Genomic DNA, 57,671 nt, shown 5'->3' with positions numbered 1-57,671 from the left:
GCTGGCCGGCGCGATCGGCCGCGCCGTTGCGCAGCGACTGGATGTAGACGAGATTTTTCTTCGGCATGGAGGCGTCGTGGAAAAAACGGACGACGGCGCCGCGGCCCGCCCGCGCCGGCCCGAAGGCCGGCCGGCGCGCCGCGGCGCGCGGCGTCACCAGTTGTATTTCGCGGTGGCGAGCACCGTGCGGTCGGTCCCGAAAATGCAGACGCTCGTCGACTGGCAACCGCTGATGTAGTGGCGGTTGAACAGGTTCGTCCCGTTCACGGCGAAGCGCCAGTTGCGCGTGTCGTAGTGCACGCCCGCGTCGAACAGCGTGTAGCTCGCGACCGTCAGCGAGTTGTCGGCCGCACCGGCCGACGCGCTCTGGTAACGCACGCCGCCGCCCAGGCCGAAGCCCGTGAGCGGCCCCGTGTGCCACGTCCAGTCGGCCCACAGCGACGCCATCTGGCGCGGTCGCGGAATGTCGACCGGCCAGTTGTTCAGCGATGCGTCGTTCGCCTTCACGTTCTTCACGTCCTGGTAGACGTAGGACGCGATCAGCGACAGGTTGCGCGTGAGCTTGCCGGTCGCGTTCAGCTCGATCCCGCGCGAGCGCACTTCGCCCGTCTGGACCGACGTCGTGCCGGACGGATCGAGATTGAGCGGCGTCGACGTGAGCACGTTGGTCTGGTTGATCTGGTAGATCGCCGCGCTCAGCATCAGGTTCTTGCCGGGCGGCTGCCAGCGCAGGCCGGCCTCGATCTGCTTGCCGCGGGTCGGCTGCGGCAGGCCGCCGCCGTACAGGTTCACGCCGATCAGCGGGTTGAACGACGTCGCGTAGCTGACGTACGGCGACAGCCCGTAGTCGCCCTGGTAGGTGAGGCCCACGCGGCCGGTGAACGCACTGATGTCGGCCTTCGACTGCGTGCCGCCCTCGCGGTCGTCCATCCGCTGGTTGACCCAGTCCTCGCGGCCGCCGAGCGTCAGCGTCCAGCGGTTCCACTTGACCTGGTCCTGCACGTACAGCCCGAACGTGTTCATCGTCGTGTACGTGTTGGTGCGGTACGTGGTATTCGGCGGCGAGAACACGGACAGCGTGACGGGCGTGTAGACCGGGTTGTAGATGTTCAGCGTCGGCGCGGCGGCCAGCCATTCGCTGTCGGTCGCGGTCTGCCGGTTGTACTGGAAGCCGAGCAGCAGCGTGTGCTCCAGCGGCCCCGTGCCGAAGCGGCCCTGCAGGTTGTTGTCGATGTCGAAGCGGCTGTAGTTCGTCTGGAACACGCCGGCCCAGCGGTTGATGTCGGTCAGGCTGCCGTCCGCGAAGCCCGCGCCGAACACCGAGCCGTTGTCGAGCGACAGGTGCATCCAGCGCACGTTCTGGCGGAACGTCCACATCGAATTCAGATTCCGCTCGAACTGGTAGCCGAGCGACCACTGCTTCTTGCGGTAGTAGTTGAAATCCGGGTCGCCGCCGTAGACGTCCTTGCTGAGCTGCCCGTTCGGGTTCGGCAACACCGTGCCTTGCGCCGGCAGGAAGTTCGACGAGATGTCGCCCCAGTCCTGCAGGTAGGTGGCGGACAGCGTCAGCGACGTATCCGCGTCCGGGCGCCAGCGGAACGACGGCGCGAGCGCGACGCGCTGGTCGTTGTTCGGGCCGGTCAGCGCGTTGCCGTCGCGCGCGACGCCGACGAACCGGTACGCATACTTGCCGTCCGCATCGAGCTTGTCGCCGACGTCGATCATGAACTGCTTGCGCGCATAGTTGCCGAACTGCACGCCGGCTTCGCGCACGCGCTCGCCGTCGGCCGTCTTGGTCTGCACGTCGATGATCGCGCCCGGGTCGCCGGCGCCGTACAGCACCGACGTCGGCCCGCGCAGCACGGTGATGCTGTCGATCATGTACGGATCGACGCGCCAGCTCGACAGGTTCAGCGTGTTCGGCACCTGCAGGCCGTTCACGTACGCGGTCGGCGTGAAGCCGCGCAGCGCCGCGTACCAGTCGGAACGGTTGTCCGAGCCGTACGACGAGAAACCCGGCACGTAGCGCAGCGCCGCGTTCACGTCGGTCGCGCCGGTCATCTCGATCTGCTGCGCGGTGACGATGTTGATCGTCTGCGGGATTTCGTTGATCGACGTATCGGTCTTGGTGCCGGTCCGGCTGCGCTTCGCGACGAGCCCGACCGTGCCGTCGCCTTGCGAGCCCGCGTTGACGTTGATCGCCGGCAGCGTGCCGGACGTCGAGCCATTCTGCGCGCCGGTCGACGTGCTTGCCGCCGCACTGGCCGCCGCACCGTTCTGCGCACCGCCGGCCGACACCGCGGCACCTGCGTTCACGGCCGGCGCCGTCTGGGCGTATGCATGCCCTGCCGCCATCCCGAACGCCACGCTCGCCGCGGCTGCGATCGCACGCACACGCGTGCCTGTTGCCCACTCCATCTTTCTCTGCTCCACTTTCTTGATGCGGTCTCCGACCGCGCCTTTGTCAAAGAGCGAAAGCCATGCGGCCCGCGCTCGCCCCGTTTTGGTGTCGTTGTTCATGCAGCGCCCGGACCGCCCCGTCGTCATGGCCGGGCGCGATCCCTTCCTCGAGCGACGCGCAGATCTCGTCCGCGCGGCGCGCGAGGACCGACAGCAGCGTGTCGGACAGGCCGTGGCTGTCTTCGCAGCAGCCTTGCAGGTAGATGCGCGGCGCGAAGTGCTCGGGCGTCGCGAGCAGGTAGTCGCGCGTGACGTCGCCGCGCGTGAGCGCATCGCCAAGGTGCGGCGCGAGTCCTTCGAGCAGCGCCGAATGCGTGTCGCGCCGGTAGCCGGTCGCCAGCACCAGCGCGTCGAAGCGTTCGACGTGCGTCGCGCCGCTCATCCGGTCGCGCAGCGTCAGCTCGATGCGGCCGTCGGCGGTGCGCACCGCGGCCTCGATCGCGCTGTTCGCGCGCAGCGCGTGACGCGGCGTGCCGTCGATGCGCTGCAGGTACAGCATTTCGTAGATCTGCTCGATCAGCGGCCGGTCGACCACCGCGTAGTTGGTGTCGCGATAGCGCTCGAGCAGCGCGCGGCGCGCATCGTGCGGCTGCGCGTAGACGACGTCGGTGAACGCCGGGCTGAAGATCTCGTTGACGAACGGGCTGTCGTCGGCCGGTTTCAGTGCGCCCGCGCGCATCACGAGGCTCGCGTCGACGTGCGGGAAGCGGCGCGCGAGGTCGATGAACACCTCGGCCGCGCTCTGCCCCGCGCCGATCACCGCGACGCGGCGGCGCTCGCCGTCCGGCGACGCGACCAGCCGGTCGATGTCGGTCAGGTAGGACGACGAATGGATCACGCGGTCGCGGCCGAGCGCGGCGAACGCGTCCGGCACCGCCGGCGTGCCGCCGACGCCGACCGACAGCGCACGCGTCACGCGCTGGCGTTCGTGGCCGGCCGAATCGCGCGACAGCACGCGCAGCGCATCGACGCGCGCGCCGTCGCCGCGCACGGGCTCGATCGCCGTGACGGTTTCGCTGTAGTGGACGTGTTCGTCGAACGCGCCGGCGACCCAGCTCAGGTAGTCGTGGAATTCGACGCGGGTCGGATAGAAGTTCTTCAGGTTGACGAATTCGTTCAGCCGGCCGCGTTCGAACAGATAGTTGATGAACGTGTAGCGGCTCTTCGGATCGCGCATCGTGACGAGATCCTTCAGAAACGAGATCTGCATCCGGCAGTCGTCGAGCAGCATGCCGCGGTGCCAGCCGAATTCCGGCTGGCGTTCGACGAAGCAATGCGCGAACGGACGCGTGCCGTGGCGTTCCGCGAGGCGCACGGCCAGCGCCAGGTTCGACGGCCCGAAGCCGACGCCGATCAGGTCGAATACGGTTTCTCTCTGCATGTCTCTCAGCTCCCTTGTCGGTGAAACCGGCCCGTCAGACGTGACGGCCGGAGAAGAAGGTCTCGCGCAGCGTGCGCATCCACAGCGGCTGTCCGTCGGCGAGCGCCAGGCGGCGCTGCCGCGCGAAGCCATGCCGCGCGAGGGTATCGACGACCCGCGCGCGGCCGGCCGGGACCGCGCAGCCGACCGCTTCGGTGCGCGGGTCGTCGAGAGCGCGGTGGTTGTAGGCGACGAGGCGCAGCGCGCCGTCGTCGCCGAGTTGCGCACGCAGCAACTGCGCGCCGATGCCGTCGCCCTGTGCGACGCGGATCTCCGTGCCGTCGCGCACCGCGAACAGGCCGCCCGCGAACGCGAGGCGGTACGTATCGAGCAGCGTGAATCCGTCCGGGCGCACTTCAGCCAGCATCGCGCACCTCCAGTCGCGTGTGCGCCGCTTCGTCGAGATGCGTGCCGAGCGCCGCGAGCGTCGGCGACGTGAACACGTCGGCGACCGTCAGCGCGTGCCCGGCGCGGCTCGCCGCATCGACGAAACGCACGACGTCGAACGACGTCGCGCCGGCCTCGAACAGATCGGCATCGGGCGCGGGCGCGGCCGTCGCGAACGTGTCCGACCACAGCGCGGCGAGCTCGGCAGCCGTGTTCGGCGCGCGCGATGACGCCGCCGCATGGGTCGCGTTGCCGACCGGTGCGACCGCTGCCGGCGCGGCGAACAGCGCATCGGGCACGCCGAGTGGCGCTTGCGCCGCACCGGCGAAACGCGCGACTTCGTCGTGGTAAAGATCGACGAGCGCGTCGACGAAGCGGCCGTCGAGCAGTTCGTCCGCATAGGAGAACGCGGCGCTCACGCGGCCGTCCGGATGCTCGACGACGTCCAGCTCCAGCGTGAACACGACGCGATGACGCACGTCGTCGAAGCCGGCGAGCGACAGGCCGGCCCAGTCGCGTGCGGCCGCGCCGGTCGGGCGCAGGTAGTTGAACATCACCTGGAACAGCGGATTGGCCCGCGCGGCACGCGGCGCGCGCAGCGCCGCGACGACGTCGGCGAACGGCACGTCCGCATGCGCATAGGCGGCAAGCGCCGTATCGCGCACCTGGGCGAGCACCTCGAAACGGCTAGCCGCCGCGTCGATCCGCGTGCGCACGACCACGGCATTGATGAAGAGACCGAGCGCATCGCGCGCGGCATCGCCCGTCAGCTCGCGCGTCGATGCCAGCACGCCGACCGGCTGGTCGGCCGCGCCGGTCACGCGGAACAGCGCTGTATTCAGCGCCGCATGCAGCAGCATCGGCAACGTCGCGTGCGACGCCGACGCGGCATCGCGCGCGGCACGGATCAGCGACGCGTCGAACTCGAACGCGATGCGCGCCGCACGCCATTGCGGCACGGCCGGCGCGTCGGCGCGCTGCGGAAGCATGGGCGGCGGCAGGTCGGCCAGCGCGTCGCGCCAGTACGCGACACGGGCCGGCTGGCACGACGCGGGCAGCACGAGCGGCGTGTTTTCTGGCGTCGTTGTCGTCGTCGAAGAGGCCCGGGCCGCTTCGCCGCGCACGAGCGCGACATAGCGCGCGCGCACCGCGTCGAGCCACAGCTCGATCGATTCGCCGTCCGACACGATGTGATGGATCGTCACCGACAGCACGTGATCGTCCGCGCCGAGCCGCAGCACGCGGGCGCGCCACAGCGGCGCGTCGGCCGCGAGATCGAACGGCGCGAGCGCATCGGCGCCGGTCAGCGCCGCCGCGCGCGCGAGCGCGTCGGGCTGCGCGGACAAGTCGACGACCGGCAGCGCGACGCTCGCCGCGGCGTCGATCCGCTGGCCCGGCAGCATGCCGTCGCGCGCGACGAGCCGCGTGCGCAGCGCCGGGTGCGCGGCCGCGACCGTTGAAAACGCCGCGCGCAGCGCATCGACGTCGAGCGGGCCGCGCACGCGCAGCGCGACCGGAATGTTGTATGCGGCGCTGTCCGGCTGCGCGCGCCACAGGAACCACAGGCCGAGTTGCGCGGGCGACAGCGGCCACACGCCGTGCGCATCGGGCTTCGCCATCGCGACGCCCGGCACGGCGGCGCCGGCGTGCGCGGCGCGCGGCGCGTCGGTCACCTGGTGCGCGTATTGCGCGAGCACCGGCGCTTCGAACAGCGCGCGCACCGGCACGTCGCGGCCGAGCCGCTCGGCGACGCGGGTCGCGACGCGCACCGCCGCCAGCGAATGGCCGCCGAGTTCGAAGAAGTGATCGCCGCGGCCGACGCGCTCGGCGTTCAGCACGTCGCGCCAGATCGCCGCGAGCACGGTTTCATCGCCGTCGTGCGGCGCCTCGTAGGCACGTTCGACGCGCACCGGCGCCGGCAGCCGCGCCCGATCGACCTTGCTGTTCGCGTTGCGCGGCAACGCGTCGAGCACGATCAGCTGCGCGGGCACCATGTAGTCGGGCAGCGTGCGGCGCAGATGCGCGTCGAGCGTCGCGGCCTCCACCGGTTGCGCGGCCGCCTGCGCGTCGGCGGTCAGTTCGACGTACGCGACGAGCTGCGCCTGCGCGCCCTGCCCGTGCACGACCGCGCACGCTTCGCGCACCGCATCGTGCGCGGCCAGCTGCGCCTCGATCTCGCCGAGTTCGATGCGCAGCCCGCGCAGCTTCACCTGGTGATCGACGCGGCCGATGAAGTCGAATACGCCGTCCGCGCGCCGCCGCACGAGGTCGCCCGTGCGATACAAGCGTGCGCCCGGCGAGCCGTACGGGTCGGGCACGAAGCGCTCGGCCGTCAGCGCGGGACGGTCGAGATAGCCGCGCGCGACGCCGATCCCCTCGCCGCCGAGGTACAGCTCGCCGATCACGCCGACCGGCAGCGGATGCAGCCGCGCGTCGAGCACGTGCGCGGTGCGCGCGCCGACCAGCGTGCCGATCGGCAGGTACGCGGCGTCGCCGAGCGTCGCGAGATCGTCGCCGGGACGGAACATCCACAGCGTCGGCGTGATCACGGTCTCGGTCGGCCCGTAGCCATTGACCACGCGCACGTTCGGCATCGCGCGGCGCAACATCGCGAAGGCTTCGCGCGACGTCGCCTCGCCGCCGACGGTCAGCGAGCGAAGCGTCGGCGGCGCGCCGTGCGCGAGCGCCCATTCGGCGAGTTGCGCGGCGCAGCCGGGCGGCACGTAGGTCATCGTCACGCCGTCGCGAATCATCATCGCGCAGGTCTGCGCGGGCGGCCACAGCACGTCGGCCGTCACCGACACGGCGGCACCCGACAGGTACTGCGAAAACCAGCCTTCGTGCGCGCCGTCGAAGTTGACCGACTGGAACAGCAGGAACACGTCGTGCTCGCCCGCGCCGTAGCGCTCGGCGATCGCCGCGCAATGCCGCGCGAACGCCGCGTGATCGACGATCACGCCCTTCGGCTTGCCGGTCGAGCCGGACGTGTAGATCGCGTACGCCGCATGGCCGGGCAGCACGTCCGGCAGCGCGACGTCCGCGGCTTCGTCGAGCGCGTCGACTTCGTCCGCGCGCCAGACGCGCAGCGCCGGCAGTTCGGGCAGCGAGGCGGCGCTCGCGGCGTCGGTCAGCACGTGCGCGATGCCCGCGTCGCCGACGATCTGCGCGAGCCGTTCGCGCGGATGCGCCGGATCGAGCGGCACGAACGCGGCGCCCGACTTCAGTACCGCCATCAGCGCGACCAGCAGGTCGACCGAACGCTGCAGCGCGACGCCGACGCGCATTTCCGGCCGCACCCCGGCGGCGACGAGGTTGCGCGCGATGCGGGCCGCGCGCGCGTCGACCTCGCCGCGCGTCAGTGCGCGATCGATGTCGGCGACACCGCGTGCGTCGGGCCGTGCGTGCGCGTGTGCGGCGATGCGTGCGTGCACCGGCACGAACGGTTCGGCATCGGCCGCGCCTGCCGGCGCATTCCACGCGAAGAGTTGCGCTTGCTCGTCGGCCGGCAGCCAGTCGAGATCGCCGATCGGCATGTCGGGGCGCGCGAGCGCATCGCCGAGCAGCGTGACGAAGCGCGCGGCCAGCCGCGCGATCGCGTCGCCGTCGAACAGGTCGAGCGCGTAGATGAATGCGGCGTCGAACGTGCCGTCGGGCGTCGCCTCGACGGCAAGCGTCAGGTCGAATTTCGCGGAAGGCGTGCCGGACGGCAGCAAGGATGCCGACGCCGCGCCCAGCGCCGGCGGCGCGCGGCGCTCGCCGTACGCGGCCATCACCTGGAACAGCGGATGGTGGCTGGCGCTGCGCGGCACGCCGAGCGCGTCGACGACCTGCTCGAACGGCACGTCCTGGTGCATCTGCGCATCGACGAGCGCGCGCTGCGTGCGTGCGACCAGCGACGCGAAATCGCCGTGCGCGGGCACGTCGACATCGATCGCGAGCGTGTTGACGAAAAAGCCGATCAGGCCGGCCGTTTCCGCGCGCTCGCGGTTCGCGGCCGGCACGCCGACGCAGATCCGCGCATCGCCGGTCGCGCGCGCGAGCAGCGCGTCGAGCGCCGCGAGCAGCGCCGCGAACGGCGTCGCGCCCGACGCGGCCGCGAACGCGCGCAGCCGCGCGCCGGTGTGTGCGTCGAGGGAAAACACGTGACGCGCACCGCGTGCGCTGCGGCGCGCGGGCCGTGCGGCCGCGCCGGGCAGCGTCAGCACGCCGCGTTGCGGGTCGAGGCGCTCGCGCCAGAACGCCAGCTGGCGATCGCGCTCGCCGGCATCGAGCCAGCGGCGTTGCCACAGCGCATAGTCCGCATACTGGATCGGCAGCGGCGCGAGCGGCACCGGCGCGCCCGACGCATACGCGCGATAGAACGCCGCGAGTTCGAACAGCATCACGTTCGACGACCAGCCGTCCGACACGATGTGGTGAACGGTCAGCGCGAGCCAGTGATGCGTCGCGTCGAGACGGATCAGGTGTGCGCGCATGAGCGGCGCCGCGCCGAGATCGAACGCGGCGGCTTCGTCGGCCGTCGCGATGCTTTCGGCGCGTGCCATGCGCTGCGCGTCGGGCAGCGCTTCGAGACCGGTCTCGCGCCACGGGCAGCGCAGCGGCGGATGGATCGTCTGCGCGACGCCGTCCTCCGCTTCGTCGAAGGTGGTGCGCAGCGCTTCATGGCGCGCGATCAGCGCATCGCACGCGAGCCGCAGCGCGTGCGCGTCGAGCGGACCCGTCAGCGCGAGCCGCTCGGTGATGTGATACGCGTCCGGCGCGTCGATCAGCCGCGCGTGCAGCCACAGCCGCGTCTGCGCGAACGATGCCGGCACACGGTCGCCGCGCGGCGTACGCGGCGGGATCGGCAGCATGCGAAAGTCGATGCCGGCCGCGCCGAGCTTGTCGATAAACACCGCGCGCTGCGCGTCGGGCAATTGCGCGAAACGCGTCGCGAGTGCGAGCCAGTCGGGTTGCATCCTCGTCATCCGTCGTCCTTATTGGGTTTCCAGTTCGCCGAGCAGCGCGTCGATCGCGCTCGCCGCGTCGGTCGCACCGCGTGCCGCGCAGGCCGCATCGATCGCGTCCGCGCAGCGTGCGAGCGTGCGGGTGTCGAACAGCGTGCGCAGCGGCAGCGCGAGGCCCCAGTGCAGGTTCGCCTGCGCATGGGCTTGCGTCGCGAGCAGCGAGTGGCCGCCGAGCAGGAAGAAATCGTCGTCGCGGCCGATCGCGTCGACGTGCAGCACGCGTTGCCAGATCGCCGCGAGCGCGCGCTCCGTGTCGGTCGCGAGTTCGCTGGCCGCGGCCGCCTCGCGCACCGGTGCGGGCAACGCATGGCGGTCGCACTTGCCGTTCGGCGTGACCGGCAGCGCGTCGAGTTCGATCAGCTGCGACGGCACCATGTAGGCCGGCAGCTGCGCGCGCAGCGAATCGAGCATGGCCGCACGGTCGAGCGGCCCCGCGTCGCCGCGTGCGACATAGCCGATCAGCTGATCGTCGCGCACGATCACGACCGCGTCGTGCACGCCCGGCGCCGTGCGCAGCAGCGCCTCGATTTCACCCGGCTCGATCCGCTGGCCGCGCAGCTTCACCTGCGTGTCGACGCGGCCGAGGTAGTCGAGCGCGCCGTCGGCGCGACGCCGTGCGAGGTCGCCGGTGCGATACATGCGCGCGCCCGGCACGAACGGATCGGGCACGAAACGCTCGGCGGTCAGCCCCGGGCGGCCGAGATAGCCGCGCGCGAGCCCCGCGCCGGCCAGATACAGTTCGCCGGTCGCGCCGGCCGGCACCGGCTGCCAGGCCGCGTCGAGCACGTGCAGCTGCAGGTTCGCGATCGGATGGCCGATCGGCACCGCGAATGCGTTGGCGTCGTCGGGGCCGCAGGTCCAGTGCGACACGTCGATCGCGGCTTCCGTCGGCCCGTACAGGTTCACGAGCGTCGCGTCCGGCACGAGCCGCGCGACCTTCGCGACGAGTTCCGGCGCGAGCGCCTCGCCGCTCGCGACGATCAGGCGCACGCTGTCGCATTGCGCGGCGGCCTGGAAATCGTCGAGATACGCGACGAATGCGGCCAGCATCGACGGCACGAAGTGCAGCACCGTCACGCCGTGCGCATGGATCGCGGCCGCGAGGCGGGCCGGATCGCGGTGGTCGCCGGGCGCGGCGATCGCAAGCTTCGCGCCGGTCGCGAGCGGCCACACGAATTCCCACACCGACACGTCGAAACCGAACGGCGTCTTGTGCAGCACGACGTCGTCGCGCGTGAGTCGGTACGCGTGCTGCATCCACGCGATCCGGTTCGCGAGCGCGCCGTGCGAGTTGCCGGCGCCCTTCGGCTTGCCGGTCGAGCCGGACGTGTAGATCAGGTATGCGAGCTGGGCGGCGTCGATGTCGGTCGCGATCTCGGCGGCATCGCCCGCTTCGCCGTACTCGCCGCCATCGTTCGCTTCATCGGCGAGCAGATCGGCGACCGTCAGCAACTGCGTCGTCGCGTCGTCGCCGAGCGCAGCCTCGACTCGCGCGCTCAGATGGGCTTGCGTGATCGCGACCGCGGGCCGCGCGTCGCGCAGCAGGTACGCGATGCGCTCGGCCGGATAGTCGGGGTCGACCGGCAGGTACGCGGCGCCGGCCTTCAGCACGCCGACGAGCGCCGTCACCATGTCGAACGAACGCTCGACGCACAGCGCGACCGGCGTGTCGGGCTGCACGCCGCGCCGGCGCAAGGCGGCGGCGACGCGCGTCGTGTTCCGGTCGAGTTCGCGATAGGTCGCGCGTTGCACGTGGCCCTGGGCATCCGCGTATTCGAGTGCGATCGCATCGGGCGTGGCGCGTGCGGCGTCCGCGAATTGAAGATGCAGCGGTTGCCGTTGCGCGTCCGGCCAGCTCCGTGCGGTGTCCTGCGCGCGGGCCAGCGCGTCGCGCGTCGCGTCGTCGGCGATCGACAGCGTGCCGAGCAGCGCGTCGGGCGTGCGGGCCAGCGCATCGAGCGCGCACGCGAACGCGCGGTGCCAGGTCTCGACCTGGTGCGCATCGACGCGCGCGGTGTCGTAGCCGTAGTCGATCGTCAGCTCGGCGCCGCTTTCGATCACGAGCGTCAGCGCGAAATCGGTCGACTCGATGCTGCGCACGCCGCTCAGCGCGAGCGCACGCGGATCGGCATCGCGCGCCGTGTCGTCGACCGGGTAGTTCTCGAACACGACCAGCGTGTCGAACAGTGCGCCGCCGGCGCCGCGCGCCCAGCGCTGGATGTCGGCGAGCGGCGTATGCGCATGCTCGGCGGCCGCCGCGTTCTCGCGCTGCAATCCTTGCAGCCAGTCGGCCGCGCGTTGTTGCGGCGCGGGCGCCGTGATCACCGGCAGCGTGTTGATGAAAAGGCCGAGCACCGTATCGACGTCCGCGAGCGCTTCGGGACGGCCCGCGACGGTCGCGCCGAACGCGACGGCCGGCTGATGCGTCATGCGCTGCAGCGCGAGCGCCCACGCGCCCTGCACCAGCGTGTTCACGGTCAGCTTCAGCGCGCGCGCCGTGTGCGCGATACGCGTCGTCGCGGCCGCGTCGATCGTCGCGCGCCACGTGACCATCTCGGCGTCCGCGCGGTCGGCCACACGCTCGGCGATCAGCGTCGGCGCGTCGAGGCGCGCGAGCCGCCCGGTCCAGAAACGCTCATCGGCGTTGCGGTCGCGCGTGCCGAGCCACGCGATGAAGTCGCGATAGCGCAGCGCCGGGCGGCTCGCGAACGGCGACACCGCATCGGGGTCGCGATAGTCGCGCAGCACGTCCGCGAGCAGGCGCGCGGTGCTCCAGCCGTCGAGCAGCACGTGGTGGCGCGTCCACACGACGCGCCACGCGTCGTCCGTTACGCGGATCAGCGTGAGCCGCATCAGCGGCGGCTCGCGCCAGTCGAAGCCGCGTGCGCGATCGGCCGCGAGCCACGCGTCGAAGTCGGCGTCGAGCGTGTCGCCGCGCGCACGCCAGTCGAGTTGCTCGACCGGCATCCGCGCATGGCGATGCACGCATTGCAGCGGTGCGGCCTCGTCGGGCATCACGCTGGTGCGCAGGATGTCGTGACGTGCGACCGATGCGGCGAACGCGGCCGCGAGCCGGTCGGCATCGAGCGCCGTCGCGGTCGCGACGAGCTGGTTCACGTAGCTCGCATGACCGGGCGCGAACAGCGCATGGAACAGGATCCCCTGCTGCATCGGCGACAGCGGATACACGTCGTCGATCGTGCGCCAGTCGAGCGGCGCGCGCTCGATCGCGGCCTGCGTGAGGCCGGCAGCCTGCGCGAGCGGGAAGTCGCCCGGCGTCGCTCCGCCGCCGCGATGCGCGACACGCGATGCGCATGCGTCGGCGAGTTCGCGCAGTGCGGCCGCAAAGCGTTCCGCGAGCGCATCGATCGTCGCGCGCTCGAACTGCGGCGCGCCGTATACCCAGTGAACCTTCAGCGTGCGTGCGCCGTCGCGGTCGGTATCGAGGTACGCATGGATCGCGAGCGTGTTGCCGAGCGGCCCTTGCGGGTCGCGCTCGATGCCGGTGCCGCCGAAGCGCGGCACGAGCGTCGCGTCGCGCGGTGCGTCGAACTGGCCGAGATAGTTGAACGTGACGCGCGGACGCGGCACGGCGGCCAGCGCCGCACGCGTCGCCGCGTCGCCGTAATGCGCGAGCACGCCGAAGCCGAGCCCCTTGTGCGGCACCGCGCGTAGCGTGTCCTTGACCGCGCACAGCGTGTCGCGCGCGGTGGCTTCGACCGGCAGCGTGACCGGATAGTGGCTCGTCAGCCAGCCGATCGTGCGGCTCGCGTCCGCATCGTCGAACAGCGCCTCGCGGCCATGCCCTTCGAGTTCGACGCGGCACGACGCGGCGCCGTCGGCACCGGCCAGCGCCAGCGCGAGCGCCGCGCCCAGCAGTTCGATCGTCTGCGTGCGATACGCGGCGTGCGCGTCGGTCAGCGCGGCGCGGGTCAATGCCGCGTCGATGGTCTGCACGACGACCGCCGCGTCGGCGTTCGTCGCCGGTGCGTCGGGATGATCGGGCACGAGGTCGTCGCCCTGTGCCATGCCGGCCCAGTAAGCCGCTTCAGCGGCGAACGGCGATGCCGGCTCCGTCGCGGCACGCGCGAGGCGCGCGGCCCACGCATCCGCGCGCAGGCCCGGCTGCGAGAGGCGAACGGGCGTGCGCTCGCATGCGGCGCGATACGCGGCGTCGAGGTCGTCGAGCAGGATGCGCCACGACACGCCGTCGACGATCGCGTGGTGAATCGCCAGATACAGCCGCGCCGCGCCGTCCGGCAGACGCGCCGCGCATGCGCACGCGAGCGGCCCGCGGCCGAGGTCGAGGCGACGCTGCAACGCGTCGAAGCGCGCCAGTGCGTCGGCTTCGTCGCGCGCGGCGACTTCGACGAACGGCAGCGCGTCGTAGGGTTTCGGCGCATCGCTCGCGCGCCACTTGCCGTCCGCGCCACGCGCGAAGCGCTGGCGGAATGCGTCGTGATGGGTGAGCAACGCGTCGAATGCACGCGCGAATGCGTCGGCGTCGAACGGACCGCGCACGTCGAACGCGACGGACTGGTTCCAGTGGCCCGGATGCGGCACGTCGAGCGCGAAGAAGCGCTGCTGTGCAGGCGTCAGGACCGCTGCGGAAGCGGTTGCGGACCGAGCCGGCGCGGTCGATGTCGTTGCGGCGGCAACGTCCTCGATCTTCGCGATGCGCGCGAGTTCGGCGACCGTCGGGCCGTCGAACAGCTGCTTCGGCGTGAAGCGCACGCCGCGCTTGCGGGCGCGTGCGATCACCTGCAGCACGAGGATCGAATCGCCGCCGAGCTCGAAGAAATTGTCGTCGCGGCCGACGTGCGGCGCCTTCAGCACCGCTTGCCAGACTTCGGCGAGCGCCGTTTCGACCGGCCCCTGCGGCGCATCGCCGGCGGCCACCGCCACCGGCGATGTGGCCAGTTCGCGCAGCGCCGCGCGATCGAGCTTGCCGTTCGCGGTCACCGGCAGGCGTGCGAGCACGACGAACTGCGCGGGCACCATGTAGTCGGGCAACGCCGCGCCGAGCGCCGCGCGCACGGCCGCTTCGTCGAATGCCGCGCCGTCGCGCATCACGACGAACGTGGCGAGCCGCAGGCGGGCGTCGTGCTCACCTCGCCCGGCTCGACGCGATAGCCGCGAATCTTCACCTGGTCGTCGATGCGGCCGAGGAACGCGAGACGGCCGTCCGCGCGCAGGCGTACGCGATCGCCGGTTCGATACAGGCGCGCACCGGCCGCGAACGGATCGGGCACGAAGCGCTCGGCGGTCTGCGCGGGCCGGTTCAGGTAGCCGCGCGCCACGCCCGGCCCGCCCAGATACAGTTCGCCCGCCGCGCCGGCCGGCACGCACGCGCCGAACGCGTCGAGCACGAGCGCGCGCGCATTCGGCAGCGGGCCGCCGAGCGGCACGCCGCTCGCGGGATCGCGCGCATCGGCGGCGATCGACGCGGTGTCGCACGCGATCGCGCCGACGGTCGCCTCGGTCGGCCCGTAATGGTTGATCACGCGGCAGGCCGGCGCGAGCGCGGCGATTCGCGCGACGAGCGCCCACGTCAGCGTTTCGCCGCCGGTCACGAGCGCATGGCGCGGCAGCACGTCGGCCGGCACGCGCGCGTCGAGCAGCGCCTGCAGGTGGCTCGGCACGATCTTCAGCACGCCGACGTCGCGGCGGCGCATCTCGTCGGCGAACAGGTCCGGATCGAACGCGCACGCGGCCGGCAGCAGGTGCAGCGTGCGGCCCGCGCACAGCGCGCCGAACAACGTCGTGTGGCCGAGGTCGGCGGCGACGGTCGACACCATCGCGAACGACGCGTCCGGTGCGAACGCGAGTTCGTCGAGCATCCCCTGCACGTAGTCGGCCAGTGCGCCGTGCGACACGACGACGCCCTTCGGCGTGCCGGTCGAACCCGACGTATAGATCAGGTACGCGCCCTGTTCCGGATGCGGCGCGACGCGGATGCCGGCCGCATGCGCGAGCGTCGCGTCCTGCGCGAGCGTGTCGACGTCGAGCGGCTGTGCGGCGCTGCCGGCCGGCCACGCGGCCCCGTCCGGCTGCTGCGCGACGAGCGCCCAGCGCGCGCCGCAATCGGCGGCCGCGGCCACGAGGCGCGCGGCCGGCTGGGCCGGGTCGAGCAGCACGGCCAGCGCGCCGGCCTTCAGTGCGCCGAGCAGGCCGACGACGAAGCGGGCCGAGCGCTCGATGCAGACGATGGCCGGTGCTTCGGCCGTCGCGCCGCGCAGTTTCAGCGCATGTGCGATACGGTTCGATGCATCGTCGAGTTCGGCGAACGTCAGCGACGCCGACGCATCGGCGAGTGCGACGCGATGCGGATACGCGGCGGCCTGCCGCGCGAAAGCGGCGACGATGTCGGCGTGTTCGATCCGCAACGCACGGCCGTCGCGCGGCTGGCGCGATGCCGGCGACGCATCGCACGGCAGCGCGGTCGTCGCGCGGTGCGGTTCATGTGCGGCGGAGGCGACGAGCGCCGCATAGCTGTCGAGCCATGCGCGCGCGGTGTCGGCAGCGATGCAGTCGGTCGCATAGGCGGCGACCAGTTCGATCCCGTGCGCGTCGTCGGTGAAATCAAGCGCGAAGTCGAAGCGCGCGGCGAGATCGGGCCCCGGCGTCGCAACGGCGGTCGCGCCCGGCAGCACGCTGTCGTGCCGCGCATCGAACTGCTGCGCGAATTTCACGCGCAGCCATTCGTCGCCGCGCCGGACGGGCGGTTTCACCGCATCGACGACGCGCTCGAACGGCACGTCCTGGTGCGCGACCGCGTCGAGTGCCGCCGTGCGCGCCGCGTCGACCAGCGCGCGGAACGGCAGCGTCGGCGCCACCCGCACGCGCAGCGCGACCGTGTTCAGGAACAGGCCGAGCAGCGCGCGGGTTTCCGGCCGCTGCCGATGCGCGACCGGCACCGCGACGACCACGTCGGTCTCGCCGGTCAGGCGCGACAGCCATGCGTCGAGCGCGGCCAGCAGTACCGTGAAGACCGTGGCCTGCGCGTCGCGCGCGAGACGCCGGACGTCCGCCGCAACCGTGTCGGGCAGGCGAACCGACACGCGTGCGCCCTGCAGCGTGCGCGTCGCACCCGGCTTCCGATCGACCGGCAGCGCGAGCGGGCCCGGCACGTCGCGCAAGGCGTCGCGCCAGTAATCGAGCTGACGCTCGCCTTCGCCGCCGGCGAGCATGTCGCGCTGCCAGTCCGCATAGTCGGCGTACTGGATCGGCAGTGGCGGCAACGCCGGTTCGCGCCCTTCCGCATACGCACGGTACGCGGCCGACAATTCGTCGAATGCGCAGCGCGAGCTCCAGCCGTCGGTGATCGCGTGGTGCGCGGTCAGCAGCAGCCGGTGGCGATCGTCGGCGAGCACGACGAGCGTCGCGCGCAGCAGCGGCCCGTTCGACAGATCGAACGGTGCGCCCGCGTCGCGCTCGGCGATACGCGCGGCTTGCGCGTCGCGAGCGGCCGGCGGCTGGTCGCGCAAGTCGAGCGTCGCGATCGTAACCGGCAGACGGGCATGGATGCGCTGCATCACGATGCCGTCGTCGTTGTCGACGAGCGTCGTGCGCCACGCGTCGTGCCGCCCGATCACGTGATCGAGCGCACGCTGCAGCGCAGCGCGATCGAGCGCGCCGTCGATCGTCCAGTGCGCGGCGATGTGATACGCGGCGCTCGCGTCACGCGTTTGCGCGAGCACCCAGAAGCGTTGCTGTGCGAGCGATGCGGCACGATCGACATGCGGGGCACCCGATGCGGCGGCTTCGGCCGGTGCACGGCGTGCGGCAATCGCGGCCAGCGGCGCGCCCGTTTCGCGCTCCGCGCGATCGACGCGCGCGGCCAGCTCGGCCAGTGCCGGATCGGCGAACAGCGTGTCGAGCCGCAGGTTCACGCGCAACGCGGCGCGGATCGCGGCCTGCAGTTGCATCGCGGCGAGCGAATCGGCGCCCAGCGCGAAGAAGCGGTCGTCGCGCGACGGCGTCGCGTCGAGGCCGAGCAGCGTCTGCCAGAAGCCGGCGATCTGCGCTTCGGTCGGCGTGCACGGCGCGGCGCCGGCGGGAGCTTCGGCGTCGCGCGCGGCGGCGCTGCGCTCGCGCAGCGCGGCACGGTCGAGCTTGCCGTTCAGCGTGTACGGCAGCGCAGCGCAGCGCACGAAGCGGTGCGGCTGCCACGCGGCAGGCAATTGCGCGCCCACGTGCGCCTTCAGCTCCGCATCGTCGGCGGCCGCGCGCAGCGCGACGCACGCGATCAGCCGCGTCGGCCCGTTGCCGGTTTCGGCGATCACGGCCGCGTCGGCCACTGCCGGATGCGTGCGCAGGCACGCGGCGATTTCCGCGGGCTCCACACGCACGCCGCGCACCTGGACCTGATCGTCGAGGCGGCCGAGATAATCGAACGCACCGTCGGCGCGCAGGCGTGCAAGATCGCCGGTGCGATAGACGCGGGCACCGGGCTCGCCGTGCGCATCGGGAATGAAGCGTTCGGCCGTCAGCGCCGGGCGGCCGTGATAGCCGCGCGCGAGACACACGCCGCCGAGCAGCAGCTCGCCGCCCTCGCCCGCTTCATTCGGCTCGCCGGCCGCGTCGCCGTCGATGCGCGCGACACGCGGGCCGATCGCGCGACCGATCGGCAGCGACGCATACGCATCGTCCGCTGCCAGCGCGGGCATTTCACCCGGCTCGACCGGCCACAGCATCGGCGAGATCACGGCCTCGGTCGGCCCGTAGCCGTTGATCAGGCGTACCGACGGGAACGTGCGGCGCACGAATTCGAATGCCTGTTGCGGCAGCGCTTCGCCGCCGAACGCGAGCACGCGCAAGGCCGGCGGCACGCCGTCGCGCGCGGCGACGGCGGCGAATTCGCGCAGGTAGGCCGGCGGAAATGCGGCAACGCTGACCGCTTCGCGCACCATCAGCGCATGCGCGGCGTCCGGCGCGAACGGTTGCGGCGGCGCGATCGTCACGCTCGCGCCAACCGCGAGCGGCGCGAGCCAGCACTCGTGCGCGGCATCGAAATTGACCGACGCGAAATGCAGCAGGCGGTCGCCGCCCGCGATCGGCAGCGCGGCCGCGAGCGCATCGCAATGCGCGGCGAGCGGCCCGTGCTCGACGATCACCGCCTTCGGCGTGCCGGTCGAGCCCGACGTATAGATCATGTAGGCGGCCGAGCGCGGATGTACCGGCGCGTCTTCGTCGTCGACGCAGGCAGCGGCCTCCGCGGAGCTTGCGTCGAACGCGTGATCGAACGACGCGCCGAGCGCCGCGCGGCCGGCCGCATCGACGACGCCGTGCCGCAGTTGCGCATCGCGGACGATCCAGTCGAGGCGCGCGGCCGGATGACGCGGATCGAGCGGCACGAATACGCCGCCCGCCTTCAGCACGGCGAGCAGCGCGACGAACAGCTCGCACGAGCGCTCGACACAGACGCCCACCCGCACTTCCGCGCCGACACCGGCCGCGCGCAGTTGGCGGGCAAGGTGCGACGCACGCGCGTCGAGCGCGCCGCGCGACAGGCGCAGGTCGTTCTGGAAAGGCGCGGCGAGCGCGGGCGCGTCGGGCGCGCTGCGCGCCAGTTCGCGGATTCGGTGATGCAACGCAGTCGGGAAACTCGTCATGTGCGTGAAGTCCTTCGGTCCGGCCGCTTCGGCCAAGTCTCGGGGCCGCATGGGGCGGCTTCACTGGTGTGACGAACGGCGCGGCCGATTTTTTACCGTTTTGCGCGCAAAGCCGGCACGGATGCATTTTTTGAAGGCAGGGCTAAATATTTGCGCGGCCCGTTCGTCTATCAGGGAGGAAAGTCGCAACCGGGCCCGCCCCGCGCGCCGCTTTCGCATCAGTCTTGCCGTTTCCGCAGGGTTTGCCTGCCCTTCATTTATCGACGTTGCCGATGACCGCTGCCCACGAGCCTTCTTCCCCGCCGTCCCTCGACGCCTCCCCCGGCCGCCCTGCGGCCCGCCTGATCCTCGCGTTGCTGCGCGAAAGCCGCGCGTCGCTCGCGCTGGCGCTCGTCGCCTGCGTGCTCAACGGCGTCGCGAGCGTGCTGCTCGTCGCGACGCTGAACCGCGCGCTCGCGACGCCCGGCGCGGCCGACGCGGCGCTCGCGTGGCGCTTCGCGCTGTGCGCGGTGATTGCGCTCGTCACGCGGATCGTGTCGGGCACGCTGTTCGCCCGGCTGTCGCAGGACACGATGGCGCGGCTGCGCATGCATCTCGCGCGGCGCGTCGGCGCGGCCGAGCTGCGCGACATCGAGCGGATCGGCGCGGCGCCCGTGCAGTCGGTGCTGACCGACGACGCGACCAACGTGTCGATGCTGTTCTTCGCGCTGCCGAACCTGGTGATGCACGGCTCGATCGTGTTCGGCTGCCTCGGCTATCTCGCGTGGCTGTCGTGGCCCGTGTGCGTGCTCGCGCTGACCGCGATCGTCGCCGGCTCGCTCGGCTATCACACCGGCGATCGCCGCGCGATCGCGTCGCTGGAGGCGGCCGGCCACGCGCAGGACCGCCTGTTCGGCTATCTCGGCTCGCTGTTCTCCGGCGCGAAGGAACTGAAGCTGCACGACGCGCGCGCGCGCCAGTTCGTCGACGGCCAGCTCGGCGCCGCGATCGGCGAGGTGCGCGACCACCGCCGCCGCGCGTTCAGCGCGTATGCGATCGGCGTCGGCTGGATCATCTTCCTGTTCTACGTGTTCCTCGGCGCGGCCGCGTTCTGGCCGCAGCTGGGCGTGCATGCCGATGCGGGCACGGCGGCCGGCTACGTCGTCGTGTTCCTGTTCATGCTGGTGCCGCTCGACGGTCTGCTGAACAACCTGCCGACCGTCAACGCGGCGCGCGTGTCGCTCGGGCGCATCGAAGGCGTGATGGCCGAATTCGGCGCGCTGCGGACGGTGCCGCCTGCGAGCGACGCACCCGACGTGCCGCCGGCAGGCGCCGTCACGCTGCGCGGCGTCACGCACGCGTATTTCCACGAGCGCGACGAACGGATGTTCCGCATCGGGCCGATCGACCTGACGATCCGGCCGGGCGAGCTCGTATTCATCGTCGGCGGCAACGGCAGCGGCAAGACGACGCTCGCGAAGGTGCTGACGGGGCTCTACGAGCCGGAGGAAGGCACGATCGAGGTCGACGGCCGCCCGATCGGCTGGCGCGAGCGCGCTGCGTACCGGCAGCGTTTCAGCGCGGTGTTCAACGACTTCCACCTGTTCGATGCGCTGCTCGGCATCGTCGATCCCGACGATCCGGCGCGGGCGCAGGCCGATGCGCGCGCGAACGCGCTGGTCGCGAAGCTCGCGCTCGATCACAAGGTGAAGGTCGTCGACGGCGCGTTCTCGAACCGCGCGCTGTCGACCGGGCAACGCAAGCGGCTCGCGCTCGTCGTCGCGTACCTGGAGGACCGGCCGTTCTACCTGTTCGACGAATGGGCGGCCGACCAGGATCCGTCGTTCAAGGCGGTGTTCTACGAACAGTTGCTGCCCGAGCTGCGCGCGCGCGGCAAGGCCGTGATCGTGATCACGCACGACGACCGCTATTTCGGTCTCGCCGATCGCCTGCTGAAGCTCGACAACGGGCAGATCGTCAGCGATACGACGCCCGCGCGGTCACGCGCACGCGATGATGCGGATGTGCTGAGCGCGTAAGTATCGTCAAACACCTGCCGCCTGCGCGCAGCGGATGCTGCACGCAGGCGGTTTCAGGTTGGAAGAATGGTGAGCGTCGGGAAGTACCGGAAGAACCTGAGATATATCGTTCGGTGTGCGTAGTTGTTTGCGACGCCGACGGAATGCAGCGGAACAGGCATTCGCGCAACACGCGCGAGACAATGCAATTCGCGACCACGCCGCCCCACCCGCGCACGACCCGCCGCGCGTTCAGCGCACGGCCGGCAGCTTCAGCATCGTATCGGTCATCACGTCGGCCAGCTTCAGCGCCGACATCGGGCCGCCGAATCCCCAGATGTTCCGCTCGACGAGCGCGATCCTGCGCTCGCGCAGCGCGGGCACGAAACGCCACACCGGCGAATCGAGTTTCGACGACAGCGGCACGTCCATCCCCGTCGCGGTGACGAACAGCACGGCGAGATCGCGTTGCCGGAGCAGATCGGCGGACGTCACGTAGAGCGTGCCTTCCCGCGTCGGCTTCTTCGGCCACGGGTCGAGCCCGAGCGCGCGCGCGAGGCCGGCCGACGTGCTGTTGCCCGTATAGGCCCAGTAGCGGTCGGGCAGCCCGAGATCCTGCAGCAGTGCGATGTGTTCGCCGCCGCGGCCCGCGGCCGCGAGCCGCGCCGCATTGCGCGCGATCCCTGCGTCGAGTTGCGCTTCGACCGCCTGTGCGCGCGCCTCGCGCCCGGTCACGCGACCGATCGTCCGGAAGATCTGCCGCATCCAGTCGAACTGCGTGACGGGCACGCCGTCTTCCGACACGTTCGGGCTGAACTGGAACAGGATCGTCGGCGCGATCCGGTCGAGCGCGGCGAAGATCGGCGCATGCCGGAAGCCGACGCCGATGATCAGGTCGGGCTTCACCGCGGCAATCGCCTCGAGCCCTGGCTCCTGCCGCGAACCGATGTCGGCCACGTGCGCGAGCCGGTCGCTCTGGTAGCCGAGCCAGCCCGGATAAAACGCGGTATCGGCCATGCCGACCGGCACGAGGTCGAGCGCGATCACGCTTTCCGCGAACATGAAGTCGAGCGCGACCACGCGCTGCGGCCGCACGGGCATCGTCGCGCTCGCCTGCGACACGACGGGGTTGGCCGCGAGCGAGCGGCCCGGTTGCGACGGCATGCCGCCCTGCCCGGCGCGCGCGCCGTCCGCGATCGCGGCGGCCGGCGCACCGCAGCACGCGGCGCCGAGCGCGGCCAGTGCCGCGAGCGCATGGCGGCGGCCGGCATGCGGTACCGGCATCACCGGATCGCATCCTGCCCGGCCAGCGCCGCGTCGTCCATCGTCAATAGCAGCGGGCAGCTTCCACACAGTTGCGTTTCTCCAGGAATTTCATAGCGCAGGCAGCACACGCGGCGCGCGCGAAACGGCGTCGGCAGCAGCGGCGAGCGCGGCACGGCGTCGCGCACCGGCATGCGCAGCGGATTCGGCTCCCCGGCGACGCACGACGCGCCGAACAGCCAGTCGGCATCGCGAACGGGATCGGCCGCGCACGGCAGCGCGCGGTACGTGTCGAGCAGATAGTCGAGCAGGTTGCCCGCGTTGCTCCACAGCACGCGCGGCGTGACGCGGCCCATCGCCGCGAGCAGGTCGATCACCGCGCCGAGATGCGCGACGAGCCCCGCATAGCGCGGCGCAGGTTCGTCGCACGGCGCGCCGAGCGCGTCAGGCGAGACATACAGCGCGGCCGGCATCCCGTCGTCGAGCGCGACGAAGGTGCGCTCCGGCGCCATGTCGAGCGGCCGGCCGAGCGTCAGCGCGGCGACCACGCCGGCGGGCGCCGCGCGGCCGAAGTAGTACTTGCTCCATTGCGACACCAGCGCGCGCGCATGCAGCGCCGGATCGCCGCCGTAGTGGCGGACCATCGCGTCGAGCACCGTATCGCGATGCTCGGGCAGCGCGCTGACCGGCACGACGATCCGGCCCGGCGCGTGCGTGTCGTCGGGCATCCCGAGCCACACGGCGTCGAGATGCGCGGCGAACGGTTCGGGCGCGAACGCCGAGAATCGCGTGGCGCGTGCGCCGTCGAGCGCCGGCGTCATCGCCCCGCGCGCCGGGCGCGGCGCCCCTCGAGGATCAGCAACCCGAGCAGGTAAGGCGCGCCGATCAGCGCGGTCAGCACGCCGGCCGGCACTTCGCGCGGCGCGACGACCGTGCGGGCGGCCAGATCGGCGAGGCCGAGAATCAGCGCGCCGCATGCGGCCGCGAGCCACAGCCGCGTGCGATGCCGGCGCGCGCCGAGCATCGTCGCGACGTGCGGCGCCATCAGCCCGATGAAGCCGACCGGACCGACCGCCGCGACGGCCGCGCAGGCGGCGAGCGTCGCGATCGTCAGCGCGAGCGGCCGCAGCGCGGCGACCGGCAGGCCGAGCGCGGCCGCCTGGTCGTCGCCGAGCGCGAGCATGTCGAGCGGCCGCGCGAGCCATGCGAATACCGGCAGCGCCAGCACGCACCACGGCAGCAGCATCGACACCTCGCCCCAGCTGCGGCCGTAGGTGCCGCCGACGAGCCAGACGACGAAGCGCGCGGGCTGCACGCTTTGCTGCGTGATCAGCCATTGCGCGAGCGTGGTCCACAGCGCGCCGATCACGATGCCGGTCAGCGCGACCGCGAGCGGTGCGTAACGATGCCGGTGATTCAGCACGAGCGTGATCGCGAGCGACGCCGCACCGCCGCTCAACGCGGCCGCCGCGAGCGTCACGTGCCCCATCAGCGGCCACGTCGACAACGCGAACAGCGTGACGAGCCCCGCGCCCTGCGTGACGCCGAGAACTTCGGGGCCGGCGAGCGGGTTGCGCACGACGCTCTGCATCGCGACCCCGCTCACCGCCAGCAGCGCACCCGCCAGGAGCGCACACAGCAGCCGCGGCATGCGCAGGTCGATCAGCATCCGTGCGACGGCATCGTGACCCGACAGCGCGGCCGACCAGCGTGCCGGCGACAGCCATTCGGGGCCGGCCGACACGCCGACGAACACGACGAGCGCGCCGGCCACGACGAACAGCGCGGTGCGCAGCGGCCAGCCGAGCCGTTCGAGCCAGCCGACCATGCGCGTCGCCCCGCCGCCGGCCGCGCGTTCGGCTTGTGCGTGCAGCACGCCCGACCACGCGGCGCCGCGCCGGATCATCGCGAGCATCAGCGGCGTGCCGACGAGCGCGATCGCGACGCCGGTCGACAGCGTCGCGTCGAGGCCCGACGCGAGCACCGCACTGTCGGTGACGAGCACGAGCGCACCGCCCGCGAGCGCCGACAGCGGCACCAGCACGCCGAGCCGCGCCGCGCGTGCGCCGCGCACCTGGCGCAGCAGGTTCGGCGCGACCAGCCCGACATACGACAGCGGGCCCGCGATGCTGACGGCCACGCTGGTGAACGCGACGGCGACGATCGTCGCCGCGAGCCGCGTCGCGTCGACACGCACGCCGGCCGCGGCCGCCGCCTCGTCACCGAGCGCGAGCGGATTCAGCGGCCGGATCACGAACGGCAGCGCCAGCAGCGGCACGACGAGCCAGCGTGCGGCGAGCGCGAGCCCGGTCGCGCCCGGCTGATAGAGACTGCCGTTGGTCCACAGCGCGGCGCCCGCGATGTTCTGCTCGAAGAACGCGAGCACGAGCGTCGACAGCGCCGCGAACAGCAGCATGCAGACGCTGCCCGCGAGCACGAGCCGCAGCGGCGTCGCGCGCCAGCCGCCGGCCGCGACGATCGCGCACGCGGCGGCGACCAGCCCGCAGACGAACAGCAGCGGCACCGATGCGACCCCGGCGAGCGCCGGCACCAGCATCGCCGCGAGCAGGCCGAGCTGGGCGCCGCCCGTCACGCCGAGCAGGTCGGGGGACGCGAGCGGGTTGCGCGTGAGCGACTGGAACAGCGCGCCCGCGATGCCGAGGCAGCCGCCCGCCACGAGCGCGGCCGCGACGCGCGGCAGGTTGAGATCGAACAGGAACACGCCCGCGAGCGCGGCCGCGTCGCTGCCCGGCACGGCGTTCCACCACACGCGCAGGTCGGGTGCGACGCGCAGCACCGCCAGCACCGCGATCAGCGCGACGAGGCCGAGCGCGAGCGCGCCGGCGCGGCGGCCGGCTGCCGCACCGTGGGCGCCCTGCCCGCTCGCGGCGAGCCGTTTGCGCATCGCGAACGTCGTCATACGGCGATATCCCGCTGGACTGTGCGATCGAACGCGTCCGTCGCGCCGGATGCCGGCGGTCCGTAGGCCGGCACGCACATCGGCGCGCCCGTCTGCGGATGCGCGAGCTTCAGCATGTCGACGCCGAACGCCGCGCGCAGCCGCGCCGGCTCCAGCATCGCGTCGGGCGAGCCCTGCGCGACGAGGCGGCCGGCACGCATCAGCACGATGTCGTCGCTGTACGCCGCTGCCTGGTTCAGGTCGTGCAGGACCCACACGATCGTCAGCCCGCGCGCGCGGTTCAGCGCGCGCAGCGCGTCGAGGATGTCGAGCTGGTGATGGATGTCGAGATAGGTCGTCGGCTCGTCGAGCAGGACGATCGGCGCCTGCTGCGCGAGCGCCATCGCGATCCACGCGCGCTGCCGCTCGCCGCCCGACAGCGCGCCGACGTCGCGCCCGGCGTCGCCGGCGAGACCGCTCGTGTCGAGCGCCTCGTCGATCGCCGCATGATCGGCGCGCGACAGCCCGCGCAGGAAGCCGCCGTACGCGTAGCGCCCGTACGCGACGAGCTCGCGCACCGTCAGGCCCGACGGAATCTGGTTGAACTGCGCGAGCATCGTGAGCTCGCGCGCGAGCGCGCGGCGGCGAAACGACGCGAGCGGCTTGCCGTTCACGTCGACCTGGCCCGCACGCGCGGGCTGCAGGCCCGCGAGCGTGCGCAGCAGCGTGCTCTTGCCGCAGCCGTTCGGGCCGCACAGCGCCGTGACGCGGCCGGCCGCGATCGACAGGTCCAGCCCGTCGATCACGACATGGTCGCGATAACCCACGCTCAGCCCGCGCGCGGCCAGCGCGGCGGTACTACGCGTCATCGGTCCTCCGTTCGGTCGCGCGCGGGACCGTGTAACTCTGCGCCATCGCGACGACCACCTTGCGCGGCCCCTCGAACGGGTCCCGTGCGTGCGCGGTCAGCATGTTGTCGAGCATCAGCACGTCGCCCGTCCGCCACGGGAACACGATGCGCTGGCGGTCGAGCACGCCGCGGATCTCCGCGAGCGCGTCGGCCTCGAGCGGCTCGCCGTCGCCGTAGTACACGTTGCGCGGCACGTTCTCGAGCCCGACCGCGTCGACGAGCGCTTCCTGCATGTCGTCGTCGAGCGCGGACAGGTGAAACAGGTTCGCCTGGTTGAACCACACACGGTCGCCCGTGCGCGGATGGCGCGCGACGGCCTGGCAGCGTTCGCGCGTGCGCAGCAGCAGTTCGCCGTCGTCGTCGGTGCGCCATGCGCATTCGATCCCGCGCGCCGCGCACATCCGCTCGACCTCGGCCGGCACGTCGGTGCCGAACGATTGCTGCCACGGCAGGTCGAGCCCCTGGCCGAAATTGCGCACGTACAGCAGCTCGCGCTGCTCGAAGCGCGCGATGAGCGCCGGATCGAGCGCGCGATAGACGGCGCGGCTGTCCGCGATCGGCGTCGCCCCGCCCTTCGGCGCCGCGAGCGCGCAATGAAACCAGATCCGCAGCGGCCACTCGCGCGTATACGACTGTTCGTTGTGCAGCGGAATCGCGCGGTGCGGCGGGTATTCGGTCGACGTGTAGACAGCGCCCTCGACCTGGCTGCGCGGCGTCGACGCGTATTCATAGCCGATCAGCGGATCGCCGAACGATGCCGCGAACTGCTGGAACGCATCGATCGACGGCACGTGAAAGCCCGTGAACAGCACACCGCCCGCCCGTTCGAGCGTGTCGGCCGCGATCGCATGCGCGAGCGGCGCGATCTCGTCGATCGAAATGCCGTCGGCGCTGCGCGGCGACACGACGGTGGGCAGCCCCGGCTCGATACGCAGGTCGTCGAGCGTCGGCAACGAAAGCAGGGTCATGCAACGTCCTCTTCAGGTGACGCGCCGGATCGCGGCGCGGCGGGTCACGACGTGCGCGTCGCGCGCTCGCCGTCCATCGCGCGGCGCAGGCTCGCGGGGCGCATGTCGGTCCAGACGGTCTCGATGTGCGCGAGGCAGTCGGCTTTCGGGCCGCGCACGCCGACCTCGCGCCAGCCGGCCGGCACGGGCCGGAACGTCGGCCAGATCGAATACTGTTCTTCGTCGTTGATGACGACCGTGTAGACGAGGTCGTCGGTGTCGGCGGAAGGCGTCGTGGCTTGCGTCATGATCGAAAAAACGGGAAGCGGTTGAAGGATGCGAAGCGGCAAGTGACCGGACCGTCGGATCGTTGGACCGTTGAATCGGCCGCTCCTGTCTTGAAGACGATTGGCCGGCGCGTTTTTTTACCGTCGCCGCGCGCGGCCGCCGAGAAACACCGGGCACGCGACGCCGCGATGGCATGCGTCGAGGCATTCCGCGCAGTGCCGCTCCGCGTCGCGCACCATGAAATGCACGAGGGTTTGCGACACGTTCAGCGCGCGCGCCGCGGTCTGCAGCGTCTCCTCGCGCAGCCGCACCATCTCGAACGCCGCGCGGCTGCGCGCCGGCAGGTCGTCGAGCGCGGCCCATACGCGACGCAGCGTGTCGCGCGTCAGCAGCGCGGCCTCGGGCGTCGGTTCCGGCGACGGCACGTCGAAGCCGTCGTCCTCTTCCGTGTGATAGACGTTCTCGAGGCTTTGCCGGCGGCACGCGTCGATCGACGCGTTGCGCACCATCCGCGTCACGTACGCGACCGGCTGGCGCACGGCGTCCTGGTTCGGGAATTCGACGAGCTTCACGAACACGTCGTGCACGACGTCCTCGGCCCGGCTCGCACAACCGACGAAGCCGCGCGCGACGTTGACGAGCATCGTGCGATGGGCAATCAGCACGTCGAGCAGCGCGCCCTGCGCACGCGGCTGCGCGCCGCGATGCGCCCGCGGTGCGGGACGTGACGGGAGGTCCGGACAACTGCCGAGGAACGGGTTCGCCGCTGCGGCTGCCGGCCGTTCGAGCACTTCCGCCATTGCCATCGATCTGCTCCGTCAGATTTCGAGATAGCGCAATTTAACGTAAACGCAAATCATTCTCAATTCGATTACGAAATGCCCCTTCAGATCGTCAGGATTTGTCTGATTAATTGACGGGATCCGTGTTTTTGTCGGACGGGATGGCTGCCGCGCAGCGGTGGCGTGGGGAAAGCTTTCCGCGGGAAGGAATTGGCATGGCACCGTAAACGGCCCGCGGCGCCAGGTGGGTGTGGCACGGCGTCGGGAGCGCCGCAAAGAAGCGCCGGCATGCCGGCGCTTCTTTCATGGCGCGCGCGACGCGTCCGGCCGCGCACGCAGCGCGCGTCAGTAGATGAACAGCCGGATCGTTGCGGTTGCATCGAACCGCCCGATCTTCGGCGGCCCGAACGACTTCAGCACCGCGTCCATCCGCACGCTTTGATTCATCACGTTCGACGGAAACTGCGCGAGCGTGAACTGCTGGTTGAACGGAATCGCGTTGCCCTTGCTGTCCTCGATGCCGATCCCGAAATTGCTGTCCTTCGCCGGCACCAGCAGGCCGTTCTGCAGCGGATAGCTCGTTTCGAAATAGCCGTCGACGCGCACCGCGACGTTGCACTTCTTGGACAACGACAACGAGAACGGCTTGCGCGGCACCGCGGGCAGGAAGCCGTTACCCACCGCCTGCACCTGTCCGAAGTTGACGATGCCCGGTTCGGGCGTCACGAGCACGTCGACGAAGCACGGCGTCGGCTTGAGGTTGCGCAGGCCGCTCAGGCGGTACTGGAAGCTCGTGCCGAATGCATTCAGCCCGAACTCGCCGTCGAACTGGAACACCGTGTAGATATCGCTCGGCGGCTGGACCCAGTTGCCCTTCTTGCGCACGACGACCTGGTAGTCGATGCTGATGCGGGTCTGCTCGCAACGCCTGTGATCGAAGTCTTCCCTGCTGCACGGCGGCACCGCATAGCCGGTAAACACCCCGCCGCCGCGATTGCTCGTCTTGTCGAAGTAGTCGACGCCCTTGTAGCGGATGCCGATCTCCAGCCCCCACGCGGCCGGGTTCGTGCGATTCGGATTCGCGTAGAAATAGATGTTGTCGACGACTTTCAGGCTGTCGGCATCGCCGAGGTCCTTGTAGCAATACCCCGACGTCGTGCGGACCGGCGACACCCAGATCACGTAGCCGTCCGGCGCGTCGGTCGGATACGACGCCACGCCGCCGATCGGCTCGGTCAGCGAGGTCGCGCCGCTGTTCGTCAGGCATCGCAGCGCCCACGCCGGCTGCGCCGCCGCGACCAGCAACGCAAGCACGAGCCAGCGCAGCCATGCTGCCGGCCATTGCCGTTCGCGCATCCCGCCGCTCATCGCTTCACGCTCTTGCACGCACCGGCGTCGCACGCGTATTCGACCGCCACCTGGCCGCCGTAATCGTCGATATGCGTGACGAACAGCGTCGACGGCGTCGCGGCCTTGAACGGCACGCCGGCCGTGCTCATCGGGCTCACCATCACCGGCTCGATCGGCACCGGCGTCTTCTGCGCGCCGGCCGTCACCTCCACCACCGTCACGTGGTACGGCGTCGGGTTGTCGAACACGAGCGTGTGCGCGGCCGGGTCCACCCGCAGCGTCATCGGCAGCGTCCAGTCCTCGTCGCGCGCGGGCTGCACGGCCTTCGGCCGGTAGAACAGCTTCATCTGCGTATGCAGCGCGATCTGCAGCGTGTTCGGTATATCGGACTTCGGCGGCACTTCGCGGATGTTCAGGTAGAACACCGATTCGCGATCGGCCGGCAGCGCGGCACCGGGCAGCTTCGCGATCCGCAGCACGTTGCGCTCGTTCGCCTCGATGCGCTGCAGCGGCGGCACGACCATCAGCGGCGACGCGATCTTGTTGCCCTTCGCGTCCTCGAGCCACGACTGCACGAGATACGGATACGTCGTGCTCTTGTTCGTGATCGTGACGATCGCGGCCTGTTCGCCTTCGTTGAAGATCACGCGGGTGCGGTCCGGGACGATCGCCGCGTGCGCGACACCGGCGAGCAGCGCGCTCGCCGCGCTCAGCATGCACGACGCGCGGCGCAGGAAGGAAAGGGAGAAAACGTGGTTCATCGCTGGATCCGTGAAATCATCGTTCGATCCGTGCGGCCGCTGCGTGCGACTCGCCGGATGCCTGGCACGTCACCGGAATCGGCGTGCCTTCGAGTTGAAGCTGGTTCGGCAGCACGTCCACCGTGCACAGCGTGCGTTCGCCCGCGCGCACCGCGAGCGCCGATTTCGGCTGAACCTGGGTCAGGAACGCCGCGCCGCCCTCGCCGACGATGCCGAGCTCCTTGCCGTTCGCCGCGTCCTGCACCGATGCGCCGAACGGCAGCGGCTTGCCGGCCGCGTCGGTCAGCGTCAGGTACAGGTTGCTGCCGCGCGCCGCCGAAAACCTGACGAAGCCGATCGCGCCGTCGGTCAGCACCATGCGCTGGATCGGGTTCGATACCTGCACCTCGAGCGGCAGCTTCTCGACGTTGACGGTCGCGTCGTACACGTTGTACGGCGAGATCCCGTCGAGCACCGCATAGCCGCGCGAGTCGGTGTGCGTGAGCGTGCCGGACAGCGGCACGTCGCGCACGCCGTCGGTCGAGACCAGGAGGCGCGTATCGCCCGCGTTGCCGTTCGCGTGTGCGGCGAGCCCGTACTGCGTCGCGACGAGCGAGCCGTCGACCTCGAGCGACGCGGCCGCATACGCGTTCGCGACCGTCGACGCCTGTGCGGTCAACTGGACCGTCGACGTGCGCTGGCGGAAACTCGCGTTCGCCGATGCGCGGCCGTCGGTCGCGCCCGCGTTGACCTGGTAGGTGCGGCCGTCCGGATCGTCGTAGATGTAGCCTGCGTTCGCGCTCGTGCTGCCGTTGCCCGTCGTCAGGTTCGACGTGACCGTGTGACGACCGCCGATCGGCAGCGTCGCGGTCACCGAGAACTGGTTGCCGCTCGTGCCCGCGCTTTGCGTACGGAACGCCGACAGGCTGACGTTCAGGTTGCGCAGCGCACCGATCGAGAACGCACGCGTCAACGTGAGGCCGATGCGCTGCTCGGACGAGCGCGCCCAGTAAGTCGTCTGGTCGTACGAAAAATAGGTCGACGTGTCGCCGAAGCGCTTCGACAGCGTCGCCGAATAGCGCTGCTTGCTGTTGGCGAGGCCGTATGCGGTCGGGTCGCCCGAGAACTGCGCGAAGTTCGTGTATTCGCGCTCGGAAAAGCGGTAGCCGAAAAAGCGCACGTCGGCATCGAGCGTGTCGAAATGCTTCGAATAGTTGATCCGGTACGAGTTGCCGTTGCGCGTCGCGCCGTTCCACCACAGGCGCGCACGCGCATGCGTGACATCGGCCGAGACTGCGCCGAACGTGCCGAAATCGCGGCCGACACCGAGCGCGATCGACGTATAGCCCGACGCGGCGATGAAGCCGCCGTACACGGTGAAATCCAGCGGCAGGCCGTACGCCGCTTCACCGAAACCGAAGAACGGCGTGATGCCGGCGCCACCGAACTGCCGCGGCTTGCCGACCGCGGCCTTGTAGCGCAGCTGTCCGGTGCGCGCGAGAAACGGCACGGCGGCCGTCGTCACCTGGAAGCGCTGCACGCTGCCGTCTTCTTCCTCGACTGCGACGTCGAGCGTGCCCTGCACGCTCGTGTTGATGTTCTGCAGCGCGAATGCGCCCGGCGACACGCGCGTCACGTACAGCACGCGGCCCGCCTGCGAGACGGTCACGGTCGCGTTGGTGCGCGCGACGCCCGCGATCAGCGGCGCATAGCCGCGCAGCGAAGGCGGCAGCATGCGGTCGTCGCTGCGGATCGACGCGCCGGTCAGCGCGAACGTGTCGAAAATGTCCGAACTCAGGTAGTCGTCGCCGAACGTCACCGTCGACTGGATCGACGGCAGCGCACGAAATGCGTAAAGCCGGCTGAAGCGGAACGTGCGATCCGCGTACGCGCTGCTGCCCGCGTTCGACTGCGCCTGGTAGTCGCCGCGAAAGCGCCACGCGTCCCAGTTCGCGCCGATCGTTCCGTAGGCCTGGATCGAATTCGTCTGCTCGCCGCCCGAACCGAAGTTGCGGTTCGTGTTCGCGATCACGCGATAGTCGAGCATCGCGCCCGGAATCCCTTCGGACCAGCGCTCCGGCGGCAGGTAGTTCGAATCGGTGAATTCGAGCGCGGCCTGCGGAATCGTGATCTTGAGCCGACCGTCGCTCTTCAGGTAACGCACGGTGGCGCCCTCGATCGCGCCGAGATCGACGCAGCGACCGCCCTGGAAGCGCGGCAGGTCCTTCGCGAGCGACGGCTTCAGCCCGAACTGCGCGACGAGTTCCGGAGGCAGGCACGGCTTGCCAGCGCCGGACGGGTCGAGCGCGATGAACTGGATCGCCTGCAGCCCGTAGAACAGGTCGTTGACCTGCACGTCGAGCATGTATTCGCCCGGCAGCGTGAAGTCGGCCTGCGCGAACTGCGACAGGTCGACGTTGTTCGAGCCGTCGATGTCGAGGAACGACGAATTGAATTCCGTCGCATGGCTCTGGCTGCCGACCACCAGCACGGAGACGCAAAGGAAGGAATGTCTGATTCGCACGCGGTGCTACCGGAAGTCCGAGAAAAACTGGGCAGGAAAACAGGCAGGAGAAGGGGTGCGCGCACCCCTCCCCCGTGACGGCCGCTTACTGGTAGCGAACCGTGAAGTTCGCGACGCCGTCGGCCGTACCCGGCGTCACGTCGGCTGCCGTCGCTTCGTAGCGTGCAGCGAAGCGCACGGTGTTGTTGCCGTTCTGCAGCAGGGTTGCAGCGGCCTGTTCGACGCCGTTGTCGAGGTCTTCGCCCGTTGCGCCCTGTACGCGGATGCCGACGTTGGTTGCCGAGCCGATCGTGGCGAGCAGCTTCGGCTGGGCCGCGTTCGACGTACCCGTGAACGTGAAGAATGCGTTCTTCGAGATGCTGGTGTCGCAGTCGGTCAGGACGATGTCGAACTTGACCGGCTCGGACTTGTCGCCGGCCTTCTTGAACGTGTGGGTCGGCACCTTGCCGAGGTTCACGGTCTGGTTGACCGAACCCGAGTCGATACCGCACGCGCCCGCGACGATCTCGCCCGTGAAGTTGATCGTGCCGGTGCCGGCTGCGAAGGCCGAGGTGGACAGGGCTGCGAGTGCGACAGCGGCCAGGAGGGATTTTTTCATGACGTTTTCCGTGAGAATTGCAAAGGGAATGGACGACGTGGCGGATACAAAAGGCAGCGTGTGGTTGGCTTCCGTCCGTCACGAGGCGGCATTATCGAGATATGAATGAAAGAATTCTGTAAAGCATTGTCAAATCGCAAATGACAATCTTCGCCTTGCGTACTTTCAAACCCACTGTTTCCTTGAAATTCTCAATCACGATATTTTCATCCGCAGTCCTTTTTGATTTTCTAGAACCGACTGAAAATTAAAGACATTTCCTTTTTGGGATCGCTTATTCCCCGCCCTCCCTTGCTGGATATGGCTTCGACGGATTACCAATCAAAAATGCCAAAATTCTGTCCGATCCTGCCATCGTTGCCCGACCGCAACGAATGCATTCATCGATTTTCAACTGAGAGGAAATTAACGGCCGATTTTCGGTGTTGCGGATTTCTCGCGCAAACGATTGCGCAATCCGCACAAACGTTTTACCGCGACATTTCGTCACCCGTCATTATTCCCGATACAAGAATCAATTGAATCGTCAACCCGGGATTAAAAGCCGCATGTAATGCCGTGCGCCGTCTCGGCATTCGGCGTACATGCGCGACGACGCGCACGCGACGTTTCGGTGCCCTGGATGGAATCGAAAAAGGAGGAAGTCCGGCACGCTCGGGGCCGTGTGACGACACGATCGGTCGCCAGGATGCGTGACGGGTTGAAGGCGCGCTTCAGCTCGACAGCGGGGAGAAACTACGTGGATGACGACGACGCGCGGATGCGTTCATCGTCGATCGGTGCCGATGGCCGGATGGACGCCACACCGGCCGGGGTGGCGACGACACATCGCAATGCGCGATCGCCACCCGCACGGCTAGCGAATCACGCGGCGGCCTCCCCGGCTGACGCCGGCGTCCAGCCGCCGCCCAGTGCGCGATACAGCGCAATCGCATTCGCGAGCCTCAGTTCCTTGAGCCGGATCAGTTCCTGTCCCGACTCGTACGTGCTGCGCTGCGCGTCGAGCAGTTCGAGATACGTCGCGACGCCGCCCGCATAGCGGCGCTCGGCGAGCTTCAGCCGCGCGCCGTCGGCCGCGTACACGTCCTGCTGCGCGGCAAGCTGGCGATCGATCCAGTCGCGCGCGGCGAACGCGTCGGCCACTTCGCGAAACGCGGTCTGCACGGTCTTCTCGTATTCGGCGACCGCGATGTGCTTGCGCGCGGTCGCGACGTCGAGATTCGCGCGATTGCGGCCGCCCGCGAAGATCGGCAGCGTGATGCGCGGCGCGAACGTCCACACGCTCGTGCCGCCCGCGAACAGGCTCGAGAACGCGTCGCTGACCGAGCCGTAGTCGGTCGTCAGCGCGACGCGCGGGAAGAACGCCGCGCGCGCGGCGCCGATCTGCGCGTTCGCGGCCTTGAGCCGCGACTCGGCCTGCCGGATGTCCGGCCGCCGCTCGAGCAGCGCGCTCGGCGCGCCGGGTGCCACCGGCGCGACCGCGAGCGCGTCGAGCGCGGTGCCGTCGGCCGGCACCGTGCGCGCGAAATCGCCGGCAAGCAACTGCAGCGCGCGCACCGACTGCGCGTGTTCGCGCTGCAGCGCGGCCTGCGACGCACGTGCGGACGCGACCAGCATCTCGGCCGAGCGCAGCTCGATCGCATCGCTCGTGCCGGCCGCATAGCGGCGCTGCGTGAGCGCGGCGATGCGCTCGCGTGCGTCGAGGGTGTGCTGCGCCAGCGCCAGTTGTGCGTGCAACGACCGTTCGGAAACGTACGCGCCGGCGACTTCGGCAATCACGCCGATGCGCACCGTGCGCTGCGCGTCGGCCGTCGCGAAATACTCGGCGAGCGCCGCATCCGACAGGTTGCGCACGCGGCCGAACAGGTCGAGCTCGTACGCGCTGATACCCACGCCGGCGCGATACAGCCCGCTCACCGCGCTCTCGCGCACGACCGGGTCGTACTGGCGCGTGCGCTCGTAGCCGAGGTTCGCGTCGAGCGACGGCATCAGGTCCGCACGCTGCACGCCGTACAGCGCGCGCGCTTCGTCGAGCCGGCCGGCCGCGATCCGCAGGTCGCGATTGTTCGCGAGCGCCGCGTCGATCCAGGCCTGCAGCGCCGGGTCGGTGAAATATGCGCGCCAGTCGTCGAGCAGCGCGGCATCGGCAGGCGCCGCGACCGACGCCGGCTGCGTGCCGCCGTCGACCGGCGCATAGCTGGCCGGCACCGGCGCCGCCGGCCGCTCGTAGCGCGGCGCGAGCGAGCAGCCGGCGAGCGCGAACGCGAGTGCCGCGGCCAGCGCGACCGGGGCCCGCGGCGTCGAGCGCGCCTTCAGGTGAAACGTCATTGCGCACCCTCCATCGTCGCCGGCCGCGACCCGCCGCGCCGGCGCGGGCCGACGTCGAACAGGCGGCCGACGATCACGAAAAACAGCGGGACGAGGAATACCGCGAGCACCGTCGCCGTGATCACGCCGCCGAGCACGCCGGTGCCGATCGCCATCTGCGCGCCGGACGCGGCGCCCGATGCGAACGTGAGCGGCAGCACGCCGACGCCGAATGCGAGCGACGTCATCACGATCGGCCGCAGCCGCAGGCGCGCGGCCTCGAGCGCCGCGTCGACGAGCGACATGCGCTGCGCGACCAGGTCCTTCGCGACTTCGACGATCAGGATCGCGTTCTTCGCGGACAACCCGATCGTCGCGATCAGCCCCACCTTGAAGTAGATGTCGTTCGGCATCGCGCGCAGCGTTACGCCGAGCACCGCGCCGATCACGCCGAGCGGCACGACCAGCATCACCGCGAACGGGATCGACCAGCTCTCGTACAGCGCCGCGAGCGCGAGAAACACGACGAGCACCGACAGCGCGAACAGCATCGGCGCCTGTGCGCCCGACAGCCGCTCCTCGAACGACTGCCCCGACCACGCGTAGCCGATGCCGGCCGGCAGTTTCGCGGCGAGCCGCTCGATCGCGGCCATCGCTTCGCCGCTGCTGTGTCCCGGCGCGGCCGAGCCGTTGATCGTGAACGACGGATAGCCGTTGTAGCGCGTGAGCTGCGGCGGCCCGAGCGTCCAGTGCAGCGTCGCGAACGCCGCGAGCGGCACCATCTCGCCGCGCGCGTTGCGCACGCGCAGCTTCTGCACATCGTCCGGATCGAGCCGGTGCCGCCCGTCGGCCTGCACGATCACGCGGCGCACCTGCGTGCCGTGCATGAAGTCGCCGATATAGTCGGAGCCGAACATCACCGCGAGCGTCGTGTTGATCTCGTCCATCGACACGCCGAGCGCCGACGCCTTGGCACGATCGATGTCGAGCTTGAGCTGCGGCGCGTCCTGCGTGCCGGCGAACATCAGGTCGGTGAGCGCCGGATCCTTGCCGCCCGCCGCGAGCAGTTGCTCGCGCGCGGCGCTGAACGCCGCATGGTCGAGCCCGCCGCGGTTCTGCAGCCGGAAGTCGAAGCCGCCCGTCGAACCGAGATCGGGCAGCGCCGGCGAGTTCATCGCGAACACCGTGGTGTTCGCCGTGCCCGCGAAGCGCGCGTTGATGCGCGCGACGATCGCCTGCACGTGATCGCGCCCGGCCTTGCGCTCCTTCCAGTTCTTCAGCGTGACGAAGATCATCCCGCCGTTCGGCCCCTCGCCGTACAGGTTGAAGCCGCCGAGCGCGAACGTGTACGCGGCCGGCTCGTCGCGACGAATGTACGATTCGACCTCGCGCACGCTCTGCATCGTTTCCGCTAGCGGCGTGCCCTGCGGCCGGATCACCATCACCATGAAGTTGCCCTGGTCCTCGTCGGGCAGGAACGCGCTCGGCAGTTGCGTGAGCATCAGCGCGGCCGCCGCGGTCAGCGCACCGTACACGACCAGCCAGCGCAGCGGCTTGTTCAGCATCGCGCCGACGCGCGTCGCATAGCGCTGCGTCGAGCGCGCGACGAAGCGGTTGAACCAGCCGAAGAAACCGCGCTTTTCGTGATGGTCGCCGGATACCGGCTTGAGCAGCGTCGCGCACAACGCGGGCGTCAGCGACAGCGCGAGAAACGCCGAGAAGCCGATCGAGACCGCGAGCGCCAGCGCGAACTGCCGGTAGATGTTGCCCACCGCGCCGCCGAAGAACGCCATCGGCACGAACACCGACGTCAGCACGACCGTGATGCCGACGATCGCGCCGCTGATCTGCTGCATCGCCTTGACGGTCGCGTCGTAGGGCCCGAGCCCTTCCTCGACCATCAGTCGCTCGACGTTCTCGACGACGACGATCGCATCGTCGACGAGGATGCCGATCGCGAGCACCATCCCGAACATCGTCAGCACGTTGATCGAGAAGCCGGCCGCATGCATCACGCCGAACGTGCCCGCGAGCGCGACCGGCACGACGAGCGTGGGGATCAGCGTCGCGCGCAGGTTCTGCATGAACAGGAACATCACGAGGAACACCAGCACGCCGGCCTCGACGAGCGTCGTGACGACCTTGTTCATCGACACGCGCACGAACGACGACGTCTCGTACGGGATCTGGTATTTCACGCCCGGCGAGAAGTAGGCGGACAGCGCGTCCATCGCCGCGCGCACGCGCTGCTCGGTGGCCACCGCGTTCGAGCCGGGCGCGAGCTTGATGCCCATGCCCGTGGCGACCTTGCCGTTCACGTACGACGGATAGTTGTAGTCGTTGCCGCCGAACTCGATGCGCGCGACGTCGCGCAGATAGAGCGCGGCGCCGTCCGGCTGCGTGCGCAGCGCGATCGCGCCGAAGTCGGCCGGCGTCTTCAGCGGCGCGTCGGCGAACACCGTCGCCGCGATCGGCGCGCTGTCCGGCACCGCGCTGCGGCCGATGTCGCCGACCGTCACGCGCGCGTTGTGCGCACGCACGGCCGACGCGATGTCCGACGCGGTGAGGCCGTGCCCGGCCATCTTCACCGGGTCGGGCCAGATCCGCATCGCGTATTCGGCGCCCCAGAACTGCACCCGGCCGACGCCGTCGACGCGGCGCAGCGCCTGCACGACGTTCGCCGACGCGTATTCGCCGAGCTGCACGTCGCTCATCCGGCCGTCGTCGGACGTCAGCGACACGACGAGCTGGATGTTGTCCGCGGCCTTCTCGACCTGGATGCCGTCGCGCCGCACGGGTTCGGGCAGCCGCGCCTCGACCGTCTTCAGCCGGTTCTGCACTTCGACGGCCGCGAGATCGGCGTTGACGCCCTGCTTGAACGTCAGGTAGAGCGATGCCATCCCGGCGCTGCTCGTCGCGGACGTATACAGCAGCCCCGGCGCGCCGTTCATCTCGCGCTCGATCAGCGCGGTCACCGATTCCTCGACGACCTGCGCGGACGCACCCGGATACGTCGCATAGATGCTGACGACGGGCGGCGCGATGTCCGGATACTGCGCGACGGGCAGCGCGCGAATCGCGAACACGCCGCCGAGCATGATGAAGAGTGCGATCACCCACGCGAAGACGGGGCGATTGATGAAGAAACGTGCCATGTTGGTCTATGTGAACCGGTCAGGTTTGACGGGCGGCCGCCGGTGATGCGGCCTTCGTCGACGAGGCCTTCGTCGGCGAGGCCTGCTCGACGGGCTTGACGGTGGTATCCGGCGCGAACTGCGCGGCGTTGTCGACGATCACGCGCTCGCCGCCCGCGAGACCGCGCGTGATGCGCCAGTCGCGGCCGCTCATCCGGTCGGCGGCGACTTCGACGTCCTTCACCTTGCCGTTCTCGTCGACCACGCGCACCGATGTGCGATCGGCCGTGCGCAGCAGCGCATCGCGCGGCACGAGGATCGCGCGCTGGTCGACGGCCGCGTCGAGCGCGATCCGCACATACGCGCCCGGCAGCAGTTCGCGCTCGGGATTCGGGAACAGCGCGCGCATCGCGACGGTATCGGTGGTCGGATCGACCGCGAGATCGCTGAACAGCAGCTTGCCCTTCAGCGGATACGCGGTGCCGTCGGCGCGCAGCAGCGTCACCGTGACGTCGTGCTGCGCGATGCCCGTCGCGCGCCCGCTCTTCACCGCGCGGCGCAGTGCGTCGACGTCGGCCGCCGGCTGCGAGAAATTCACGTAGATCGGGTCGAGCTGCTCGACGGTCGTGAGCGGCGTCGCCTGGTCCTGGCCGACGAGCGCGCCTTCGGTCACGAGCGCGCGCCGGGCGCGGCCGGAAATCGGCGCGGTGACGGTCGCATAGTCGAGCTGCAGTTGCGCGCGGGCGAGCTCGGCCTGCGCGGACGCGACGTCGGCCTTCGCCTGCGTGTCGCCCGCGACGGCCTCGGTGTGATCGCGCTCGCTGACCGCGCGGTCGCGCACCAGGTCGTCGTAACGGCGGCGCTTGTCGCTCGCCGCGAGCGCGGCGGCCTGCGCCTTCGCGAGCGCCCCTCTCGCTGCGTCGCGCGCGGCCTTCAGCGGTGCGGGGTCGATGCGGAACAGCACCGCGCCCTGCTCCACTTCCTGGCCTTCCTCGTAAGTCCGCGCGGTGACGATGCCCGCGACCCGCGCGCGCACTTCCGCCTGCCGATATGCGTCGAGCCGGCCCGGCAATTCGACGGTCATCGGCACGGCCGTCGGACGCACCGTCACGACCGTCGCGTTCTGGATGGCCTCCGGCGCCTTGTCCCGTTCGCCCTTTCCGCAGCCGGTCGCGGCCAGCACGGCCGCGAGCGCGAACGACGCCAGCCGCAGGCGGCGCCCCAGGGAGCGTTTGTTATTCATGTGCTGACCTCGGATCGTTCGCCGCCGATACAATGCGGCGGCTCAGGGTGGCCGATTATAATCAGTCACGACTGATTAAATACAGGCGGTCGTCATCCGGCCGCCATACTGTCTCAATAAAACGACAGCGAACTGTAAGGAAATTCACGACATGGCCCGCAAGACCCGGGAAGAATCGCTCGCCATCAAGCACCGGATCCTCGACGCCGCCGAGCGCGTGCTGCTCGAAAAAGGCGTCGCGCAAACCGCGATGGCGGACCTCGCCGAGGCCGCCGGAATGTCGCGGGGCGCCGTGTACGGCCATTACCGCAACAAGATGGAAGTGTGTCTCGCGATGTGCGACCGCGCATTCGCGCGTACGTCGGAAGGGTTCGACGCGGTCGACAGCCTGCCCGCGTTCGCCACGCTGCGCCGCGCGGCATCGCATTACCTGCGGCAATGCGGCGAGCCGGGCGCGATGCAGCGCGTGCTCGTGATCCTCTATACGAAATGCGAGCAGAGCGAGGAGAACGGCGCGTTGCAGCGCCGCCGCATGCTGCTCGAGCTGCAGATGCTGCGCATCACCAAGGCGCTGCTGCGCCGCGCGATCGCGGCCGGCGAACTGGCCGCCGATCTCGACGTGCATCTCGCGGCCGTCCATCTCGTGTCGCTGCTCGAAGGCGTGTTCGCATCGATGATCTGGACCAACCGCTTGCGCGGCAATCTGTGGAACGACGCGGAAGCGATGCTCGACGCCGGCTTCGACGCGGTCAGGACATCCGCCGCGCTGCGCGTGCGCGCGCAAAAATTTCCTGTCTGACGAAAAGCCGCGCAATAAATGCTGATTTAACCCGATTTACCGCAGTGCGAAACGAATGAGCCGACCCTCTTTAAAATTTTTAACGTTTCGCGGAACATCGGTAGACTGACGCTGTCATCTTTCTTTAGCGTCTTCGTGATAAACCGGGTTCGACCCGGAAAGGTCACGCCGCCGTTCGAAGCGGGCCTGCCCGCGAGTTGGGTCGAACGGAAACGACACAGGCCCCTGGCGGGGCCTGTTTTGTTGCACGCCCGTCGCCCGCCCCGTCGTCACCCGACGGATCTGCCGCCGATGGTTCCCGCCCACACCTCTTTGAACCGCTTTTCCTGGATGTGGACACCTTTGGTCAAGCCTGCCGCAATTCCTGATGCTTTCGCGCCCGGGCGCGCGCAGCGCCTCGTGCGCGCGCTCGTGCCGGCCGCCGTGCTCGGCGCCCTCGCCGCCTTCGGTCTCGCCGCCGCGCTGCCGGCCGTCTCGCAACTGCCGGGCGCCGTCGACTCGGGCACGGCCGCGCTGCCGCAGCGCGTGCTGTCCGACACGCCGTTTCCCACCGCGCAGCATTTCGTGACGAGCGAACTCGCGCGCACGATCGGCGAGCGCAACGAACGCGACGAACGCCCCGACCGCAACCTGCAGCCGGGCCTGTTCGCGCCGCTCAGCGCGCACCGCAACGACATGCTCGGCTATACGAGCCTGTTCCAGCTCGCGCCGCCCGAGCAGCAGCACGGAATGCGCGCGGGCGACATCGAACTCACGCTGTCCGATACGCTGAACCGTCTCGACGTGCCGCCCGAAGTGCGCATCCAGCTCGGCGATCTCGTCACCGGCAAGGTCGCGCTGCGCGCTGGCGCGCAGCGCGGCGACTACTACCGCATCGCGTACGACACCAACAACGGCACGCCGCACCTCACCGCGCTCGAGCTGCGCGTCGCGGGCCGCACGTTCGGGGCGATCTGGTTCCGCGCGCCGGGCGCCGACCACGGCGCGTACTACACGCTCGACGGCGCGCCGCTCGAAGCGGCCGCGTTCACGATGCCGGTCAAGTGGACGCGCATCAGCTCGTTCTTCGGCGAGCGCGTCCACCCGCTGTCGCAGGCGATGGCATTCCATACCGGCGTCGACCTCGCCGCACCGTCCGGCACGCCCGTCAATGCGGCGGCCGACGGCATCGTGTCGTTCGTCGGAACCGATCCGGGCGGCTACGGCCACTACGTGATCGTCGATCACGCCGACGGTTATTCGACCTACTACGCGCATTTGTCCGCGTTCGCGCGCGGGCTGAAGACCGGCGAAACCGTCAAGCAGGGCCAGCGCATCGGCTCGGTCGGGATGACCGGCGCGGCCACCGGTCCGCACCTGCATTTCGAAGTGCGCGTCGCGAACGACCCGGTCGATCCGCTCGTCACGCTCGCGAGCGCGCAGACGGGGCTGTCCGACATGCAGCTCACCGCGTTCCGCCAGGAAGCGGCGCAATGGCGCTTCCGCCTCGCGTCGATCAGTACGACGCCGTTTGCATTCGCGCAGAGCGACGGCCCGCTGTGGGGCGATTTCGCGACCGGTCCGTCGACGCTGCGTTCGGTGTTCGATACGCACTACAGCGCGTCCTGACGCTGACGCGCTGAAGTGCTGAAGTTCTCAAGCACCGAAGTTCTGAAGCACCTTCACGCCCGTCGCCGCTCGCTCGGCGACGACGCGGCCCGCTGCGGATAGCCGCACGCTCTCACCTTCATCACCGGAAACGCGCCGCATGCATCGCACGCGGCGCGCACGCCGTCACCGCACCTGTTCCGTGCGTTCAGCCGCAGCCCGCGCGATGCGCTCCGCGCGAGGACGACGCGACAGCAACCAGCGCGCCGCACCGTCGAGCGACGTGCACAGCACCAGATAAATCGCCGCGACGAACAGGAAGATCGGCGCCGGATACACCATCAGCCGGTTGTTCACCTGCGTCGCGACGAACGACAGTTCCGGCACGCCGACGATATACGCGAGCGACGTGTCCTTCACGAGCGCGACCCACTGGTTGACGAACGACGGCGTCATGATCCGGATCGCCTGCGGCAGCAGCACGTAGCGCACGGTCTGCCAGCGCGTGAGCCCGAGCGACAGCCCCGCCTGCCACTGCCCGTCGCCGGCCGCGACGATGCCCGCATGCACCGCATGCGCGAGATACGCGCCGCCGATCAGCGCCAGCGCGCACACGACCGTCGCGAGCCCCGGCACGTCCATGTGCAGCAGCATCGGCATCAGGAAGTACGTCCAGAAGATCAGCATCAGCACCGGAATCGCGCGAAAGAAGCCGATGAACGCGAGCAGCAGCACGCGCAGCGGGCCGCGCGCGAGCGCCATCGCGACACCGAGCGCCACGCCCAGCACCGCCGATGCGATGGCCGACGCGATCGCCAGCACGAGCGACAGCGCGGCGCCGCCGAGCGGGCCATCCGGGAATGCGCCGACGAGCAGGTACGGCAGGTTGTCGAGCAGCAGCGAGAGATCCATCGTCAACGCCCCGCCCCGAGCCGGTCGCGCCATTGCGTGGCCGCGTAGGCACCGGCCTCGATCGCGGCCACCGCGGCGACGTACAGCACGGTCGCGACACCGAAGGCGGCAAAGGTCTTGAACGTCTCCGTCTCGACCTGCCGCGACGCGTACGACAGCTCGGCGACACCGATCGCCATCGCGAGCGACGAGTTCTTCACGAGATTCATGTATTGGCCGAACAACGGCGGCAGCGCGATGCGCACGGCCTGCGGCAGCACGACGTAGCGCAGCGACTGCATCGGCGTGAGGCCGAGCGCCGCGGCCGCATCATGCTGCGCACGGCGCACGCCGCGCAGCCCGGCTTCGCATTCCTCGGCGACGAACGCGGCCGTGTACGCGCTCAACCCGAACCAGCCCGCGACGAACTCGAACGACGGCCATGCGAGCGTGAACGGGCCCGCGCTCAGCTGATGGCGCGCGTTCAGCCATGCGACCCATGTGTCGGGCAGCAACGACGCGACGCCGAAATACCAGAACAGCAACTGCACGAGCAACGGCGTGTTGCGGAACGCGACGACATAGCCGGCCGCGAGCGTGCGCGGCGCCGTTCCGCGCGCATGCCGCATGACGGCGAGCAGCAGTCCGCCGACCGTCGCGGCGAGCGCCGACGCGGCCGCGAGGCCGAGCGTCAGCAGGAAGCCCTGCCAGAGCCAGGACAGATATTTGGGAGCCAAGCCGAGCATGGTGGTGCGGGCGCGAAGCAAGCGATCAGGAGAAACGAAAAACGCCGCGATCCCCGCGCACCGGCACGACCGATGGCGGAGCGCGGCGCGTCCTGCATGCGACTCAGGTCTTGTCGCCGATGCGGAAGATGCGCGTGAGCGGCGTCTTCGTCGTCGGACCGAACCACGCGTCGTAGATCTGGCCCGCGCGGCCATTCGCCTCGAGCCCCTTGAGCGTGTCGTTGACGAAGCCGAGCAGGCGCGTCTCGCCCTTCGGCACGCCGACGCCCATGTAGTCGTTGGAGATCGTGAATGCCGGGATCTCGTAGTTCTGCTTGTCGGGCACGTTCGCGAGCAGGCCGATCAGCTTCGGCCCGTCCTGCGTGATCGCCTGCACGTTGCCGGCGCGCAGCGCGGCGAATGCGAACGGCGTGTCGTCGTACGCGACGATCGTCGCCTTCGGGAATTTCTCGCGCAGCGTGATCTCGTTCGTCGTGCCCTTGTCCGCGCCGACGCGCAAGCCGTTCAGCTGGTCGGCCGATTTCAGCACGCCCTTCTTCGCGAGAAACTGCTGGCCCGACGAGAAATAAGGGATGCTGAAGTCGACCTGCTTCGCGCGCTCGTCGGTGATCGTGAAGTTCGCGAGCACCAGGTCGACCTTGCCGGAGGTCAGGAACGGAATGCGGTTCGCGGGATTGGTCGGCTGCAGCTGCAGCTTCACGCCGAGCTTGTCGGCCAGCGCCTTCGCATAGTCGACGTCGAGGCCGACGATGTGATTGCTCTTGCCGTCGACATAGCCGAACGGCGGATTGCTGTCGAAGGTCGCGACGCGCAGCACGCCGGCCTTCCTGATGTCGTCGAGGCGGTCCGCGTGCGCGACCGTGCCGGCCGCGACGAGTGCGGCCCCGACGAGCCACGTAGCGAGAGTGTGGAGTTTCATGAGCACGACCTGATTTGTTATGAAGGCCGGCGCGGATCGCGCGGCGGCCGGTTCGAGGAACATCGCGACGCTGTGTGTCGTCGCGAAGCCGCTAACGTATCAGCGCGTGCGGCGATTCCGAACCAACAAATGGTGCTTTGCTCTGCGGGTTTCGTGATGAGGCTTGCAGCGGCTGCATGCGGCGCATGCGCACAAAAAAACGCCCGCTGCACGCAGCGGGCGCGAATCCCAGTCAAGGAGGTGTCACACGAACTACGCGTTCAGAATAAGCGCATCGTCCGCTGCGGACAACGAAGCGATTCCGATATCGATATCGTGCGCCCCGCGATGAGCTTGCACGCGCCCATGCGAAAACGTCACGCATAAAAAAACGGCGCTCCGCCTGCATGGCGGAGCGCCGTCCCGTTGCACGTTGCCGGTCGATGCGGGCAGCCCGGCGGGCTGCCCTGCCGATCACGGTTCGTGACGCAGGTACCCTTCCTTGCTCGGATCGCGCATCCGCCACGACACGATCAGCGAGATCGCGCACAGCACCGTCACGTACCAGTAGAAGGTTTCCTCGCTGCCGATCGACTTGAACCACAGCGCGACGTACTCGGCCGAACCGCCGAAGATCGCGTTCGCGACCGCATACGACAGGCCGACGCCCATCGCGCGCACTTCCGGCGGGAACATCTCGGCCTTGATGAGGCCGCTGATCGACGTGTAGAAGCTGACGATCGCCAGCGCGATCGTGATCAGCACGAACGCGGCCGTCGGGCTCGTGACGGTCTTCAGCGCGTGCATCAGCGGCACCGTGCCGATCACCGCGAACGTGCCGAACAGGATCATCGACGTGCGGCGGCCGATCTTGTCGGACAGCGCGCCGAACACCGGCTGGATCAGCATGTAGACGAGCAGCGCGACGGTCATCACGTTGCTGGCCGTCTTCGCATGCATGCCGGCCGTATTCACGAGGTACTTCTGCATGTACGTCGTGAAGGTGTAGAAGATCAGCGAGCCGCCGGCCGTGAAGCCGACCACCGTGAAGAAGGCGCCCTTGTGCTGCCACACGCCGCGGATCGTGCCCGCGTCCTTCTTGTCACGCGATGCGCTCGTCGACGTCTCGTCGAGCGATTTGCGCAGGTACAGCGAGATCAGCGCGGCCGCCGCCCCGCAGACGAACGGAATGCGCCAGCCCCACGCCTTCAGCTCGTCGTTCGACAGCGCCTGCTGCAGGATCACGAGTACCAGCAGCGCGCACAGCTGGCCGCCGATCAGCGTCACGTACTGGAACGACGCGAAGAAACCGCGCCGCCCCTTCAGCGCGACTTCGCTCATGTAGGTTGCGCTCGTCCCGTATTCGCCGCCCACCGACAGCCCCTGGAACAGGCGCGCGACCAGCAGCAGCGCCGGCGCCAGCGCGCCGATCTGCGCATAGGTCGGCAGCACCGCGATCACGAGCGAGCCGCCGCACATCATCAGCACCGAGATCATCATCGCCGTGCGACGGCCGTGACGGTCGGCGATGCGGCCGAACAGCCAGCCGCCGATCGGACGCATCAGGAAGCCGGCCGCGAACACGCCGGCCGTGTTCAGCAGCTGCGTGGTCGTGTTGCCGCTCGGGAAGAACGCCGGTGCGAAGTACAGCGCGCAGAACGAGTAGATGTAGAAGTCGAACCACTCGACGAGGTTGCCCGACGAGGCGCCGACGATGGCGAACACGCGCCGCCGGGTGTCATGCGCGGACAGCGCAGCTTGGTCGGTCTGGACGTCCATGGGTTGGTCTGTTCCTTTTAGTGCTTTCTGGGCGAGACGGCTCGCGGGCCGTCGCGTACGGTCGCACGTGGCACCGGTTCCGGCGGCACGGCGCTACGGGATTTTAGCGAAATGTAAAGTAACGGGCTTTCCGGGTTCGTCCGGATGTAGAAAATTTTTCTCCCGGTACGCGTTCGTCATATGAAAACGCCAGCCCTCAGGCTGGCGTCCGATGCAAACTGCTCTCGGGCGATCGTCAGACGCGCACCTCCGGCGGCACGTAGCGGCACTCGTAGCGCTTGCGCACGGTCCCGGCCTCGTCGACGCTTTCCAGGAACACGTCGAACTGCCAGAGCCGCGCCATGTGCTTGAGCACTTCCTCGCTGTCGTTCGACAGATGGCGGTTGTCGGTCATGAAATGGCGCAGCGTGAGGCTGCGGTCGCCGCGCGTGTTCACGGCCCACACCTGGATGTTCGGCTCGCGGTGATGGATGTCGTACTGCCGCGACAACGCCTGCCGCACGTACTGGTAGCCGGACTCGTCGTGGATCGCCGACACCTCGAGCGAATCGCGCATGTCGTCGTCGAGCACCGAGAACAGCCGCATCTCGCGGATCAGGTTCGGCGACAGGTACTGCGCGATGAAGCTCTCGTCCTTGAAGTTGCGCATCGCGTAGTGCATCGCCGGCAGCCACGGGGTGCCCGCGATCTCCGGAAACCACTTGTAGTCCTCTTCCGTCGGCGCCTCGCAGATCCGGCGGATGTCGCTCATCATCGAGAAGCCGAGCGCATACGGGTTGATCCCGCTGTAGTACGGCTTCGTGACGGGCGGCTGGTAGACCACGTTGCTGTGCGAGTGCAGGAACTCCATCATGAAGCCGTCTTCCAGCTTGCCCTGGTTGTACAGCGTATTCAGCAGCGTGTAGTGCCAGAACGTCGCCCAGCCTTCGTTCATCACCTGCGTCTGCCGCTGCGGATAGAAGTACTGGCCGATCTTGCGCACGATGCGGATCACTTCCCGCTCCCACGGCTCGAGCAGCGGCGCGTTCTTCTCCGCGAAATACAGCAGGTTCTCCTGCGGCTCAGGCGGATAGCGGCCTTCCTGCTCCTCCATCTGCTCGGGCTTCTTGCCCGGCAGCGTGCGCCATAGCTCGTTGACCTGCGACTGCAGATACGCCTCGCGCTCGCGCCGCAGCGCGGCCTCCTTCGACAACGACGGCTTCTGCGGCCGCTTATAGCGGTCGACGCCGTAGTTCATCAGCGCATGGCACGAATCGAGCAGTTCCTCGACGCGATCGAGGCCGTAGCGCTCCTCGCATTCGGCGACGTAGTTCTTCGCGTACACGAGATAGTCGATGATCGCGTGCGCGTCGGTCCACAGCCGGAACAGGTAGTTGCCCTTGAAGAAGGAGTTGTGCCCGTACGCCGCGTGCGCGATGACGAGCGCCTGCATCGTCATCGTGTTCTCTTCCATCAGATACGCGATGCAGGGATTCGAGTTGATGACGATTTCGTACGCGAGGCCCATCTGGCCGCGGCGATAGCTTTTCTCGGTCGCGAGGAAGTGCTTGCCGAACGACCAGTGGCGATAGTTGACCGGCATCCCGACCGACGCGTACGCATCCATCATCTGCTCGGCGCTGATCAGCTCGAGCTGGATCGGATAGATGTCGAGCTCGTACTGCTCGGCGACCTGCGAGATGTGCGTGTCGTATTCCTCGAGCAGCTCGAACGTCCAGTCGGACGGGCACGGCAGCGGCTTGCGTTCGGCAACGTTCATACGCGCTTCCTTCTGCCCGGCACCGGGCAAGTCGGCGGCCGGCGCCGCCGGTTCGGTCCGGCCGCTTTGCTGCGATGCGGCAGGGCCGGCCGTGTCGTCGCCGGAAGGGCGCGGCGCGTAGCCGCGCGACTCGTTGTGCAGATGGCGGGTCGTCATGACATTTCCACCTGCTTTTCGAACAATTCGCGAAACACCGGGTAAATATCGGCAGCCGATTCGACTTTCTTCATCGCGAGGTGCGGTTGCGACAGCGCCAGCTGTGCGTACTCCAGCCACAGGTTCTGCTCTTCCGGGGCGACCTGGATATACGCGAAGTAACGCGTCTTGGTGAGGATATCCTCTTCCAGGATTTTGCGACACTTCGGCGAATCGTCAGTCCAGTTGTCGCCGTCGGACGCCTGCGCGCCGTAGATGTTCCACTCGGTCGGCGAGTAGCGCTCGTTCATCACCTTGCGCATCAGTTCGAGCGCGCTCGACACGACGGTGCCGCCGCTTTCGGTCGAATGGAAGAAGGTGTCCTCGTCGACCTCCTCGGCGCGCGTGTGGTGACGGATGAACACGACCTCGATGCGCTCGTAGTTGCGCTTCAGGAACAGGTACAGCAGGATGAAGAAGCGTTTCGCGAGATCCTTGCGCTGCTCGTCCATCGAGCCCGACACGTCCATCAGGCAGAACATCACGGCCTGGCTCGACGGTTGCGGCTGCTTCACGCGGTTGATGTAGCGCAGGTCGAACGGATCGATGAACGGGATCCGCCAGATGCGCCCCTTCAGATGATGGATCTCGGCCTCGAGCGTCGCGATATCCTCGCGACGGTCTTCCGGATCGAGCTTCATCACCTCGAGCCGCGCTTCGAGTTCGCGCAGCTCGTTGACGAGCGGCGAACCGAGCGCGATGCGTCGCCCGAGCGCGCTGCGCAGCGAGCGCACGACGTCGATGTTGTTCGGCGTGCCTTCCGCCGACCAGCCCGCGCGCACGTTCTTCCAGCTCGGCACCGTCAGCAGGTGCGTCTTCACGAGGCGCGGCAGTTCGAGGTCGTCGAAGAAGTACTGCATGAATTCGTCGCGGGACAGCTCGAACACGAAGTCGTCCTGCCCTTCGCCTTCGTTGCTCGCCTGACTGCCGCCGCCGCCCGAGCCGCCCTGCGGACGCGGAATCTTGTCGCCGCGCACGTAGTCCTCGTTGCCCGGGTGCACGTATTCGCGACGCCCGCCCGGCGCGTGCCGGAAATTCGGCTCGGCGATGTCCTTGCGCGGAATCGTGATGCTTTGCGTGCTCTGGATATCCTTGATGCTACGGTCGCGCACCGCGTCGGACACGGCACGACGAATGTAGTTCTTGACGCGACGCAGAAAGCGTTCGCGGTTGGCGATGCTCTTGTTCTTGCCGGCCAGCCTGCGGTCGATGATTTGATGAAGCACTCCCGGTCTCCCGCTCGAAAGTCGATCTGCCGGGGCACTCGCCGCGCATGCCGTCTGCCGTCATGCGGGCGGCGCCTCTGAAAGCGCCCGTACGGACTCGCCGCACGGGCGCGGTACCGCGCGCGTCATGACGACTTGCGCACGCGCAGGTACCAGTCGCAAAGCAGCCTCACCTGCTTCGGCGTATAGCCCTTCGCGACCATCCGGTTCACAAAGTCCTCATGCTTGCGCTGCTCCTCCGCCGAACCCTTGGCGTTGAACGAAATCACCGGCAACAGTTCCTCGGTATTCGAGAACATCTTCTTCTCGATCACGACGCGCAACTTCTCGTAGCTCGTCCACACGGGGTTCTTCCCGGCGTTCGCCGCCCGTGCACGCAACACGAAGTTCACGATCTCGTTGCGGAAATCCTTCGGATTGCTGATCCCGGCCGGCTTCTCGATCTTCTCCAGCTCCGCATTCAGCGCGGCGCGGTCGAAGCTCTCGCCCGTGTCGTGATCGCGGAATTCCTGGTCCTGGATCCAGAAGTCCGCATACGTGACGTAGCGGTCGAAGATGTTCTGCCCGTACTCCGAATACGACTCGAGGTAAGCCGTCTGGATCTCCTTGCCGATGAACTCCGCGTAGCGCGACGCGAGTACGTCCTTCACGAACGACAGGTACTTCTGCTCGGTCTCCGGCGGGAACTGCTCGCGTTCGATCTGCTGTTCGAGCACGTACATCAGGTGCACGGGGTTGGCCGCGACCTCACTCGAGTCGAAGTTGAACACGCGCGACAGGATCTTGAACGCGAAGCGCGTCGACACGCCGGTCATCCCTTCGTCCACGCCCGCATAGTCGCGATACTCCTGGTACGACTTCGCTTTCGGATCGGTGTCCTTCAGGTTTTCGCCGTCGTACACCTGCATCTTCGAGAACAGGCTCGAATTCTCCGGCTCATGCAGGCGCGACAGCACCGAGAACTGCGACATCATCTTCAGCGTGCCCGGCGCGCACACGGCCTCGGCCAGCGACGAGTTGCGAATCAGCTTCTCGTAGATCTTGATCTCTTCCGACACGCGCAGGCAATACGGCACCTTCACGACGAAGATCCGGTCGAGCAGTGCCTCGTTGTTGCGGTTGTTGCGGAAGGCCTTCCACTCCGACTCGTTCGAGTGCGCGAGGATCACGCCGTCGAACGGAATCGCGCCGAATCCTTCGGTGCCCTTGAAGTTGCCTTCCTGCGTCGCGGTCAGCAACGGGTGCAGCACCTTGATCGGCGCCTTGAACATTTCGACGAATTCGAGCAGGCCCTGGTTCGCCAGGCACAGGCCGCCCGAGTAGCTGTACGCATCGGCGTCGTCCTGCGCGTACTGTTCAAGCTTGCGGATGTCGACCTTGCCGACGAGCGACGAGATGTCCTGGTTGTTCTCGTCGCCAGGTTCCGTCTTCGCGATGCCGATCTGCCGCAGGATCGACGGAAAGCGGCGTACCACGCGGAACTGGCGGATATCGCCGTTGTATTCGTGCAGGCGCTTGACGGCCCACGGACTCAGGATGCTCTTCAGGTAGCGGCGCGGAATGCCGTACTGCTCTTCGAGGATCGGGCCGTCTTCGTCGTAGTCGAACAGCCCGAGCGGCGATTCGTTGACGGGCGAACCCTTCAGCGCATAGAACGGCACACGCTCCATCAGCTGCTTCAGCCGCTCGGCGATCGACGACTTGCCGCCGCCCACCGGGCCGAGCAGGTAGAGAATCTGCTTCTTCTCTTCGAGCCCTTGCGCAGCGTGGCGGAAGTACGCGACCACCTGCTCGATCACTTCCTCCATTCCGTAGAATTCGCGGAACGCGGGATAGACCTTGATAACCTTGTTCGCGAAGATCCGCGACAGGCGCGGGTCGATGCGGGTATCGATTTGTTCGGGTTCCCCGATTGCAGCCAGCATGCGTTCGCCAGCCGTGGCGTACGCTGACGGATCGTTCTTGCAGAGCGCGAGGTACTCCTCCAGCGAGAACTCTTCCTCTCGCGTTTTTTCGAAGCGGTTCGCGAAGCTGCTGTAAATATCCATGCTACCTCCCTCGCCTGAGTCTGAAGACGTGCCTGCCTTCTATGACTGCGCAGAAGCAAGCGCGTTCGAATTCATCCTAAACCCTTTCTTATTTTTTTTCACGAACTCTTCGTATGAAGTTCGTCATTCTCGACAACACCGCTTGGACAACGCATTTCGACGCTTTACAATCGATCTCCCGTGTCGCGGAAACGGCATCCGCGACGTCTCGTCGAGCATCGGAACGTCTCGTGCGTTGGACACCTCCGTCGTCGTCGCGGCACCCTTCACTCCCCCTTCATCCCTAGACGTTCGAGCGGCCGTTTACGACGACACGCTGCGCGCGCCGTTACAAATTTTTTTCGCATCGTCCGGAGATACCCGTAGTGCGGATGCGAACACGCAGCGCGCGGCGACGCACGAACTTTCACGTGCGCTGTCACATTCCATCGGTCGAAACGACGACGCCCGCATGTCGCGGGCGTCGTGTGCTGCCAAATGGGGAGAGATACGGGGAAAGATACCGGGGAGCGTTACCGCGAAAAGATGCGCGTCACGCGCGAATCAGAACGTTTCCCAGTCGTCGGCGCCGGCAGCCACCGGAGCGGGCGCGGCGGCCGCGGCAGCCGGCTTGCGCGCCGGCGCGGCGCGCTTCGGCGCTGCATCACGATCGTTGCGCGCCACGGCCGGCGCGGGCGGCGAAACCGGCACCGCAGCCGCTGCGGGCACCGCGCGCGGCGCCTGACGTGCGGCGGCAGCGGTCGCCGGCTGCGCCGCGTCGTCGTCGATCCGGAACACCGACGCCGTCTCGCGCAGGCGCGCGGCCTGTTCGTCGAGCGATTGCGCGGCGGCCGCCGCTTCCTCGACGAGCGCGGCGTTCTGCTGGGTGACCTCGTCCATCTGCGCGACCGCGCGCGCGACCTGGTCGATGCCGCCGCTCTGTTCCTCGGACGCCGCCGCGATCTCGCCCATGATGTCGGTCACGCGCTGCACCGCACCGATCACGTCGCTCATCGTGCGGCCGGCTTCGTCGACCAGCGTCGACCCCGTCCGGATGCGCTCCACCGACGCGTCGATCAGCATCTTGATCTCCTTGGCCGCGCTCGACGAACGCTGCGCAAGACTGCGCACCTCGCCCGCGACGACCGCGAAGCCGCGGCCTTCCTCGCCGGCGCGCGCGGCTTCGACCGCCGCGTTCAGCGCCAGGATGTTGGTCTGGAACGCGATTCCCTCGATGATTGCGATGATGTCCGCGATCTTCGCGGAGCTGTCGTTGATCTCGCCCATCGTGCCGACCACCTGGCCGACTACCGTATTGCCCTTGTTTGCAATCTCCGACGCGTTCGCTGCCAGCGAGCTTGCCTGCCGCGCATTGTCCGCGTTCTGCTTCACGGTGCCGGTCAGCTGTTCCATGCTCGATGCGGTTTCCTGCAGCGCGGACGCCTGCTCTTCCGTGCGCGACGACAGGTCGATGTTGCCGGCGGCGATCTGGCGCGCCGCGGTCGCGATCGACTCGCTGCCGCCGCGCACGGTGCGCACCGTGTCGACGAGGCCGCGCTGCATCCTCGCGAGACCGTCCAGGAGCTGGCCCATTTCGTCGCGCCGATGCACGACGATCGAGCGGCGCAGGTCGCCCGCGGCGATCGCGTCGAAATGCGCGAGCGCGTCCGCGAGCGGACGGCCGATCGCGCGGCTGAGCGTCAGCCAGGAAAACGCGGCGGCAACCAGACCGGCCGCCAGCAGGACGATCGACAGCACGCGCAGCGTCTCGTACAACGATTCCGCGCGGTCGAAGCCGGCCTGCCCGTCGGTGAACTGGAAATTGCGCAGTGCTTCGCCCGCAACAGAGAGCTCGTTATAAAGCGTCGAGAGCTGCTTGGCGCCCTCGCCGATCCGGTCGTGGTCGCCCGCCGCGACCAGCCCTCCGAACGCGTCGCAACTGCGCTGCAGCGCCTGCCGCTTCGCGGCGACGTCCTGCGCGAGCCGGTCTTCCTCCGGGCCGCGCGGCAGTGCAAGGTATTTTTGCCACCACGCGTCGGACTGCGTGCGCATCGCGCGGCTGCGTTCCACGGCCGCAGCCGAGTCGGGCGTGCCCGCCAGCAGCGCGGCGCGATCGAGCGCCAGGCGCTCGCGCGCCGCGTACATTTCGGCAACGGCCACGTCGACCGCGCTCGGCATCTGGTTCGTGAAAATCTCGCGCGTCGCATCGTTCGAGCGCGTCATCCCGTACACGCCGAGCACGCCAATCACGCCCAGCAGTACCGCGAGAAACGCCATCGTCAAACCGATGCGCGCACGTATCGTCAGGTTTCCGATCACCATCATTCTTCCTGTATTGCGTCGTCGTGAACGGGCAAGGCCCGTTTTTCGAAACAGTGTTTCGCCCAGGTGTATTTACGACCGGATGTTGCGCAGCTTGATGGTATTCACATCAATTTTTTCAGCAATTCACCAGTTCATTACAGATTCCCGAATAATGGGGGCGAAGCATCGCCGGCCCGCTTCGCGAACGCCCGCGGCAAGCAATCGAGGTCAGGCAAGTGGGGAAGGATGGCCGGCCGCCTGCTGTCGCACGCGCCGGCCGGGATGCGCGATCGGGCCCTATTCGGCCAGTTCGGCGAGCGTGGGAATCGACGGCTGCGCGCCTGCGCGCGTGACCGACAGCGCCGCCGCGCGTTGCGCGAAGCGGATGGCGGCATCGACGTCCGCGCCGGCCGCGAGCCGTGCGGCGAAACCGCCGATGAAGGTGTCACCCGCCGCGGTCGTGTCGACCGCCTTGACGACGGGGGCCGGATAGTGGCGCGCCGCGCCGTCGGCCGTCAGCGCGAACACGCCGCGCGCGCCAAGCGTGATCAGCACATTGCGCGCGCCGGCTGCCCGCAACGCACGCGCCGCGGCTTCCGCCTCGGCCGGATTGCGCACCGGCAGCCCGGTCAGCGCGGCCGCCTCGACTTCGTTCGGGATCAGGTAATCGACCAGCGGCAACCAGCCGTCCGGCAGCGGCGCGACGGCAGGCGCCGGATTGAGCACCACGGTGCGGCCGAGCCGCCGCCCGGCCGACAGCGCAGCGAACACGGCGTCCGGCGGCGTCTCGAGCTGGCAGATCAGCACGTCGGTCGCGGCCAGCGCCGCCTCGTGCCGCGCCACCGTATCCGTCGTGACTTCGCCGTTGCCGCCCGCGACGATCACGATCGTGTTCTGGCTGGCGTCGTCGACGACGATCAATGCGACGCCGGTCGACGCCGTCTTGCTCGTCGCGAGCCGCGAACAGTCGATGCCTTCGGTCTCGAGGCCGGCCCGCAGCGTGCTGCCGTGCGCATCCGCGCCGACGCAGCCGATCATCGCGACCTGCGCGCCGAGCCGTGCGGCCGCGACGGCCTGGTTGCCGCCCTTGCCCCCCGCGGCCTGCGCATACGCGTGACCGGCGAGCGTTTCGCCCGGCAATGGCAGCCGCGACGCCCGTACGACGAGATCCATGTTGAGGCTGCCGACCACCGTCACGCGGCCGGCGCCTGCCGCACGCGCCGTCATGGGCGAGCACCCGGCGCGGCCGGCTCGCGGTAGACCGCCGTCGATTCGCGCAGCACCAGGCGCGGCGACACGACACGACGACGGCTCGGCGCGGCCGTCGAGCCGCCGCCGATCCGCTCGATCAGCGTCTGCGCGGCCATTTCGCCGAGGGCGCGCACCGACTGGCCGACCGTCGACAGCGCCGGATAGGTATAACGGGAGAATTCGATGTCGTCGAAGCCGATGATCGAGCAGTCGTCCGGCACGCGCATGCCGCGCTCGGCCGCCGCGCGCAGCGCGCCGACGCCCATCAGGTCGTTGCCCGCGAAAATCGCGCTCGGGTGCACCGACTCGAACAGCCGCGATGCCGCGTGATAGCCGCCCAGGCACGAAAAATCGCTTTCCGCGATCGCGCCCGGCACGATGTCGATCCCGCGCTCGGCCATCGCGCGGATGAAGCCGTGCACGCGCATCGCGCTGACGGCCGTGTCGGTCGGCCCGGTGATGCAGCCGATCTTCGCGTGCCCGAGTTCGAGCAGATGACGCGTCGCCAGGTAGGCGCCGCGTTCGTGGTCGATCTGCACGAGATCGGCCGCGAGCCCCTCGATGTTGCGGTCGACGACGACGAGCGGCGCATGCGCGTCGGCGAGCGTCTGCGCGAGCACCGCGTCCTCGCCGGCCGACGCGACGATTAGCCCGTCGATGCGCTTTTCCTGCAGCACGCGCAGGTAGTTGCGCTGCTTCACGGGATCGTCGTCCGAGTTGCAGAAGAACACGCAATAGCCGTTGGCCGCGCACTGGTCCTCGATGCCGCGCGCAAGCTCCGCGAAGTACGGATTCGTGCTGTTCGGCACGACGAGGCCGATGGTCGCCGTCGAGCGCGCCTTCAGCGAGCGCGCCACGGCCGATGGCACGTAGTTCAGCTCGCGGATCGCGCCTTCGACCTTCGCACGCACATCCGCGGACACCGGCCGCGAATTGTTCACCACGTGCGAGACGGTCGTAAACGACACGCCCGCCATGGCCGCCACATCCTTGATCGTCGCCATTTCCCGTTTCTCTCTGGTCTGCTTTCTGTGTAGTTTTACCGGGCGCGCGCGCGCCGGCTGCGATACGTATCGAGCACGACCGCCACCACGATCACCGCCCCGGTGATGATCCGTTTGGTCGGCTCGTTCGCGCCGATCTGCGCCAGCCCCGCGGCGAGCACGGAAATGATCAACACGCCGAAGAACGTGCTGATCACCGAGCCGCGCCCGCCCATCAGGCTCGTGCCGCCGATCACGACGGCCGCGATCACCTGCAGTTCGAGGCCCACGCCCGCGTTCGGGTCGGCGGCCTCGAGCCGCGAGATCTGGAACAGCGACGCGAGCCCCGCGAGCGCGCCCATCAGTGCGAATACGAGGATTTTATACGGCCGCGGGTTAACCCCGGCAAGCCGGACGGCTTCTTCATTCGTGCCGATACCGACAAGATAGCGCCCGAACACGGTGCGCGTGAGCACGAACTGCGCCGCGATCATCACCGCGACCGCGATCAGGAACGCCGGCGAGATGCCGAGCGCGATCGGGTTCGAGAGGAAATCGAACGCGTCGCCGATGTAGGCCGTGCGCGAATTCGTCAGCTGGTACGCGACACCGCGCGCGGCCTCGAGCACGCCGAGCGACACGATGAACGACGGAATCCGCCAGCCCACCGTGATCGCGCCCGTCAGCGAGCCGGTCACGGTCGCGACCGCGATCCCGATCAGCGCGGCGGGCAGCGGCCCCCAATGCCATTTCAGCGCGGCCACGCTGACCATCGACGCGGCCAGCGCGAGCACCGAGCCGACCGACAGGTCGATGCCGGCGATGATCAGCACGAACGTCATCCCGACCGACATCACGACGAGATCGGGGATCTGGTTCGCGATCGTGCTGAACGTATCGTAGGTCAGGAAATGCGAGCTGAGCGTCGAGAACAGCGCGATCATCGCGGCGAGCGCGCCGGCGAGCCCGAGATAGTTCGACACGCCGAGCCGCGTGCCGGACAGCGTGCGCGCGCGGCGCCCGGTCACGTCCTGCTGCGCGCCGGCGTCGCTCGGGGATACGGGAGGCTGGGTCATTGCTGTCGTCCTGTCGTCGAAGAGGCGGAAGCCGCGCGCGGCGCGCTTTCCGCATCCGGATGGCGTGCGCCGTCCGGCAGCGCTGCGCGGCCGAAGCCGGCGAACGCCGCGGCCAGCAGCGCATCCTGGGTCCAGTTGCCGCGTTCGAACACGGCGGTCATGCGGCCGGCCGACATCACGCCGATCCGGTCGCAGATCAGCATCAGCTCGCGCAGGTCGCTCGAGACGACCACCAGCGCCCGGCCCTCGCGCGCGAGCGCGCCCATCAGCGTGTAGATCTC

The 57,671-nt window shown here is 69.1% G+C and carries 33 protein-coding genes and 2 pseudogenes (1 of these 35 running past the window's edge); 3 read left to right on the top strand and 32 right to left on the bottom strand.

All coding sequences use genetic code 11. The annotated features are described in order from the left end of the window. The 6 genes and pseudogenes from DIE12_RS13060 to DIE12_RS13035 all read right to left on the bottom strand — a co-directional run. On the bottom strand, nt 1-67 hold the beginning of the coding sequence (locus DIE12_RS13060; RefSeq protein WP_124485516.1) for a formyltransferase family protein. The gene continues 773 nt to the left of window position 1, outside the view; 67 of the gene's 840 nt are visible here — the first part of the coding sequence; its start codon is at nt 65-67; its stop codon lies beyond the left edge, outside the window. Nucleotides 68-153: 86 nt separating this feature from the next. Continuing rightward, nucleotides 154-2,418, bottom strand: a complete 2,265-nt coding sequence (locus tag DIE12_RS13055) for a TonB-dependent siderophore receptor (RefSeq protein WP_124485517.1) — start codon at nt 2,416-2,418, stop codon at nt 154-156. Nucleotides 2,419-2,464: 46 nt separating this feature from the next. Next, nucleotides 2,465-3,841, bottom strand: coding sequence for a lysine N(6)-hydroxylase/L-ornithine N(5)-oxygenase family protein (locus DIE12_RS13050; protein WP_124521798.1), 1,377 nt, complete (start codon nt 3,839-3,841; stop codon nt 2,465-2,467). 34 nt (nt 3,842-3,875) lie between these two features. Beyond that, nucleotides 3,876-4,247 carry a hypothetical protein gene (locus DIE12_RS13045; RefSeq protein WP_124551293.1) on the bottom strand — a complete coding sequence of 124 codons (372 nt, stop codon included), beginning with the start codon at nt 4,245-4,247 and terminating at the stop codon, nt 3,876-3,878. Continuing rightward, the gene (locus DIE12_RS13040; protein ID WP_124522182.1) at nt 4,237-9,234 is read right to left on the bottom strand and encodes a non-ribosomal peptide synthetase; all 4,998 of its coding nucleotides are present in this window, start codon (nt 9,232-9,234) and stop codon (nt 4,237-4,239) included. The genes DIE12_RS13045 and DIE12_RS13040 overlap by 11 nt, the downstream gene beginning before the upstream one ends. 9 nt (nt 9,235-9,243) lie before the next feature. After that, nucleotides 9,244-18,887: pseudogene (locus DIE12_RS13035) on the bottom strand (amino acid adenylation domain-containing protein). 272 nt (nt 18,888-19,159) lie between these two features. Between DIE12_RS13035 and DIE12_RS13030 the strand changes: the two are divergent. Then, a complete protein-coding gene (locus tag DIE12_RS13030) occupies nt 19,160-20,905 on the top strand; it encodes a cyclic peptide export ABC transporter (RefSeq protein WP_124522184.1) in 1,746 nt (581 codons plus the stop codon). Nucleotides 20,906-21,136: 231 nt separating this feature from the next. On the opposite strand, the gene DIE12_RS13025 is transcribed toward DIE12_RS13030, so the two are convergent. The 14 genes from DIE12_RS13025 to DIE12_RS12960 form a co-directional block, all read right to left on the bottom strand. Then, nucleotides 21,137-22,168, bottom strand: coding sequence for an ABC transporter substrate-binding protein (locus DIE12_RS13025; RefSeq protein WP_124522186.1), 1,032 nt, complete (start codon nt 22,166-22,168; stop codon nt 21,137-21,139). Then, nucleotides 22,168-22,968: a siderophore-iron reductase FhuF gene (fhuF, locus tag DIE12_RS13020; protein ID WP_124522188.1), complete on the bottom strand. Its 801-nt coding sequence runs from the start codon at nt 22,966-22,968 to the stop codon at nt 22,168-22,170. The genes DIE12_RS13025 and fhuF overlap by 1 nt, the downstream gene beginning before the upstream one ends. Next, on the bottom strand, nt 22,965-25,067 hold the full coding sequence (fhuB, locus tag DIE12_RS13015) for a Fe(3+)-hydroxamate ABC transporter permease FhuB (RefSeq protein ID WP_124522190.1): 2,103 nt from the start codon (nt 25,065-25,067) through the stop codon (nt 22,965-22,967). Before fhuB ends, fhuF begins: the two co-directional genes overlap by 4 nt. Further along, complete coding sequence (locus DIE12_RS13010; RefSeq protein ID WP_124522192.1) at nt 25,064-25,915, bottom strand: ABC transporter ATP-binding protein; 852 nt, start codon at nt 25,913-25,915, stop codon at nt 25,064-25,066. Before DIE12_RS13010 ends, fhuB begins: the two co-directional genes overlap by 4 nt. Further along, a complete protein-coding gene (locus tag DIE12_RS13005; protein ID WP_124522194.1) occupies nt 25,905-26,924 on the bottom strand; it encodes a TauD/TfdA family dioxygenase in 1,020 nt (339 codons plus the stop codon). The genes DIE12_RS13010 and DIE12_RS13005 overlap by 11 nt, the downstream gene beginning before the upstream one ends. A 44-nt stretch (nt 26,925-26,968) precedes the next feature. After that, on the bottom strand, nt 26,969-27,211 hold the full coding sequence (locus tag DIE12_RS13000) for an MbtH family NRPS accessory protein (protein WP_044843583.1): 243 nt from the start codon (nt 27,209-27,211) through the stop codon (nt 26,969-26,971). Nucleotides 27,212-27,328: 117 nt separating this feature from the next. Next, nucleotides 27,329-27,997, bottom strand: a complete 669-nt coding sequence (locus DIE12_RS12995; RefSeq protein ID WP_124522196.1) for an RNA polymerase factor sigma-70 — start codon at nt 27,995-27,997, stop codon at nt 27,329-27,331. A gap of 321 nt (nt 27,998-28,318) precedes the next feature. Beyond that, entirely contained in the window at nt 28,319-29,341 is a 1,023-nt protein-coding gene (locus tag DIE12_RS12990) for a fimbrial protein (RefSeq protein WP_124485720.1), read from the bottom strand. Next, nucleotides 29,338-30,084, bottom strand: coding sequence for a molecular chaperone (locus DIE12_RS12985; RefSeq protein WP_124485527.1), 747 nt, complete (start codon nt 30,082-30,084; stop codon nt 29,338-29,340). Before DIE12_RS12985 ends, DIE12_RS12990 begins: the two co-directional genes overlap by 4 nt. A 16-nt stretch (nt 30,085-30,100) precedes the next feature. After that, entirely contained in the window at nt 30,101-32,554 is a 2,454-nt protein-coding gene (locus DIE12_RS12980) for a fimbria/pilus outer membrane usher protein (protein WP_124522271.1), read from the bottom strand. A gap of 118 nt (nt 32,555-32,672) precedes the next feature. After that, nucleotides 32,673-33,185 carry a fimbrial protein gene (locus tag DIE12_RS12975; RefSeq protein WP_044843588.1) on the bottom strand — a complete coding sequence of 171 codons (513 nt, stop codon included), beginning with the start codon at nt 33,183-33,185 and terminating at the stop codon, nt 32,673-32,675. An 864-nt stretch (nt 33,186-34,049) separates the two neighbouring features. Then, the gene (locus DIE12_RS12970) at nt 34,050-35,513 is read right to left on the bottom strand and encodes an efflux transporter outer membrane subunit (protein WP_124522198.1); all 1,464 of its coding nucleotides are present in this window, start codon (nt 35,511-35,513) and stop codon (nt 34,050-34,052) included. After that, nucleotides 35,510-38,647: a multidrug efflux RND transporter permease subunit gene (locus DIE12_RS12965; protein ID WP_124522200.1), complete on the bottom strand. Its 3,138-nt coding sequence runs from the start codon at nt 38,645-38,647 to the stop codon at nt 35,510-35,512. Before DIE12_RS12965 ends, DIE12_RS12970 begins: the two co-directional genes overlap by 4 nt. Nucleotides 38,648-38,666: 19 nt before the next feature. Beyond that, nucleotides 38,667-39,869, bottom strand: coding sequence for a MexX/AxyX family multidrug efflux RND transporter periplasmic adaptor subunit (locus DIE12_RS12960; RefSeq protein ID WP_124522202.1), 1,203 nt, complete (start codon nt 39,867-39,869; stop codon nt 38,667-38,669). Between the two features lie 151 nt (nt 39,870-40,020). Here DIE12_RS12960 and DIE12_RS12955 point away from each other — a divergent pair, with 151 nt between their 5' ends. Both DIE12_RS12955 and DIE12_RS12950 read left to right on the top strand, forming a co-directional pair. After that, nucleotides 40,021-40,668 carry a TetR family transcriptional regulator gene (locus tag DIE12_RS12955; RefSeq protein WP_124522204.1) on the top strand — a complete coding sequence of 216 codons (648 nt, stop codon included), beginning with the start codon at nt 40,021-40,023 and terminating at the stop codon, nt 40,666-40,668. A gap of 330 nt (nt 40,669-40,998) precedes the next feature. Further along, entirely contained in the window at nt 40,999-42,276 is a 1,278-nt protein-coding gene (locus DIE12_RS12950) for a M23 family metallopeptidase (RefSeq protein WP_124485532.1), read from the top strand. Between the two features lie 165 nt (nt 42,277-42,441). Here the strand turns inward: DIE12_RS12950 and DIE12_RS12945 are convergent, their stop codons facing one another. The 12 genes and pseudogenes from DIE12_RS12945 to DIE12_RS12885 form a co-directional block, all read right to left on the bottom strand. Continuing rightward, nucleotides 42,442-43,167: an amino acid ABC transporter permease gene (locus tag DIE12_RS12945; RefSeq protein WP_124485533.1), complete on the bottom strand. Its 726-nt coding sequence runs from the start codon at nt 43,165-43,167 to the stop codon at nt 42,442-42,444. 2 nt (nt 43,168-43,169) lie between these two features. Continuing rightward, a complete protein-coding gene (locus DIE12_RS12940; protein ID WP_124522206.1) occupies nt 43,170-43,892 on the bottom strand; it encodes an amino acid ABC transporter permease in 723 nt (240 codons plus the stop codon). A gap of 103 nt (nt 43,893-43,995) precedes the next feature. Next, nucleotides 43,996-44,811, bottom strand: a complete 816-nt coding sequence (locus DIE12_RS12935; protein WP_124522207.1) for an ABC transporter substrate-binding protein — start codon at nt 44,809-44,811, stop codon at nt 43,996-43,998. 453 nt (nt 44,812-45,264) lie between these two features. Beyond that, nucleotides 45,265-46,569: an MFS family transporter gene (locus DIE12_RS12930; protein ID WP_124485536.1), complete on the bottom strand. Its 1,305-nt coding sequence runs from the start codon at nt 46,567-46,569 to the stop codon at nt 45,265-45,267. 235 nt (nt 46,570-46,804) lie between these two features. Beyond that, nucleotides 46,805-48,484, bottom strand: a complete 1,680-nt coding sequence (locus tag DIE12_RS12925) for a SpoVR family protein (protein ID WP_044843597.1) — start codon at nt 48,482-48,484, stop codon at nt 46,805-46,807. Beyond that, nucleotides 48,481-49,749, bottom strand: a complete 1,269-nt coding sequence (locus DIE12_RS12920; RefSeq protein WP_044843598.1) for a YeaH/YhbH family protein — start codon at nt 49,747-49,749, stop codon at nt 48,481-48,483. The genes DIE12_RS12925 and DIE12_RS12920 overlap by 4 nt, the downstream gene beginning before the upstream one ends. Nucleotides 49,750-49,874: 125 nt before the next feature. Further along, entirely contained in the window at nt 49,875-51,797 is a 1,923-nt protein-coding gene (locus DIE12_RS12915; RefSeq protein ID WP_044843599.1) for a PrkA family serine protein kinase, read from the bottom strand. Nucleotides 51,798-52,340: 543 nt separating this feature from the next. Beyond that, nucleotides 52,341-54,098: a methyl-accepting chemotaxis protein gene (locus DIE12_RS12905; protein WP_124522273.1), complete on the bottom strand. Its 1,758-nt coding sequence runs from the start codon at nt 54,096-54,098 to the stop codon at nt 52,341-52,343. A 279-nt stretch (nt 54,099-54,377) separates the two neighbouring features. Continuing rightward, nucleotides 54,378-55,307, bottom strand: coding sequence for a ribokinase (rbsK, locus tag DIE12_RS12900; protein WP_124522209.1), 930 nt, complete (start codon nt 55,305-55,307; stop codon nt 54,378-54,380). Next, on the bottom strand, nt 55,304-56,335 hold the full coding sequence (locus tag DIE12_RS12895) for a LacI family DNA-binding transcriptional regulator (protein ID WP_044843601.1): 1,032 nt from the start codon (nt 56,333-56,335) through the stop codon (nt 55,304-55,306). The genes rbsK and DIE12_RS12895 overlap by 4 nt, the downstream gene beginning before the upstream one ends. Before the next feature lie 35 nt (nt 56,336-56,370). Then, the gene (locus DIE12_RS12890; RefSeq protein WP_044843602.1) at nt 56,371-57,390 is read right to left on the bottom strand and encodes an ABC transporter permease; all 1,020 of its coding nucleotides are present in this window, start codon (nt 57,388-57,390) and stop codon (nt 56,371-56,373) included. Beyond that, nucleotides 57,387-57,671: pseudogene (locus DIE12_RS12885) on the bottom strand (sugar ABC transporter ATP-binding protein); the annotation flags it as partial. The pseudogene DIE12_RS12885 and the gene DIE12_RS12890, both read right to left, overlap by 4 nt.

It is taken from the genome of Burkholderia sp. Bp9015, from assembly GCF_003853505.1.
Lineage (GTDB): Bacteria > Pseudomonadota > Gammaproteobacteria > Burkholderiales > Burkholderiaceae > Burkholderia.
The sequence above is the reverse complement of the archived record's forward strand: the minus strand, read 5'-3'. Positions and strand labels throughout refer to the sequence as shown.

Bases quoted from the DNA above. Each gene is read 5' to 3' on its own strand.
- DIE12_RS12950 (WP_124485532.1), top strand. From the start codon at position 40,999: ATGTGGACACCTTTGGTCAAGCCTGCCGCAATTCCTGATGCTTTCGCG.
- DIE12_RS13005 (WP_124522194.1), bottom strand. From the start codon at position 26,924: ATGACCCTGCTTTCGTTGCCGACGCTCGACGACCTGCGTATCGAGCCG.
- DIE12_RS13000 (WP_044843583.1), bottom strand. From the start codon at position 27,211: ATGACGCAAGCCACGACGCCTTCCGCCGACACCGACGACCTCGTCTAC.
- DIE12_RS12915 (WP_044843599.1), bottom strand. From the start codon at position 51,797: ATGGATATTTACAGCAGCTTCGCGAACCGCTTCGAAAAAACGCGAGAG.
- DIE12_RS13040 (WP_124522182.1), bottom strand. From the start codon at position 9,234: ATGACGAGGATGCAACCCGACTGGCTCGCACTCGCGACGCGTTTCGCG.
- DIE12_RS13055 (WP_124485517.1), bottom strand. From the start codon at position 2,418: ATGGAGTGGGCAACAGGCACGCGTGTGCGTGCGATCGCAGCCGCGGCG.
- DIE12_RS13045 (WP_124551293.1), bottom strand. From the start codon at position 4,247: ATGCTGGCTGAAGTGCGCCCGGACGGATTCACGCTGCTCGATACGTAC.
- DIE12_RS12975 (WP_044843588.1), bottom strand. From the start codon at position 33,185: ATGAAAAAATCCCTCCTGGCCGCTGTCGCACTCGCAGCCCTGTCCACC.
- DIE12_RS12940 (WP_124522206.1), bottom strand. From the start codon at position 43,892: ATGCTCGGCTTGGCTCCCAAATATCTGTCCTGGCTCTGGCAGGGCTTC.
- DIE12_RS13030 (WP_124522184.1), top strand. From the start codon at position 19,160: ATGACCGCTGCCCACGAGCCTTCTTCCCCGCCGTCCCTCGACGCCTCC.
- DIE12_RS13050 (WP_124521798.1), bottom strand. From the start codon at position 3,841: ATGCAGAGAGAAACCGTATTCGACCTGATCGGCGTCGGCTTCGGGCCG.
- DIE12_RS12985 (WP_124485527.1), bottom strand. From the start codon at position 30,084: ATGAACCACGTTTTCTCCCTTTCCTTCCTGCGCCGCGCGTCGTGCATG.
- DIE12_RS12930 (WP_124485536.1), bottom strand. From the start codon at position 46,569: ATGGACGTCCAGACCGACCAAGCTGCGCTGTCCGCGCATGACACCCGG.
- DIE12_RS12955 (WP_124522204.1), top strand. From the start codon at position 40,021: ATGGCCCGCAAGACCCGGGAAGAATCGCTCGCCATCAAGCACCGGATC.
- fhuB (WP_124522190.1), bottom strand. From the start codon at position 25,067: ATGACGACGTTCGCGATGCGCAAACGGCTCGCCGCGAGCGGGCAGGGC.
- DIE12_RS12890 (WP_044843602.1), bottom strand. From the start codon at position 57,390: ATGACCCAGCCTCCCGTATCCCCGAGCGACGCCGGCGCGCAGCAGGAC.
- DIE12_RS12905 (WP_124522273.1), bottom strand. From the start codon at position 54,098: ATGGTGATCGGAAACCTGACGATACGTGCGCGCATCGGTTTGACGATG.
- DIE12_RS12965 (WP_124522200.1), bottom strand. From the start codon at position 38,647: ATGGCACGTTTCTTCATCAATCGCCCCGTCTTCGCGTGGGTGATCGCA.
- DIE12_RS13010 (WP_124522192.1), bottom strand. From the start codon at position 25,915: ATGACGCGTAGTACCGCCGCGCTGGCCGCGCGCGGGCTGAGCGTGGGT.
- rbsK (WP_124522209.1), bottom strand. From the start codon at position 55,307: ATGACGGCGCGTGCGGCAGGCGCCGGCCGCGTGACGGTGGTCGGCAGC.
- DIE12_RS12990 (WP_124485720.1), bottom strand. From the start codon at position 29,341: ATGAGCGGCGGGATGCGCGAACGGCAATGGCCGGCAGCATGGCTGCGC.
- DIE12_RS12925 (WP_044843597.1), bottom strand. From the start codon at position 48,484: ATGACGACCCGCCATCTGCACAACGAGTCGCGCGGCTACGCGCCGCGC.
- DIE12_RS12960 (WP_124522202.1), bottom strand. From the start codon at position 39,869: ATGAATAACAAACGCTCCCTGGGGCGCCGCCTGCGGCTGGCGTCGTTC.
- DIE12_RS12970 (WP_124522198.1), bottom strand. From the start codon at position 35,513: ATGACGTTTCACCTGAAGGCGCGCTCGACGCCGCGGGCCCCGGTCGCG.
- DIE12_RS13025 (WP_124522186.1), bottom strand. From the start codon at position 22,168: ATGCCGGTACCGCATGCCGGCCGCCGCCATGCGCTCGCGGCACTGGCC.
- DIE12_RS12945 (WP_124485533.1), bottom strand. From the start codon at position 43,167: ATGGATCTCTCGCTGCTGCTCGACAACCTGCCGTACCTGCTCGTCGGC.
- DIE12_RS12895 (WP_044843601.1), bottom strand. From the start codon at position 56,335: ATGGCGACGATCAAGGATGTGGCGGCCATGGCGGGCGTGTCGTTTACG.
- DIE12_RS12995 (WP_124522196.1), bottom strand. From the start codon at position 27,997: ATGGCAATGGCGGAAGTGCTCGAACGGCCGGCAGCCGCAGCGGCGAAC.
- DIE12_RS12935 (WP_124522207.1), bottom strand. From the start codon at position 44,811: ATGAAACTCCACACTCTCGCTACGTGGCTCGTCGGGGCCGCACTCGTC.
- fhuF (WP_124522188.1), bottom strand. From the start codon at position 22,968: ATGACGCCGGCGCTCGACGGCGCACGCGCCACGCGATTCTCGGCGTTC.